Origin of the sequence: Mycobacterium gordonae, from assembly GCF_002101675.1 — a bacterium.
GTDB lineage: Bacteria > Actinomycetota > Actinomycetes > Mycobacteriales > Mycobacteriaceae > Mycobacterium > Mycobacterium gordonae.
On sequence record NZ_LQOY01000014.1, the window covers coordinates 1 to 57241 of the forward strand.

Annotated in this window: 55 protein-coding genes and 2 pseudogenes (1 of these 57 cut by a window edge); 22 read left to right on the plus strand and 35 right to left on the minus strand. The window is 66.4% G+C overall.

Annotation, left to right across the window (positions count from 1 at the left end; genetic code table 11):
- The 4 genes from AWC08_RS01360 to rimP form a co-directional block, all read right to left on the minus strand.
- On the minus strand, positions 1-391 hold a 391-nt coding region (locus AWC08_RS01360), incomplete at its 3' end, for a translation initiation factor IF-2 N-terminal domain-containing protein (RefSeq protein ID WP_174900747.1).
- Positions 392-465: 74 nt separating this feature from the next.
- On the minus strand, positions 466-834 hold the full coding sequence (locus AWC08_RS01365) for a YlxR family protein (RefSeq protein ID WP_082986029.1): 369 nt from the start codon (positions 832-834) through the stop codon (positions 466-468).
- 52 nt (positions 835-886) lie between these two features.
- Positions 887-1918, minus strand: coding sequence for a transcription termination factor NusA (nusA, locus tag AWC08_RS01370; RefSeq protein WP_069433589.1), 1032 nt, complete (start codon positions 1916-1918; stop codon positions 887-889).
- Positions 1915-2451 (minus strand): ribosome maturation factor RimP, encoded by a 537-nt coding sequence (rimP, locus tag AWC08_RS01375; protein ID WP_065131696.1) that lies wholly within the window; start codon positions 2449-2451, stop codon positions 1915-1917. The genes nusA and rimP overlap by 4 nt, the downstream gene beginning before the upstream one ends.
- Positions 2452-2646: 195 nt before the next feature.
- Between rimP and AWC08_RS01380 the strand changes: the two genes are divergently transcribed.
- Positions 2647-3186: a hypothetical protein gene (locus tag AWC08_RS01380; protein ID WP_069433596.1), complete on the plus strand. Its 540-nt coding sequence runs from the start codon at positions 2647-2649 to the stop codon at positions 3184-3186.
- Positions 3183-3632: a ferritin-like domain-containing protein gene (locus tag AWC08_RS01385; RefSeq protein ID WP_069433590.1), complete on the plus strand. Its 450-nt coding sequence runs from the start codon at positions 3183-3185 to the stop codon at positions 3630-3632. The genes AWC08_RS01380 and AWC08_RS01385 overlap by 4 nt, the downstream gene beginning before the upstream one ends.
- A 90-nt stretch (positions 3633-3722) precedes the next feature.
- Here the strand turns inward: AWC08_RS01385 and AWC08_RS01390 are convergent, their stop codons facing one another.
- From AWC08_RS01390 to mqo, 9 genes and pseudogenes are all read right to left on the minus strand, one after another.
- Positions 3723-5474 carry a proline--tRNA ligase gene (locus tag AWC08_RS01390; protein WP_069433591.1) on the minus strand — a complete coding sequence of 584 codons (1752 nt, stop codon included), beginning with the start codon at positions 5472-5474 and terminating at the stop codon, positions 3723-3725.
- A gap of 282 nt (positions 5475-5756) precedes the next feature.
- The gene (locus AWC08_RS01395; RefSeq protein ID WP_065131693.1) at positions 5757-7349 is read right to left on the minus strand and encodes an MFS transporter; all 1593 of its coding nucleotides are present in this window, start codon (positions 7347-7349) and stop codon (positions 5757-5759) included.
- A gap of 22 nt (positions 7350-7371) precedes the next feature.
- Positions 7372-8592 (minus strand): uroporphyrinogen-III C-methyltransferase, encoded by a 1221-nt coding sequence (gene cobA, locus AWC08_RS01400; RefSeq protein WP_065131692.1) that lies wholly within the window; start codon positions 8590-8592, stop codon positions 7372-7374.
- A 20-nt stretch (positions 8593-8612) separates the two neighbouring features.
- On the minus strand, positions 8613-9977 hold the full coding sequence (locus AWC08_RS01405; RefSeq protein ID WP_065131691.1) for a cobyrinic acid a,c-diamide synthase CobB: 1365 nt from the start codon (positions 9975-9977) through the stop codon (positions 8613-8615).
- Complete coding sequence (gene cobO / locus AWC08_RS01410) at positions 9971-10585, minus strand: cob(I)yrinic acid a,c-diamide adenosyltransferase (protein WP_065131690.1); 615 nt, start codon at positions 10583-10585, stop codon at positions 9971-9973. The genes AWC08_RS01405 and cobO overlap by 7 nt, the downstream gene beginning before the upstream one ends.
- Before the next feature lies 1 nt (position 10586).
- Positions 10587-12434 carry a magnesium chelatase subunit D family protein gene (locus AWC08_RS01415; protein ID WP_065131689.1) on the minus strand — a complete coding sequence of 616 codons (1848 nt, stop codon included), beginning with the start codon at positions 12432-12434 and terminating at the stop codon, positions 10587-10589.
- Entirely contained in the window at positions 12431-12901 is a 471-nt protein-coding gene (locus AWC08_RS01420; protein WP_065131688.1) for a GNAT family N-acetyltransferase, read from the minus strand. Before AWC08_RS01420 ends, AWC08_RS01415 begins: the two co-directional genes overlap by 4 nt.
- Positions 12873-12959 (minus strand): annotated as a pseudogene (locus AWC08_RS39500) (hypothetical protein); the annotation flags it as partial. The pseudogene AWC08_RS39500 and the gene AWC08_RS01420, both read right to left, overlap by 29 nt.
- A gap of 15 nt (positions 12960-12974) precedes the next feature.
- Positions 12975-14456 carry a malate dehydrogenase (quinone) gene (gene mqo, locus AWC08_RS01425; RefSeq protein ID WP_065131687.1) on the minus strand — a complete coding sequence of 494 codons (1482 nt, stop codon included), beginning with the start codon at positions 14454-14456 and terminating at the stop codon, positions 12975-12977.
- 253 nt (positions 14457-14709) lie between these two features.
- Here mqo and AWC08_RS01430 point away from each other — a divergent pair, with 253 nt between their 5' ends.
- Positions 14710-16224, plus strand: a complete 1515-nt coding sequence (locus tag AWC08_RS01430; protein WP_085087327.1) for a PE family protein — start codon at positions 14710-14712, stop codon at positions 16222-16224.
- Between the two features lie 38 nt (positions 16225-16262).
- Here the strand turns inward: AWC08_RS01430 and AWC08_RS01435 are convergent, their stop codons facing one another.
- Complete coding sequence (locus tag AWC08_RS01435) at positions 16263-17495, minus strand: cytochrome P450 (RefSeq protein ID WP_083271304.1); 1233 nt, start codon at positions 17493-17495, stop codon at positions 16263-16265.
- A 78-nt stretch (positions 17496-17573) separates the two neighbouring features.
- Positions 17574-17858, minus strand: a complete 285-nt coding sequence (locus AWC08_RS01440; RefSeq protein WP_069434667.1) for a DoxX-like family protein — start codon at positions 17856-17858, stop codon at positions 17574-17576.
- Positions 17859-18020: 162 nt separating this feature from the next.
- Between AWC08_RS01440 and AWC08_RS01445 the strand changes: the two genes are divergently transcribed.
- On the plus strand, positions 18021-18575 hold the full coding sequence (locus tag AWC08_RS01445; RefSeq protein WP_232008039.1) for a TetR/AcrR family transcriptional regulator: 555 nt from the start codon (positions 18021-18023) through the stop codon (positions 18573-18575).
- A gap of 76 nt (positions 18576-18651) precedes the next feature.
- Here the strand turns inward: AWC08_RS01445 and AWC08_RS01450 are convergent, their stop codons facing one another.
- Entirely contained in the window at positions 18652-19455 is an 804-nt protein-coding gene (locus tag AWC08_RS01450; protein ID WP_069434665.1) for a DUF1906 domain-containing protein, read from the minus strand.
- Positions 19456-20615: 1160 nt separating this feature from the next.
- Here AWC08_RS01450 and AWC08_RS37780 point away from each other — a divergent pair.
- Positions 20616-22042 (plus strand): annotated as a pseudogene (locus AWC08_RS37780) (putative bifunctional diguanylate cyclase/phosphodiesterase).
- On the opposite strand, the gene rnhA reads toward AWC08_RS37780, so the two are convergent.
- The 4 genes from rnhA to AWC08_RS01475 form a co-directional block, all read right to left on the minus strand.
- Positions 22039-22509 (minus strand): ribonuclease HI, encoded by a 471-nt coding sequence (rnhA, locus tag AWC08_RS01460; protein WP_065131945.1) that lies wholly within the window; start codon positions 22507-22509, stop codon positions 22039-22041. The pseudogene AWC08_RS37780 and the gene rnhA sit on opposite strands and share 4 nt — an antisense overlap.
- Before the next feature lie 101 nt (positions 22510-22610).
- Positions 22611-24011 carry an aromatic ring-hydroxylating oxygenase subunit alpha gene (locus AWC08_RS01465; protein WP_065131948.1) on the minus strand — a complete coding sequence of 467 codons (1401 nt, stop codon included), beginning with the start codon at positions 24009-24011 and terminating at the stop codon, positions 22611-22613.
- Positions 24012-24029: 18 nt separating this feature from the next.
- A complete protein-coding gene (locus tag AWC08_RS01470; RefSeq protein WP_065131944.1) occupies positions 24030-24935 on the minus strand; it encodes an SDR family NAD(P)-dependent oxidoreductase in 906 nt (301 codons plus the stop codon).
- Between the two features lie 89 nt (positions 24936-25024).
- A complete protein-coding gene (locus AWC08_RS01475) occupies positions 25025-25921 on the minus strand; it encodes an enoyl-CoA hydratase/isomerase family protein (protein WP_065131947.1) in 897 nt (298 codons plus the stop codon).
- A 70-nt stretch (positions 25922-25991) separates the two neighbouring features.
- Here AWC08_RS01475 and AWC08_RS01480 point away from each other — a divergent pair, with 70 nt between their 5' ends.
- The 6 genes from AWC08_RS01480 to AWC08_RS01510 all read left to right on the plus strand — a co-directional run bounded on the left by AWC08_RS01480 (position 25992) and on the right by AWC08_RS01510 (position 33458).
- Positions 25992-26426: an SRPBCC family protein gene (locus tag AWC08_RS01480; RefSeq protein WP_082986053.1), complete on the plus strand. Its 435-nt coding sequence runs from the start codon at positions 25992-25994 to the stop codon at positions 26424-26426.
- Positions 26427-26468: 42 nt separating this feature from the next.
- Entirely contained in the window at positions 26469-27779 is a 1311-nt protein-coding gene (locus tag AWC08_RS01485; protein ID WP_082986052.1) for an amidohydrolase family protein, read from the plus strand.
- Complete coding sequence (locus AWC08_RS01490; protein ID WP_065131942.1) at positions 27776-28969, plus strand: acyl-CoA dehydrogenase family protein; 1194 nt, start codon at positions 27776-27778, stop codon at positions 28967-28969. The genes AWC08_RS01485 and AWC08_RS01490 overlap by 4 nt, the downstream gene beginning before the upstream one ends.
- Positions 28959-30041 (plus strand): acyl-CoA dehydrogenase family protein, encoded by a 1083-nt coding sequence (locus tag AWC08_RS01495; protein WP_065131941.1) that lies wholly within the window; start codon positions 28959-28961, stop codon positions 30039-30041. Before AWC08_RS01490 ends, AWC08_RS01495 begins: the two co-directional genes overlap by 11 nt.
- On the plus strand, positions 30038-32134 hold the full coding sequence (locus AWC08_RS01500) for a CoA transferase (RefSeq protein WP_069433067.1): 2097 nt from the start codon (positions 30038-30040) through the stop codon (positions 32132-32134). Before AWC08_RS01495 ends, AWC08_RS01500 begins: the two co-directional genes overlap by 4 nt.
- Positions 32135-32339: 205 nt before the next feature.
- Entirely contained in the window at positions 32340-33458 is a 1119-nt protein-coding gene (locus AWC08_RS01510) for a thiolase family protein (protein WP_069433065.1), read from the plus strand.
- 6 nt (positions 33459-33464) lie between these two features.
- Here the strand turns inward: AWC08_RS01510 and AWC08_RS01515 are convergent, their stop codons facing one another.
- The gene (locus tag AWC08_RS01515) at positions 33465-34685 is read right to left on the minus strand and encodes a CaiB/BaiF CoA transferase family protein (protein ID WP_069433064.1); all 1221 of its coding nucleotides are present in this window, start codon (positions 34683-34685) and stop codon (positions 33465-33467) included.
- A 10-nt stretch (positions 34686-34695) separates the two neighbouring features.
- Positions 34696-35901 (minus strand): cytochrome P450, encoded by a 1206-nt coding sequence (locus tag AWC08_RS01520; RefSeq protein ID WP_069433063.1) that lies wholly within the window; start codon positions 35899-35901, stop codon positions 34696-34698.
- Positions 35902-36066: 165 nt separating this feature from the next.
- On the opposite strand from AWC08_RS01520, the gene AWC08_RS01525 reads away from it, so the two are divergent.
- From AWC08_RS01525 to AWC08_RS01550, 6 genes are read left to right on the plus strand one after another with little or no spacing between them, the layout of a single operon-like run.
- Entirely contained in the window at positions 36067-37290 is a 1224-nt protein-coding gene (locus tag AWC08_RS01525; RefSeq protein WP_069433074.1) for a CaiB/BaiF CoA transferase family protein, read from the plus strand.
- Positions 37287-38498, plus strand: coding sequence for a CoA transferase (locus tag AWC08_RS01530; protein WP_069433062.1), 1212 nt, complete (start codon positions 37287-37289; stop codon positions 38496-38498). The genes AWC08_RS01525 and AWC08_RS01530 overlap by 4 nt, the downstream gene beginning before the upstream one ends.
- The gene (locus AWC08_RS01535) at positions 38495-38944 is read left to right on the plus strand and encodes a VOC family protein (protein WP_069433061.1); all 450 of its coding nucleotides are present in this window, start codon (positions 38495-38497) and stop codon (positions 38942-38944) included. Before AWC08_RS01530 ends, AWC08_RS01535 begins: the two co-directional genes overlap by 4 nt.
- A 51-nt stretch (positions 38945-38995) precedes the next feature.
- A complete protein-coding gene (locus AWC08_RS01540) occupies positions 38996-40189 on the plus strand; it encodes a cytochrome P450 (RefSeq protein ID WP_083271048.1) in 1194 nt (397 codons plus the stop codon).
- Between the two features lie 52 nt (positions 40190-40241).
- Positions 40242-41291, plus strand: a complete 1050-nt coding sequence (locus AWC08_RS01545; RefSeq protein WP_069433072.1) for an acyl-CoA dehydrogenase family protein — start codon at positions 40242-40244, stop codon at positions 41289-41291.
- A gap of 2 nt (positions 41292-41293) precedes the next feature.
- Positions 41294-42433: an acyl-CoA dehydrogenase family protein gene (locus AWC08_RS01550; RefSeq protein WP_069433060.1), complete on the plus strand. Its 1140-nt coding sequence runs from the start codon at positions 41294-41296 to the stop codon at positions 42431-42433.
- 12 nt (positions 42434-42445) lie between these two features.
- Here AWC08_RS01550 and AWC08_RS01555 read toward each other — a convergent pair whose 3' ends face one another.
- Positions 42446-42664 carry a hypothetical protein gene (locus tag AWC08_RS01555; protein WP_069433059.1) on the minus strand — a complete coding sequence of 73 codons (219 nt, stop codon included), beginning with the start codon at positions 42662-42664 and terminating at the stop codon, positions 42446-42448.
- A 111-nt stretch (positions 42665-42775) separates the two neighbouring features.
- On the opposite strand from AWC08_RS01555, the gene AWC08_RS01560 reads away from it, so the two are divergent.
- A complete protein-coding gene (locus AWC08_RS01560; protein ID WP_069433058.1) occupies positions 42776-44074 on the plus strand; it encodes an amidohydrolase family protein in 1299 nt (432 codons plus the stop codon).
- Here the strand turns inward: AWC08_RS01560 and AWC08_RS01565 are convergent, their stop codons facing one another.
- Both AWC08_RS01565 and AWC08_RS01570 read right to left on the minus strand, forming a co-directional pair.
- Positions 44075-45022 carry an SMP-30/gluconolactonase/LRE family protein gene (locus AWC08_RS01565; RefSeq protein WP_069433057.1) on the minus strand — a complete coding sequence of 316 codons (948 nt, stop codon included), beginning with the start codon at positions 45020-45022 and terminating at the stop codon, positions 44075-44077.
- Complete coding sequence (locus tag AWC08_RS01570) at positions 45019-45567, minus strand: nuclear transport factor 2 family protein (protein ID WP_232007778.1); 549 nt, start codon at positions 45565-45567, stop codon at positions 45019-45021. The genes AWC08_RS01565 and AWC08_RS01570 overlap by 4 nt, the downstream gene beginning before the upstream one ends.
- Before the next feature lie 94 nt (positions 45568-45661).
- On the opposite strand from AWC08_RS01570, the gene AWC08_RS01575 reads away from it, so the two are divergent.
- A complete protein-coding gene (locus tag AWC08_RS01575) occupies positions 45662-46519 on the plus strand; it encodes a mycofactocin-coupled SDR family oxidoreductase (protein WP_069433056.1) in 858 nt (285 codons plus the stop codon).
- Between the two features lie 9 nt (positions 46520-46528).
- On the opposite strand, the gene AWC08_RS01580 is transcribed toward AWC08_RS01575, so the two are convergent.
- Positions 46529-47329 (minus strand): enoyl-CoA hydratase/isomerase family protein, encoded by an 801-nt coding sequence (locus tag AWC08_RS01580; protein ID WP_069433055.1) that lies wholly within the window; start codon positions 47327-47329, stop codon positions 46529-46531.
- Positions 47326-48522, minus strand: coding sequence for a cytochrome P450 (locus AWC08_RS01585; RefSeq protein ID WP_069433054.1), 1197 nt, complete (start codon positions 48520-48522; stop codon positions 47326-47328). Before AWC08_RS01585 ends, AWC08_RS01580 begins: the two co-directional genes overlap by 4 nt.
- 98 nt (positions 48523-48620) lie before the next feature.
- On the opposite strand from AWC08_RS01585, the gene AWC08_RS01590 reads away from it, so the two are divergent.
- Both AWC08_RS01590 and AWC08_RS01595 read left to right on the plus strand, forming a co-directional pair.
- Positions 48621-49433 (plus strand): enoyl-CoA hydratase-related protein, encoded by an 813-nt coding sequence (locus AWC08_RS01590; RefSeq protein ID WP_065133427.1) that lies wholly within the window; start codon positions 48621-48623, stop codon positions 49431-49433.
- 2 nt (positions 49434-49435) lie between these two features.
- Positions 49436-50638, plus strand: a complete 1203-nt coding sequence (locus tag AWC08_RS01595; RefSeq protein WP_069433070.1) for an acyl-CoA dehydrogenase family protein — start codon at positions 49436-49438, stop codon at positions 50636-50638.
- A 7-nt stretch (positions 50639-50645) separates the two neighbouring features.
- Here AWC08_RS01595 and AWC08_RS01600 read toward each other — a convergent pair whose 3' ends face one another.
- Positions 50646-51410 (minus strand): enoyl-CoA hydratase/isomerase family protein, encoded by a 765-nt coding sequence (locus tag AWC08_RS01600; protein ID WP_069433053.1) that lies wholly within the window; start codon positions 51408-51410, stop codon positions 50646-50648.
- Positions 51411-52208: an enoyl-CoA hydratase/isomerase family protein gene (locus AWC08_RS01605; RefSeq protein ID WP_069433052.1), complete on the minus strand. Its 798-nt coding sequence runs from the start codon at positions 52206-52208 to the stop codon at positions 51411-51413.
- 93 nt (positions 52209-52301) lie between these two features.
- Between AWC08_RS01605 and AWC08_RS01610 the strand changes: the two genes are divergently transcribed.
- Entirely contained in the window at positions 52302-52934 is a 633-nt protein-coding gene (locus AWC08_RS01610; protein ID WP_069433051.1) for a TetR/AcrR family transcriptional regulator, read from the plus strand.
- Between the two features lie 9 nt (positions 52935-52943).
- On the opposite strand, the gene AWC08_RS01615 is transcribed toward AWC08_RS01610, so the two are convergent.
- From AWC08_RS01615 to AWC08_RS01640, 6 genes are all read right to left on the minus strand, one after another.
- Positions 52944-53795, minus strand: coding sequence for an enoyl-CoA hydratase/isomerase family protein (locus tag AWC08_RS01615; RefSeq protein ID WP_065133423.1), 852 nt, complete (start codon positions 53793-53795; stop codon positions 52944-52946).
- Positions 53792-54025, minus strand: coding sequence for a biotin/lipoyl-containing protein (locus AWC08_RS01620; RefSeq protein WP_082986264.1), 234 nt, complete (start codon positions 54023-54025; stop codon positions 53792-53794). The genes AWC08_RS01615 and AWC08_RS01620 overlap by 4 nt, the downstream gene beginning before the upstream one ends.
- Entirely contained in the window at positions 54022-56040 is a 2019-nt protein-coding gene (locus AWC08_RS01625) for an alpha-ketoacid dehydrogenase subunit alpha/beta (protein ID WP_069433069.1), read from the minus strand. The genes AWC08_RS01620 and AWC08_RS01625 overlap by 4 nt, the downstream gene beginning before the upstream one ends.
- A gap of 101 nt (positions 56041-56141) precedes the next feature.
- Positions 56142-56537 carry a nuclear transport factor 2 family protein gene (locus tag AWC08_RS01630; RefSeq protein ID WP_069433050.1) on the minus strand — a complete coding sequence of 132 codons (396 nt, stop codon included), beginning with the start codon at positions 56535-56537 and terminating at the stop codon, positions 56142-56144.
- Positions 56534-56941 carry a Zn-ribbon domain-containing OB-fold protein gene (locus AWC08_RS01635; protein WP_083271047.1) on the minus strand — a complete coding sequence of 136 codons (408 nt, stop codon included), beginning with the start codon at positions 56939-56941 and terminating at the stop codon, positions 56534-56536. The genes AWC08_RS01630 and AWC08_RS01635 overlap by 4 nt, the downstream gene beginning before the upstream one ends.
- On the minus strand, positions 56938-57241 hold the 3' portion of the coding sequence (locus AWC08_RS01640) for an acetyl-CoA acetyltransferase (RefSeq protein ID WP_069433049.1). It continues 869 nt past the right edge of the window; the window shows 304 of its 1173 coding nt (coding positions 870-1173); its start codon lies off the right edge, out of view — the gene reads right to left on this strand; its stop codon occupies positions 56938-56940. Before AWC08_RS01640 ends, AWC08_RS01635 begins: the two co-directional genes overlap by 4 nt.

The following is a 57241-nucleotide window of genomic DNA, read 5'->3' on the forward strand; positions in this document are numbered from 1 at the left end:
GGGCAGCCGGAGGAGCCGCGGGGGCCGGGGCGGCTGGGGCGGCTGGGCGGCCCGGAGCCGCCGGCTTGGCCGGAGCAGCGGTGGACGCGCCGTTGCCGACCGCCCTGTCCAGTGCGCGATCCAGTGCCGCATCCGTCGCCGAGGGCGCCGCCTTCTCGGCGGGCTTGGCCGCCGGGGCGCCGGCCGGAGGGCCGGACTGCGTTTTGGCCGAACCGCCGGCGGCGGGCTTGCTGCCGCCGAAGGACTCGCGGAGCCGCCGGGCCACGGGGGCTTCCACGGTGGATGATGCCGATTTGACGAATTCGCCCTGTTCGGTCAGTCGGGCGAGAACTTCCTTGCTGGTGACACCGAGTTCCTTGGCCAACTCGTGTACGCGGGCCTTACCTGCCACTACATCTCCTGTCTATGAGGCGACAGCAGGGGGCCGCGCCTCGGGTTTAGCTATGACACATGGTCATCGGGGCTTCACGGTGTGCTCATGTTCGTTGCTACCTGTTCTGTTGCCGGGTGGGACGCGCCCGCCAGGGAACTGACGTGCTCGATCACCGCGGATGTGTCCGGTGAACCGGTGATACGCAGCGCTCTGGTGAAAGCTCGCCGCCGAATCGCCTGTTGTACGCACTGCGGACCGGGATGCAACCACGCACCTCGCCCCGGCAGGCTTCCGGCTGGATCAACGATCACGGCGTAGTTGCCGTTCCCGGTCGATCGAGCCACCACTCGAAGCAGTTCGGCGGCCAGCTCTCGCTTCCGGCATCCGACACACGTCCGCACCGGTCCGCTGGGGTTGTCCGGGCGTTGGCGCGCCGAGACCGAAGGCTCGCGCTGGATCACGGCTCAGTCTAGCGTCACCCGACCAGTGGTCAGAACCACCCGCGGGTCCGGGTCAGTGCTCGTGCGCCATCCCCTGGCTCGCGCCCTGTTCGGGCTGACCCGGCGCGTCGCCCCGGATGTCGATGCGCCAGCCGGTGAGGCGGGCGGCCAGGCGGGCGTTCTGCCCCTCCTTGCCGATGGCCAGCGACAACTGGAAGTCGGGAACCACCACGCGGGCCGCCCGGGCGTTCGGGTCGATCACCGAGACCGATACCACCTTGGCCGGCGACAACGCGTTGGCCACGAAGCGGGCCGGGTCCTCGTCGTAGTCGATGATGTCGATCTTCTCTCCGGACAACTCGCTCATCACGTTGCGGACCCGCTGCCCCATCGGGCCGATGCAGGCGCCCTTGGCGTTCAGGCCGGGCACCCGGGATGCGACGGCGATCTTGGAGCGGTGGCCGGCCTCCCGTGCCACTGCCACGATCTCCACCGAGCCGTCGGCGATTTCGGGCACTTCCAGGGAGAACAACTTGCGCACCAGGTTCGGGTGCGTGCGCGACAGTGTGATCAGCGGCTCGCGCGACCCCCGACTGACGCCGACGACGTAACAGCGCAGCCGGTTGCCGTGCTCGTAACTCTCGCCCGGCACCTGTTCGGCGGCCGGGATCACGCCTTCGGACGCCTTGGCTTCAGTGCCCATCCGGACGACGACCAGGCCGCGGGCGTTGGCCCGGCTGTCCCGCTGGATGACCCCGGCCACGATCTCGCCCTCGCGGGTGGAGAACTCGCCGAAGGTGCGCTCGTTCTCCGCGTCGCGGAAGCGCTGCAGCATCACCTGCCGTGCGGTGGTGGCGGCGATGCGGCCGAAGCCTTCCGGTGTGTCGTCCCACTCGCTGATGAGGTTGCCGTCTTCGTCGGTCTCGCGGGCGATGACCCGCACCACGCCGGTCTTGCGGTCGATCTCGATGCGGGCGTCGGACTGGTGTCCTTCGGTGTGCCGGTAGGCGGTGAGCAGCGCCGACTTGATCGTCTCGAGCAGCTCGTTGACCGAGATGCCCCGGTCCACTTCGATCGCGTGGAGCGCGGCCATGTCGATGTTCATGCTCCGGCCTCCGTCCCCTGTGCCTGATCCAACAGCTCCAGCTCCGCTTTCGGCGGCGGTGAGAACTCGACCTGCACCACCGCCTTGATGATGTCGGTCAGCGGGATCTCCCGTACCAGCAGTTCGCGTCCGGTACGCACCACCAGCGACAGCGTGCCGTCAGCGGCCCCGGCGACCCGGCCGGCCAGCTGCGATCCGTCGGCCAGCGCCAGGTCCACCTTGCGGCCCCGTGCCCGCCGGAAGTGCTTCTCGGTGGTCAGCGGGCGTTCCACCCCCGGAGAGCTAACCTCGAGGACATAGCCGTCCGGACCGCCGACGGCACCGTCGATGTCGTCCAGCAAATCCGACGCGGCGCGGGACAAGGCCGCGATCGTATCCAGGTCCAAGGCGGTGTCGCCGTCGGCGATTACCGTGATGCGCGGTGGGCGGGTGCGGCTGTTGATGACCACGTCTTCGATCTCGTAGCCGGCGCGCGCGAACTCTCCGGTGAGTAGCTCGATCACCTGCGTCTGCGAAGGTAGCCCGGTGGTCACGGCGAGCTCCTCATCTTGAATTGTCGGTCATCAGCTTGCGCGCGGCTTTCACAGCGAACTCAGAGAGCCAGCCACCAACGATACGCCAGGATCGGCTATTGACGCCCGGTCAACAACGCGGTGATCGCATCGCCGGGCGGCCGGCCGCATTGTGCTGGTGCTGTTGCGGGGCGCGGTGATGGCAGGATGTGGGGCGTGCCCAGAGCAGTACCCGTCATCAGCAGGCGGCGTGTGCTCGCCGGTGGTGCCGCTCTCGCCGCACTCGGGCTGGCGGCAACCGCCTGCGGCGAGTCGACGCCCAAGCCCCCCGCCGTCGAAGATTTGACCGGCCCGTTGGACCAGGCCCGGCGCGACAGCGCGCTGGCCGCCGCGGCCGCCGGAGCGATCGGCAGCCCCCCGCAGATCGCGGCCGCGCTGACCGTCGTCGCGACCCAGCGCGCCGCTCATGCGCGCGCGCTGTCCACCGAGATCGCGCGGGCCGCCGGCAAGCTCGTCTCGTCGACGAGCGAAACCAGCAGCTCCAGCCCAACCCCGAGCCCGACTGAGCCGGAGGCTCCGCCGCCGCCTCCGCCACCTGTCTCGGACGTGATCGACTCGCTGCGCAAGTCGGCGGACGACGCCAATCGGCTGGTGTCGACGTCGTCGGGCTATCGGGCCGGACTGCTGGCCTCGATCGCCGCCTCGTGCACCGCGTCCTGCGAGGTGGCGTTGGTGCCGGGAGGACCGTCGATATGAGTCCCGGCAATAAGGACGCCGACGTCGCGGCGCTCAGCGACGCGCTGGCGATCGAGCACGGCACCATCTACGGCTACGGCATCGTCTCGGCGCTGTCGCCGCCCAGCGTCAACGATTTGGTGGTGGAGGCGCTCAATCAGCACCGCCAGCGCCGCGATGACGTCATCGCCATGCTGAGTGCCCGCAAAGTCACGCCCGCGCCGGCGGCGGCCGGCTACCAGCTGCCGGCACCGGTGGGCAGCCCGGTGGAAGCGGCGCGGCTGGCGGCACGCATGGAAAACGACGGTGCGACGGCGTGGCGGGCGGTCGTCGAGCACGCCGAGACCGCCGAGGACCGTGCGTTCGCCTCGACCGCACTGACCCAGAGCGCGGTGATGGCCGCGCGGTGGAACAAAGTGCTGGGCGGTTGGCCCATCACCACGGCGTTTCCGGGCGGGAACGAATAGGCCTCGGTTGATGGCGGCGACCCGCAGCGCCCGGCTACGCCGGGCTTGCGATCGCCGCAGACCCCGTGGGCGGCGACCCGCAGCGCCCGGCTACGCCGGGCTTGCGATCGCCGCCACCAGCTCGGCGGTCAGCGAATCACCGACGGCCAACTCGCTGGTCTCGCCGCTGAACCGGTTGCGCAACTCCACCCGGCCATCGGCCCAGCCTCGGCCCACCACGACGATCCAGGGCACGCCGAGCAGTTCGGCGTCCTTGAACTTGACCCCGGGCGACGCCTGACGGTCATCGAGCAGGACGTCCACTCCCACCTTGTCCAGATCGGCGGCCAGCTTGGCGGCGCCCAGCCGGGCCTCAGGGTCCTTGTTGGCCATCACCAGGTGCACCCCGAACGGCGTGATCGACGAGGGCCAGCGCAGGCCGAGCTCGTCGTGGTGCTGCTCGGCGACCACGGCCACCAGTCGCGACACCCCGATGCCGTAGGAGCCCATGGTCAGCCGCACCGGCTTGCCGTCCTCGCCGAGCACGTCGGCGCTGAAGGCATCGGTGTACTTGCGGCCGAGCTGGAAGATGTGGCCGATCTCAATGCCACGGGCCATCACCAGCGGGCCGGCGCCGTCGGGAGACGGGTCGCCCTCGCGCACTTCGGCGGCCTCGATGGTGCCGTCGGGTGTGAAGTCGCGACCGGCCACCAGGCCGACGACGTGGCGACCGGGCTCGTCGGCGCCGGTGATCCAACTGGTGCCGTCTACCACACGCGGGTCCACGAGATAACGAACGCCGTTGTCTTGCAGAGCTTTCGGGCCGATGTAGCCCTTGACCAGAAACGGGTACCGGGCGAAGTCGGCGTCGCCGAGCAGGGCGTATTCGGCCGGGTCCAGCGCCGCGCCGAGCCGCTTGTCGTCGACCTCGCGGTCACCGGGCACACCAATGGCCAGCAGCTCCCAGTCCCCGCCGGGCCGGCGGACCTTCACCAGCACATTCTTGAGGGTGTCCGCGGCGGTGACCGGGCGATCCAGGTTGTCGTTGGCCCACGCGACCAGGGTGGCGATGGTCGGCGTGTCGCCGGTGTCGTGGATTTCGGCTGCGGGCTTGTCGTCGGTGGGTTGTGCGTCGGGCCGGGCGGTGACGACGGCCTCGACGTTGGCCGCGTATCCGGACTCCACGCACCGGACGAAGGTGTCCTCGCCGATCGGGCTCTCGGCCAGGAACTCCTCGGAGGCACTGCCGCCCATCGCGCCCGACACCGCCGACACGATCACGTAACGCACGTGGAGCCGGTCGAAGATGCGCTGGTAGGCCTCGCGGTGTGCGTGGTACGACGCCTTGAGCCCGGCGGCGTCGAGGTCGAATGAATACGAGTCCTTCATGAGGAACTCGCGGCCACGCAGGATGCCGGCGCGCGGGCGCGCCTCGTCGCGGTATTTGTTCTGGATTTGGTAGAGCGTCAGCGGGAAATCCTTGTACGAGCTGTACTCGCCCTTGACCGTCAGGGTGAACAGCTCTTCGTGGGTGGGGCCCAGCATGTAGTCGTTGCCCCGCCGGTCCTGGACCCGGAACACACCGTCGCCGTACTCGGTCCACCGGTTGGTGGTCTCGTAGGGCGCGCGCGGCAGCAGGGCGGGAAACAGGATCTCCTGGCCGCCGATGGCGTCCATCTCCTCGCGCACGACGCGCTCGATGTTGCGCAGCACTTTCAGCCCGAGCGGCAGCCAGGTGTACAGGCCGGGCGCAACGGGTCGGACGTATCCGGCGCGGATCAGCAGTTTGTGGCTGGGGACCTCTGCGTCGGCGGGGTCGTCACGCAAGGTGCGCAGGAACAGCTCGGACATCCGGGTGATCACAGGCGGCAAGCCTACTTGGAGGCTGCGGGTGGCTGGTGTCACGCCCGGCCCGGCATCGAGCCTGCGAAATTGCAGCGAAAATGCGAGTGGGGACCGCCAGATTGTCAGGTTCGGTGCGGCGCCCTGGATCGCTGAGTCACAGGTGCCCCACTGGCCTCTGGAAAAATTGACACTCTTCGTGCCCGCCTCGGAGCGACAGATTGTTTTGTCGCGCGAAGGCGGGCAGCAAGACCCCCGACTTTTTCCCGAGACCGCTGGGGCCAGTGTGACAAACGAAAGCGGCTACAGCTCGCCGGCGTCGATCGCTTCCTTGACCTCTTGGGCGTGCGCAACCTGCTCGGGCGTGTAACCGATGAACAGGGCCGCGATACCGACGATGACGGCCGCTCCCGCGATCCACAGCAGGCCGTAGGTGTAGCCGTGGTCAAGTGCCTGCAGCTGCGCGTCGTTCATGAACTTGACCGGGCCGGTGGTGCCGCCCAGGAACAACGTGCGGGAGGTGATCACGGCCTGGATCACGGCCAGCACCAGCGGCCCGCCCAGGCTCTGCAGCATCAGCGTCATCGCCGAGACCGGACCGATCTGGTCGAAACCGACGCCCGCGATAGCGGCCAGCGTCAGCGGGACGACCACCATCCCGATGCCGATCCCGCCGACCACGATCGGCAGCACCAGGTTCGGGAAGTAAGGCGCACCACGGTGCATGAACAGGGAGCCGTAGATCATCGCGCCCAGCAGCAGCCAGCCCCCGCCGATCGTTAGCACCCGCGGCGAGAACCGCGACACCAGCTGCGAGGAGATACCCAGGCCGATACCCATCGCGATGACGAACGGGATGAAGCCGACGCCCGCGCCCAGAGCGCTATAGCCCAGGATGTCCTGCACATACAGGCCGATCGACACGGTCAGGCTGAACATGACGCCGCCGGCCAGGAAGATCGCGGTGAAAGTGACCAACCGGTTGCGGTCGCGGAACAGCTGGAACGGGATGACCGGGTTCTCCGCGGTGCGCTCGACGATGGCGAACGCGATGGCCGCCACCACCGCCACTACACCCGAACCCAGGGTCGTCAACGAGAGCCAGCCCTTCTCCGGGCCCACCGAGAACGCGAACACGGCAGCCGTGCACGCCAGCGTGGCCAGCATGGCACCGGCGGCGTCGAGCTTCATCCGCTCGCGGTTGGTCTCGCGCAACGCGGTGCGGGCCAGGTAGATCATCACCAGCCCGATCGGCACGTTGACCATGAACGCCAGCCGCCACGAGTACTCGGTCAGCGCGCCGCCGACCACCAGGCCCATCACGGACCCGATCGCGGTCATGGCGGCGAACACGGCCGTCGCGGCGTTACGCGCCGGCCCCTTCGGGAAGGTGGTCGCGACCAGCGCCAGGCCGGTCGGCGAGGCGATCGCCGAACCCACCCCCTGCGAGAGCCGGGCGATGACCAGCGTCACCTCGTCCCAGGCCACCGCGCACAGCACCGAAGAGATGGTGAACAGCGCGACGCCGACGATGAAGGTGCGTTTGCGCCCGATGGTGTCGCCGAGGCGGCCGCCGAGCAGCATCAGCCCGCCGAAGGTCAGCACGTAGGCGGTGATCACCCAGCTGCGACCGGCGTCGGACAGACTGAGCTCGTTCTGAATCTTAGGAAGCGCAACGATCGCAACGGTGCTGTCCATGGTGGCCAGCAGCTGCATCCCGCCGATGGCGATGACCGCGGCGATGAACCGACGTGAGGGTAGCCACGTCGGGTAGTACCTGCTCATGCGCTGCAAAGGGGTCTCCACTGTTCGCGTGGGACGCTCCTGGGCTGAACGTTCCGAGCGTCCCTCAGTCCAAGTGTGGACTGCCCGCTCTGAGTCGTTGAGAGCCGTCATAGCGGGTTACCTTACAGTAATCTTAAGAATTGTTTAAACCCTGGACGCCGCCGAAGCCCGCCACGGGCCCGATAACGATGATCGCGGGAGGTCGAACGCCCTCCGCGCGGACTTTCTCCGGGGTGTCCGCGAGCGTCGCCCGCAACGTCTGCTGAGCCGCCGTCGTTCCGTGTTGCACCACCATCACCGGAGTATCCCCAGGTCGGCCGCCTTTTAACAGCGCGGCGACAAAAAGTTCGATACGTTCGACCGCCATCAGCAAAACGATGGTCCCGGACATTGCTGCCAAAGCATCCCAATTCACTAACGATTCGGGATGATCGGGCGCCAAATGGCCGCTGACCACCACAAACTCGTGATTTGTGGCCCGGTGAGTCACCGGAACGCCCGCCAGAGCGGGCACGGCTATGGCACTCGTCACACCTGGCACCACGGTCACCGAAATCCCCGCTTCCGCGCATGCCAGAACTTCCTCGTACCCCCGGGCGAACACGAACGGATCGCCCCCTTTGAGGCGCACCACGAACTTGCCGGCCCGGGCCCGGTCGATCATCACGTCGTTGATCGCGTCCTGGGCCATGGCGCGGCCGTACGGGATCTTGGCGGCATCTATCACTTCGACATGCGGGGACAACTCGGCGAGCAGTTCGGGCGGAGCGAGCCGGTCGGCGACCACCACGTCGGCCTGGGCGAGCAGCCGGCGGCCCCGGACGGTGATCAGTTCGGGATCGCCCGGGCCGCCCCCGACCAGCGCCACACCGCCGCGCGCGACGTCGTCGGAGGTCTCCGCCGCGATGAGGCCCTGTTGCAAGGCCTCGCGGATCGCGGATCGGATGGCCGCCGAGCGGCGGTGCTCCCCGCCGGCCAGCACGCCCACCGACAGCCCCGCGTAGCGGAACGAGGCGGGAGTGACTGCCGTTCCCTCGACCGCGACGTCGGCGCGGACGCAGAAGATATGACGCCGTTCGGCTTCGGCGACGATGGCTTCGTTCACCTGCGGGTCGTCGGTGGCCGCCAGCGCGTACCAGGCGCCATCGAGGTCGCCGTCGCGGTATTCGCGCAGTGACAGGGTGATCCCGTCCATCGCCTCGACCGCGGCGGTGGCGCTGCGGGAGATGACGTGCACGTCGGCGCCGCTGGCGATGAGCAGCGGTAACCGGCGCTGAGCGACGCCTCCCCCGCCGACGACGACGACTTTCCGGCCGGTCAGTCGCAGTCCCACCAGATAGGGGCTCTCGGTCACCGGGCAAGCTTAATGTCGCGTCAGGCCCGGGGCATGGCGGCCTGCGCGACGAAACGGGTCACCGCATCGGGCGCCGCCGCCGGATGGGTATGCAGATAAGAAGCGTGCACACCGGCGTAAACGGCGCCGTCCTGTTTGCGATCCACGGCCCCGCCCCGGTAGACCCAGGCCGGCTGGTAGCTGCCGGTGAAGGTGACCGCGGTCCGGTGGAATTCGTGCCCCACCGCCCGCTGTCCGGCCGCGTACAGCGACGAGTCGGCGACGGCCACCGCGTCCCGGTAACCCAGGGTGAGCTGTTGGGTGAACCGCGCCGAACCGGCCAGCACCCCACACATCGGATAGCCGTCCAGTTCGTCGGCCAGGTAGATCAGTCCGGCGCACTCGGCGTGCACGGGGGCGCCGACGGCGGCCAGTTCGGCGATCTGGCGCCGGACGACGTCGTTGGCGGACAGCTCCGCGGTGAACTGTTCGGGAAATCCGCCGGGCAGCAGTACGGCGTCGGTCGCCTCGGGCAGCACGTCACTGAGTGGGTCGAATTCGACGACCTCCGCACCGGCGGCCCGCAGCAGCTCGGCGTGTTCGGCGTAGCCGAAGGTGAAGGCCTTGCCCGCGGCCAGGGCGACGCGAACGTGCCGGCCCACGGACGGGACGGCGATTGCCGGGTCCCAGGGTGGGTCGTCGACGCGGCCAGCCGCGGCCGCGACCAGCCCGGCCAGATCCACATGACGCGCCACCAGCTCGGTCATCGCTTCGACCGCCTGCGCAGCGTGCCGACCGTACTCCACGGCGGTGACCAGACCCAGATACCTTGTCGGAAGCTCTAATTCAGCGGTCCGCGGAATGGCGCCCAGGACCGGGACACCCGCCTGCTCGCACGCCTGCCGCAATACCAGCTCGTGCCGGGCCGTGCCGACCCGGTTGAGGATGACACCGCAGATCCGGGTGTGCGGGTCGAAGGTGGAAAACCCGTGCAACAGAGCGGCGATGCTGTGGCTCTGCCCGCGCGCGTCGACCACCAGGATCACCGGCGCACCGAGCAGGCCCGCGACGTGTGCGGTGGATCCGGCCGCGGGGCCGTGGGCGTCCGGGCCGATGCGGCCGTCGAACAGGCCCATCACCCCTTCGATCACCGCGATGTCGGCGTCGCCGCAGCCGTGGCCGAACAGCGGGCCGATCAGCTTGTCCCCCACCATCACCGGGTCGAGGTTGCGGCCGGGTCGTCCGGCGGCCAGCGCGTGATAGCCGGGGTCGATGAAGTCCGGGCCGACCTTGAAGGGCGCCACCCGGTGGCCGGCCCGGCGCAGCGCGCCGATCAAACCCGTTGCGACCGTAGTCTTTCCGCTGCCCGACGCCGGCGCGGCTATGACGACCGCGGGGGCTACCACTCGATGCCTTTCTGCCCCTTGCGCCCGGCGTCCATCGGGTGTTTGACCTTGCCCATCTCCGTCACCAGGTCGGCGGCCTCGATGAGGCCCGGCGGAGCGTCGCGGCCGGTGATCACCACATGCTGGTGACCGGGGCGGGCCTGCAATGCGTTCACGACCTCGTCGGCGTCGACCCAGCCCCACTTCAGTGGGTAGGTGAACTCGTCGAGGACGTAGAAGTCGTGACGCTGCTGCGCCATTCGGCGCCGGATCTCGGCCCACCCGTCGGCGGCCGCGGCGGCATGGTCGACCTCACTACCGGCCTTGCGTGACCAGGACCAGCCCGAGCCCATCTTGTGCCATTCGACAGCGCCGCCGACGCCGGTGCGCTCGTGCAGTTCGCCGAGCTCCCGAAATGCTGCCTCTTCGCCCACTTTCCACTTCGCGCTCTTGACGAACTGGAACACCGCGACCCTCATCCCGGCATTCCAGGCCCGCAACGCCATCCCGAACGCGGCCGTCGACTTGCCTTTGCCGTCGCCGGTATGCACCGCCAGGACCGGGGTGTTGCGCCGCGCCCGGGTGGTCAGGCCGTCGGCGGGGACCGCGATCGGATTTCCCTGGGGCATATCAGGCCACGCTGCGCACGGCTTGGGTCAGGTGGTCGGCGCGCAGCTGCTCCAGCCGGATGGCGGGCGCGCCCAGCTGACGGGCCAGCTGCCCGGCCAGACCCAGCCGTACATAGGACGTCTCGCAGTCGACGACAACCGCGGCGGCCCCTTCGGCCACCAACCGTGCTGCCGCAATTCGGCTGCGCCCCAACGGATCCAGGCCTGCGGTGGCGCGGCCGTCGGTGAGCACCACCACCAGCGGGCGGCGGGCCCGGTCGCGCACCTTCTCCCGGATGACCAGTCCCCGCGCGGCCAGCAGGCCCTCGGCGAGCGGAGTCTTGCCGCCCGTGTCGAACCGGGACAATCGCCGGCCGGCGATGTGCGCCGACGACGTCGGTGGCAACAGAATCCTGGCGTCCTGCTGACGGAAGGTGATCACGGCGACCTTGTCTCGTCGCTGGTAGGCGTCGCGCAGCAGCGACATGGTGGCCCCGGTGACGGCGGCCATCCGGTCGCGGGCGGCCATCGAGCCGGAGGCGTCGACGACGAAAATCACCAGGTTGCCTTCGCGGCCCTCACGGACGGCCCGGCGCAGATGTCCGGACCGCAGACGCAGCGGCCCGGCCCGATCGGTGTCTTCGGCTGCCGTGAGCAGGGTGGCGAACAGGTGCAGGCCGTGCGCGCCCGGGTCGGCCGGGTCGGCGGCGGCGATCACGCTGCCGGCGGCGTTGCGGGCGCGCGATCGTCGTCCGGGTGCCCCTTCGCCCACCCCGGGCACGGTCAACGCCCGGGTGCGAAAGACTTTCGACGGCGGCGCGCTGGGTTTGGATGGCGCCGGGGCCGTCGCCTGATTCGAGTTGTGTTCGGGCGCAAGGTCTTGCGCGGAGTCACCACCGCCGGGCGGGTCGGGATCGGGGTCGGGTTCGGGTTGGCCCTGGGCCTGTTCACCCGCCCGGGCCAGCGCCTCGTCCAGTTGGTCGCGTTCGATACCGTGATCGTCGAACGGGTCGCGACGGCGACGATGCGGCAACGCGAGTTCGGCGGCCACCCGGATGTCCAGCTCCTCGACCGTAAGCGCGCCGCGCCAGGCCGCGTGGGCGGCGGCGGTGCGCGCCACCACCAGATCGGCTCGCATCCCGTCGACGTCGAACGCCGCGCACAACGCCGCGATGCGCCGTAACTCGTTGTCGGGCAACACCACATCGTCGACGATGGCGCGGGCCGCGGCGATCCGGCGGGCCAGCTCGGCGTCGGCGTCGGCATATTTGAGCGCGAATCCGTCCGGGTCGGCTTCGTAGGCCATCCGCTGGCGGATCACCTCCACCCGTACCTCGACGTCACGCGAGGCCTGCACGTCGACCGTCAGGCCGAATCGGTCCAGCAGCTGTGGACGCAGTTCGCCCTCTTCGGGATTCATGGTTCCGATCAACACGAACCGGGCCTCGTGCGTGTGGGAGATACCGTCTCGTTCGATGTGCACCCGGCCCATGGCGGCGGCGTCGAGCAGGATGTCGACCAGATGGTCGTGCAGCAGGTTCACTTCGTCGACGTAGAGGACACCGCCGTGGGCGCGGGCCAGCAGCCCCGGCGAGAACGCGTGCTCACCGTCGCGCAACACCCGTTGCAGGTCCAGCGAGCCGACGACCCGGTCCTCGGTGGCCCCCAGCGGCATCTCCACCAGGCCGGCGCCGCCGGAGTCCGTCGCGGCCGACAACAACGCGGCCAGCCCGCGCACCGCCGTCGACTTCGCGGTGCCCTTCTCGCCGCGGATGAGTGCGCCGCCGATCTCGGGACGCACGGCACACAGCAGCAGCGCCAACCGCAACTGGTCGTGCCCGACGATCGCGCTGAACGGATACGGCTTCACCGGGCGCCCGCCGCGGGAGAGCCGGGCCGCAACATCGGCACATGCGGGATGCCGTCGTCGAGGAAATCGTCGCCGTCGCGGACAAACCCGTGCCGGGCATACATCTCGGCCAGGTATTTCTGGGCGTCGATGCGGCAGGGGTAGTCGCCCACTTCGGCCAGGGCCGCGCGCAGCAACCGGGTGGCGTGGCCCCGCCCGCGCGCACTGCGCTTGGTGCACACCCGGCCGATCCGGAACGCCTTCTCACCACCGGCGTGCTCCTCCATCAACCGCAAGGTGCAGACCACCTCTCCGTCAGTTGATTCCAGCCAGAAGTGCCGGGTTTCGGCGAGCAGGTCACGCCCGTCCAGCTCGGGGTAGGGGCAGGCCTGTTCGACCACGAACACTTCGACCCGCAGCTTCAGGAGCTCGTAAAGGGTCCGCGCGTCAAGGTCTTTGAACCAGGAACGGCGCAAAGCTTCGGTCATTGGCGCCGCTCTCCCCCGCAAGCGGGAGGTGCCCCCACCTCATCGCTTCGCTCTGCATCGTCGCCGCCGCGGGTCATGCCGCTTCCAATCTCAGCGCCTTGTTGGTCCACGACCTCACCTCGTCGTAGAGGGCGGGTTCACGCGACAAGTCAGCTCCCAGGGACGGCACGATCTCTTTGAGAGTAGGTAACCATGACTGGTACCTGTTGGCGAAACAGCGCTCGAGCACCTCCAGCATCGCCGGGACCGCAGTCGAAGCACCCGGCGAACCGCCGAGCAGCCCGGCGATGCTGCCGTCGGCGGCACCGACGATGGTGGTGCCGAACTCCAGCAACCCGCCCCTGCCCTTGGCCCGACGGATCACCTGCACCCGCTGCCCGGCCACTGTGAGCTCCCAATCCGAATCCACTGCGCTGGGTGCGAATTCACGCAACGCCGCGACCCGGTCCGGCTCGGCGAGCCGTAACTGGCCGATGAGGTAGCGCAGCAGTGTCGTCTCCCGCAGCCCGACACCCAGCATGGACGGGAGATTGTGGGGACGCACCGATCGGGGTAGATCGCTGAAGTGCCCGTGTTTCAAGAACTTCGGTGACCAGCCGGCGTAAGGTCCGAATACCAGCCAGGGCCGGCCGTTGACGAGTCGCAGATCCAAGTGCAGCGCACCCAGCGGCGGCGCTCCCGGCGACGGAGTGCCGTACACCTTGGCGCGGTGTGCGGCGGTGAGCCTGCCGTTGGCGGTGCGCAGGAAGCGGCCGCCGATCGGGAACCCGGCGAGGCCGCGGATCTCGGCAATCCCGGCCTTCTGCAACAGCGGCAATGCGTCGCCCCCGGCTCCGACGAAAACGAATTTGGCTGCCAGCTTTCGCTTTTCGCCGGTGCGCCGGTTGCCGACGGTCAGCGTCCAGCCGCCGTCGCCACGACGCGCCAGGCCGCGCACCTCGTGCCCGAACAGCACCGTGGCACCGGCTTCGACGCAGTAGCCCATGAGCTGTCGCGACAGGGCGCCGAAGTCGACATCCGTGCCGTCGGCGGCCCAGTTGAGGGCCACCGGCTCGGTGAAGTCGCGGCGGGCGGCCATGAACGGTAGCCGGCGCGCGAACTCGTCGGGGTCGACGATGAGTTCGGTGGCCGCGAACAACGGGTTGCGCGCCAGCGCGTCACGACGGCGCCGCAGGTAGTCGACGCCGGCGGTGCCATGTACGAAACTCACGTGCGGAACCGGATTGAGGAAGCTCGACACGTCGGTCAGGATGCCGTTCTCGGCCGCGGAGGCCCAGAACTGGCGGGTGACCTGGAACTGCTCGTTGACCAGCACCGCTTTGGTGATGTCGATCGATCCGTCCGGGCGCTGCGGCGTGTAATTCATCTCGCACAGCCCCGCGTGACCGGTGCCGGCGTTGTTCCAGGGGCCGCTGCTCTCGGCGCCGACGCCGTCCAGGCGCTCGACGACGGTGATCGACCAGTCGGGCTCCAGCCGCCGCAGCAAGGCACCGAGGGTGGCGCTCATGATCCCGGCACCCACCAGCACGACGTCGGTTTTGGCTAGGGGTGCCACGCCAATCGCTGGTCCTTCCTGATATAAGTGCCGGGTCCTCCAGGTTATCCCGCCGGCCCGCGACACAGGGCCATCCACCCAACGGTCCGAGCTGTCTGTGGGTGCCGCTGAGCATGCAGTGGGAACGCCCCCCGCCGGTCGGTACGAGACCGGTAAAACTCGAACCATATTCTGAAATACGTTGTGCCGTAACGGTGTAAGATGCTCGACGAGCCTAATCCGAGCCGACGCGTTCTCATGTGAAAGAGGCGGAATGTCGTTTCTGTTCGCAAGTCCCGAAGCGCTGCTGGCGTCTGCCTCGGAGGCGGCCCGTATCGGCTCGGCTATCGCCGCGGCCAACGCTTCGGTCGCCTCCCCGACCACCTCATTGCTGGCCGCTGGTGCTGACGAGGTGTCGGCGGCTATTGCCGCGTTGTTTTCCGTACACGGCCAGACCTACCAGGCGCTGAGCGCGTCGGCCGCGACACTTCATGACCGATTTGTTCAGACCTTGGCGGAGAACGCGACAGCGTACGGTTCGGCCGAAGCAGCCAACGTCGAGCAGACACTGCTCGCGGCCATCAATGCGCCTACCCAGGCGCTGTTGGGCCGCCCCCTGATCGGCAACGGGTCCAACGGTGCCCCGGGGACCGGGCAGCGCGGCGGCGACGGCGGAATTCTGATCGGCAATGGCGGCGCAGGCGGTTCGGGCGCCGCGGGGCAGAACGGCGGCGCCGGAGGCAACGCCGGACTTATCGGTATCGGCGGAGCCGGCGGCAACGGCGGAGCCGGTGGCGCCGGAGTCGGTGGTGCCGGTGGCGCCGGTGGCGCCGGAGGCCTGTTCGGTTCTGGCGGAGCCGGCGGCGCCGCGAACGGGTCCGGGCAAGGGTTGCTGGGCGGATTCTTCGGGCAGGCCGGCAACGGTGGCGCGGGCGGCACCGGGGGAGGCGGCGGCACCGGCGGTACCGGCGGCGCCGCCGACGGCTCCCTTGCCAAGGGTTACGCCGGCCAAGGCGGCCACGGGGGCAACGGCGGCGCCGGTGGGACCGGCGGCAACACCAGTAGCAGCGCAGTCAACGGCAGCGGCGGCGGCGGAGGTCAAGGTGGCACCGGTGGTCAAGGCGATGCCGGCCAGACGTCCTCATTGAGCGGTAACGAGGTGTTCGGCGGCGGCGGGGGTGGTGGCGGCGCCGGCGGAAGTGGCGGCCACGCCGGTAGCGGCGGTGTCTTCGCCGGAGTCGACGGCACCGGCGGCATCGGCGGCACCGGCGGCGACGGCGGCACCGCCACAACCGTCAACGGCGTCAACACCGTTGCCTCAGGTCTCGGCGGCGACGGTGGCGGCGGCGGGGCTGGTGCCCCCGGCGGCGGATCTGGCGGCGCCGGCGGCGGCGGCGGCGCGGGCGGCACCGCAATATCGACAGGAGCTGCCGGAGGAGGCGGAGGCGGCGGCGGCGGGGCCGCTACCGCCGGAGGCGCCGCTGGAGCCGGAGGCGGAGGTGGCTCCGCGACCAACGTCCCGTCGAATTTGAATGCTGCCTTTGGTGCCGGGGGTAGCGGGGGCAGCGGCACCGGCGGCGGTGGCGGCGGTGGCGGGGTCGCCGTCCCTCCGAACAGCTTCTCCGGTGGCATCGGTAAAGCCGGCGCCAGCGGAGGGACGGGCGGCCTCGGCGCGAACAATGGTATTTATGCCAACGCCGGAGGTAACGCGGGCACCGCTGGTGTTGGCGGCTCCGGCGGGCACGGTGTGGTTGCTAACTCCAATGACGGGGGCGACGGTCAGGCTTGACGTCGGCGCACCGCGATCAGGACCGTCCCGCCAACTCGTCAGGCCGGTGTGAGGTGGATCGGTAGGTGGGTGGGTCCGCGCAACGAGCTGTGACTCGACCATCGTGTCGGGCCGGCTGGGGTGATTCGCGCCACGCGGGTGACGAGTTGGCGCAAAACGGCCTGGGCTTCCATGCGGGCCAGTGGCGCTCCCAGGCACATGTGGGCACCGTAGCCGAACGCGATGTGTTTTCTCGGGTCGCGGTCTGCGCGGTACTCATCGGGAAAGTCGAACGCGCTGGGATCGCGGTTCGCCGCGCCGAAAGACAGCAGCACGCGTGATCCGCTGGGGATGGTGACGTCGCCGATGCGGTAGTCGGCTCGCGTATAGCGATACAGGTTCTGGATCGGTGTGGTGATCCGTAGCTGCTCCTCCACGGCAAGGGGAATGAGGTCTGGTCGGGCGCGAATGAGGTCGTATTGGTCGGGGTGATGCGCGAGGGTGTCGAACATCCCGCCGAGCAGGTTGGTGGTGGTCTCGTTGCCGGCGATCAGCAGGTGGATGGCGATGAGCATGAGTTGTTGGTCGGTGAGGTTGCCGTCGGTGTTGTGTTCGATGAGCCGTCCCAGGACGGTGTTAAAGCCCTTGAGCCCCCCTGCGGCGAATTGCGTTCTGAAGTAACGGCGTAACGCCGCCATGGCCGCCATCGATTTGGCTGCGTCGAGGACACCGGAAAGCGTCGGCGTCAATTCCATGATCCCGACGCCGCGTTCGGACCACCGGCGAAAGTCATCGACATCGGAGTCGGGTATGCCGAGAATCTGAGCGATAAGGCGTATCGGCATCGGTATCGTCAAGCGTTGCACGACATCGCATCCCGGGTTGTCGATGACGTCGCTGACCAGTTCGACGGCGAGCTTCTCGATCATCGCACGCCAGGAGTTCATGGCGCCCTTGCTGAATCCCGGCTGGACCTGCTTGCGTAGTCGGGTGTGTTCGTCGCCGTCGGTGAGCACCGCCAGCGGCGCAGAGAATCTCAGTCGGGTGACCCCTTGGGTGCTGGTGACCGCATCGGTGTCGCGCAGCGCGGCCCGCACATCGTCGAGGCGGCTGACGATGAAGGTAGCGCGCCGCGGGTTGTAGTGCACACGGCCGCCGCGGTGCAGAGCGCGGTACGCCTCGAAGGGCCGAGCCGCGGTGGCTGGATCCTGCGGGTCGTAATCGGTATTGATCGCACCGGTCCAACCGCCGTAGCCGCGTCGGCGTGTCCGGATTGTCGCCGCGACATTCATGCGGACCGCGCTGCCCACGGGTTTGAGGGCTTCGTTCGCCTTGGAGACAGTTTTGCGGAGCGACAACGCCGTTCCCAATCAGCTTCGGAAGGTCTTCTGTTGGGTGAACACGATGGCAGTCGTGAGATAGACGACGTAGCAGGCGGATATCACCGTGGACTGCCGACGGGTCCTGGGACTCGCCATCAGAAGGCCTATCAGCGTCTCCAGTGCACCGTTGATGTAGGTGAACTCGCGTGCGTGGTTGGGGAAGCCGAGTCGGTTGATGGGGTCGAAGCACCGCGGCACGACGAAGTGCGCCACCCCAATCGCGCTGACCCACAGACCCAGGCGCCGCCCCGAGTTCTCGGTGTGGACGGCCATCGTGACGGTGCTCCGATCTGCCTACCTGTTGTCACCATTTACGAGAATATTTTTCTCGTTAATAGTGGCACATCGCGGCACAGTCGGATAGGGGCGCGGCGCCGGTGCTTTACGTTTGTTGATGTGAGCCAATCCCGTCGAGGGCGGCCGAGGAGCGCGGCGGTGCACGAGGCGATCCTGGATGCCACGCGCACGCTTCTCCTTGAATCGGGGTATCGCGGGTTATCGATGGACAAGGTCGCCGCAATCGCGGGGGTGGCCGTTCAAACGGTATACCGCCGTTGGCCTTCGAAGGCTCCGTTGGTAGCCGAGGCGGTCATGCAGGCGTACGACCAATCCGACTTCACGCTTCCTGATACGGGAGATACCGTTGCGGACCTGACGACATGGATGTGTGCGTACGCCGAAACCGGTTCTTCCCCGGAGAACGTCGCACTCATTCGCTCGCTTACCGCTGCCGCTGCCGAAGACCTCCGCGATCGTGACACCCTCTACCAACAACTCACCGGCCGCTTCCACGAAGCCGTATCGCAGCGCCTGCGCCTCGGGGTGTCGGCGGGCCAGATCCGCGACGACGCCGACCTCGACGCTGCCGCCGACGCGTTGATCGGTGCGACGCTGTACCGAGCGCTGAGCGTGACGGCATCGGCGCGGGAAACGACCGTACGTTACCGCGGCGTGATAGACGCTGTGCTGCATGGCATTTCGACGAGTTGAGAGGCGTGTCCAGGTGCGCTCCGTGGGTGAATCGGGACGTGTCCCGCCCCTTGTGCCACGGCTAGGTCTTAAGGGCTCAGGGATGCAGGTTCCACTGACCGCAATCCTCGGCAAGGACGTCATTGACGTCGACTTCTTGTCCGCCGACTTTGGGGCCGGGATTAGATGCCGTACTGACCACCCGTTGGTAGAGAACGGCGGCAGGGTCGATCCGACTGCCGGACCAAGCCTTGGTTTGCCAGGCCCACCGTCGTCCGGGGGTGCGCGAATTGCCGATGACCCCGTCGGCGGCCGCCCACTGGCACACATCGATACCGCCGTAGACACCGGTGCGCTGCACTCCCAGCACCGAATTGATTCCGCGAAACCACTTCAGCGCCACGTTGTTCCATGTGTCGTGGTTGATGTCCTCATCGATGGTGAAGAAGATTGGGGCACTCTGACCGCCACCCGCCGCGGTATGCAGCTTCCAGGCGGTGCGGGCATCGTCGACGCCGCCGGCGAACCCGCGCTTGAAGTCCGATGATGCCGTCCCGCCGGGCTTGCCGTATTGGTAATTGCTGACGATGATCAGCCCGGCAGCCCTCAGCTGCTCGGCGTAGGAGCGGGTGATCGGCTTGGCGCCGAAGGACGAGCCGGGACGCGACAGCGAGACATAGTTGATGACCCCGGAGTAGCCGGCGGCTTTGATGTGCTCCGCTGGAATCTGGTGCATGGCGAAGTCGATCAGTTTGGGCGCGGCAGCGGCCGTCGCGGGTGCAGGCGCCGATACCGCATGCAGGCCTGGCAGTGCAGACAGGGCGAGGGCGTAGCGCAATAAGTCACGACGAGCAACGCGACGCGCCTGCCGTGGGCAAAAATTGATCGACCAGTCCTGCATCGCGTGATGTTAAGTATGTGACTTCTGTTAACAGAAGTAGCGTGCGCGAGCTGATACCAAATCGGTCCGTGCGGTTCACCGGCCCGAGCCCCAGCCGGGCCGATGCCACCGGTGATTGCAAACTGGGTCAGTTCGGCTCAAGATCGCAGAAGCCGGCACGGCACGGCTCTTGTTGGAGCTTTGCTGTGGACCCAAACAGGGGGAAGTGCGATTCGACCCAAAGGTGACGAGCCAGCGGTGACGTCGTGAACGTTCGCCGATATTCGCGATCCGCATTGGCGGTCGCGTTGTCGGCGGTCGCGTGTCTCGGTCTGGCCCTCTGGCTCATCTTCGGGTGGGGTGGCGACGGCCTCGTGATGGTCGTCGACTCCGTTGCCCTTATCCCGTTCGCTATCTATGCGAGTGTGTGCTCGGCGCTGGCCGTGCGGTCGGCGCCTCGCCGCCGCCGTGCCGGCTGGACCGCGATGTCGATCGGCCTGGCGGCGTTTGCGGTGGCCGATCTGACACGGGCGTTCTACTCGCTCGTCCTGCACCGGATTTCGTCGCCTTCGCCGGCGGACGCGATGTACTGGGCATTTTCCGCGCTGGCCTGCGCCGCGATTCTGCTGTTGGCGGCGGGGCCGACCGTGCGCTCCCGCGTACGCATGTATTTGGACTGTCTCGTCGTCGCAGTGGCTCTGTTCGTGCTGTTGATGGCCACCGGCGGGCAGACGTTGTATCAGCACACGCTTCGCGAGGGCGGAGGCGGAGCCGCTCCGGCGCATGTTTATCCGGCGCTTGATCTCTTCATTGCCATGGTTGCGGTGCTGGCTCTCGCACACGCCGGTGCCGGACAGCGGGCCCCGCTGTGGTTGATCTCCGCGGCTTTCGTGCTGCGAGCGTTGTCCGATATCGCCCTCGGGTATCAGATCACGACCGGTCGTTTGGACGCCTGGTTCGCGGTCGACATCGGCTGGGCTTTATGGCTGGTCGTCCTTGGCGCCGCGGCTCTGGTGGCCAGGGCGGCGCCGGCGCCGGCGCAACTGACCGATCTGGTGCCCACCTGGGCAACGCTGTGGCTGCCCTACCTGCCGTTGCTGCTGGCGGGCACCGTCGGGCCGGCCATGGTCATGACCGGCCCGCTGCGAGCAGGGGTTCCGGTGCTGATGACCCTCGTTTTCATGCGGCAGTCGTACGCCGCGTGGGAGAACAGGCGACTGCTTTCCGCAGTTGCCGATCAGGCACTGCGTGATCCATTGACCGGCCTGGCGAACCGGATCCTGTTTTACGACCGGTTGACTCAGGCGATGGCGCTGCGCCGGCGCGATGATCGCACGGTGGCTGTGGTGTCGCTGGACCTCGATGACTTCAAGATGGTCAACGACAGCCTGGGCCATCCGGCTGCCGACAGCGTGTTGGTCGGTGTTGCCGAGCGGTTGTCGCGCTGCGCGCGACCGGGCGACACGGTCGCGCGTCTGGGCGGGGACGAGTTCGCTCTTCTGCTCGAAGGCCGGCCCGATCGTTCGCAGCTGGTCGCGCGCAACGTGGTCGAGGTTTTCGATGAGCCGTTCGCCATGGACGGCCAGGAGTTGCTGCTGCGTCCCAGCGTCGGGATGGCGGTCGCTTCGTCGGACGAGCCGGACCTGGCTCCGGAAGTGTTGATGACTCGTGCCGATGTGGCGATGTACGCCGCCAAACGCTCACGCAGTTCGGTGGTGTCCACGTTCAGTCCGGATATGTTGCTGATCGATCCCGATGTGGTGGAGGTAACGGGCGTAGAGGCTGGCCAACCGGGGAGCGATGGCGCCTCACAAGTGCGCTTGTTGGGGGAGTTGCGCCAAGCGATCGACCATGGCGAACTCGATGTCGTGTATCAGCCCAAAGTAGAGTTGAGCACCGGCCGCGTGGTGGGGGTGGAGGCGCTGTTGCGTTGGCCCCATCCGCAGCTGGGTGTGCTGCGACCGGACACCTTCATACCGCTGGTGCGCCGGCAGGGTTTGATGCGCCCGGTAACCGATCTGGTGCTCGAGAAGGCACTCGAAGATGCTGCTCGGTGGACGGCAGTGGGAACGAAGACGCCGGTGGCGGTCAACCTGTTCGCGCCGCTGCTGCGCGACAGGCAACTGCCCGACAGGCTCTGCAGTGCTGTCGGCGACCATGGCTTCCCGCGGACATGTTGACGGTCGAGATCACCGAGGATGTCGTTCTCAACGAGTTGGGTCAGGTGACGGCGGTCTTGCGGGGGCTGCGCGAACGCGGGATCCGGGTGGCGATCGACGATTTCGGCAGCGGGTATTCGGCGCTGAGTTACCTGCGTGACCTGCAAATCGACGAGGTGAAGCTCGACGGTTACTTCATTGCGTCGCTGACGGATCATCAGCGGGCCGCGGCAGTGGTTCGCGCGGTGATCGACCTCAGCCACGAATTGGGTATCACCGTGGTTGCCGAAGGCGTCGAGGATGGCGAGACGGTGGCCTGGCTACGTGAGCACGGTTGCGATATTGGGCAGGGCTACTACTTGGGGATGCCCGTCGCCGCGGCGATGGTCTCAGAACTCGTCGGCGCTAGCCGCGCGACGCTGACACCGCCACCGCGCCACCGTGACTAAGGTGCCGCAGACAGCGCGGTCGCTTCCCGCAGACCCCGGGTCGCCAGTTGGTCAGCGAGTTCGTTATCGGCTACGCCGGCATGGCCTTTCACCCAGAACCACTCGACTCGGTGCCGCGCGCAGGCCGCTTGCAGCCGCCGCCAGAGGTCGGCGTTCTTCACCGGCTGCTTGGCGGCAGTCAGCCAGCCGTTGCGCTCCCAGCCGAGCACCCACTTCGTGATGCCGTTCCGAACATAGGTGCTGTCGGTGTAGAGGTGCACCGTCACCGCTCGGGTGAGCGCCTCCAGCGCCATGATCGGCGCCGTCAGTTCCATCCGGTTGTTGCTGGTTGAATCCGACTCACCGCCGTACATCTCGCGGACATGCTGATTCTGGCGCAGCACCGCCCCCCACCCGCCGGGTCCGGGGTTGGGTCTGCACCCGCCGTCGGTGTGGATGACGACGACGTCGCGGACAATCTCGGCCATGCGCCGAGGATAGGCACTGCGTCGTGCGAACGGGCGCGCGACCCGCGAGACGATCCCGTCCGGCGCGCCTTCGGACGGGAGCAAGAAACATACGTACCTGACTAGCTCGCGGGCGCTGAATGCCCGTTGCCTGAACCGAACAGGAACCTGTCGGCGATGGCGTGTTCATTGCGGATCGACATTTCCTGCGCGGTGTTCAGCCAGAGCCCGTCGAAGCCCGCGGAATGCATCCCGGCGTGGATCGCGCCGATGTTCTGCAAGTCCTGCGTCGGCAACTCACCCCAGCCGTAGTGGTCCTGCCAGCGCTCGAAAACCTGCCACGACGTCTCGGGAACCTCCCCCGGGGCGAAGTGCTCCAGCGAGAACATCTCGAACACGCACCGGTTCGGATCCTGGGCGTCAGGCAGCATTCGGTAGCCGAGCAGGCACGACTTCTCGACCAGGATGACCATGGAGGGAAACACATGCCAGTCGCCGTTGCCGCCGAAGTATTGCTCCATCGACATCCGCGGGAAGTCAACACCTTCGGCAAGCGCGAGTTCCTCGCACATCTGGTGGTAGCGCAGAAACGGCGGGACGTCATCAGGCTCCATGGTGGCCAACTGCTGAGCGGCGCGGAAGTCACGCTCGGTGACCAGTGAGCCGACCTCGAGGTACTGGTATTTCATCGAATTGGCGAAGACCTCGGGCCGCGCGGCGAGTTCCTGACGCCCCTTATCGCGGTTGGCGTGCTCGGGACGCTGTGTATACACGAACCGGGAGTGGTTCTTATAGGTGATGGTCGGGGTATACGGAGCGTAGATGTATTCCTGGGGTGGCGCCGGCGCGGTCGACGGCCGCGGCCCCTGCGCCGAGCGCATGGTCTGAGGGTGAGTACCCGCTGTGTGGTAGCCCTCGATGAATGCGTCGATGACCGTCTTCCAGTTTGCCGGCAGATACGTGCGCTTTCGCCAGCGGAACCGCATGTCCTGCAACCGAAATGGGGCCAAGGCCGTAGGCAGCGGGTCCAGCCATTCGAGCAGGTCCGGCGGGTCGGCTGCCATGTTGATGAAGATCCAGCCGCCCCACGTGCCGGTCGCGACCGGCCGCAGGCCCCATTGCTCCCGCGGCCTAGAGGCGAATTCGTCACGGCACGGCACGAAGGAGGAGCGGCCGTCCAGTGCGTACCGCCAACCGTGGAACTCGCAACGGAACTCTTGGTCCGGCAATAGTCCGGCCCCGCGCACCAGCTTCATCCCGCGGTGGGCGCAGGTGTTGTGAAAAGCCTTGATGCTGCGGTCTTTCTGTCGCACCACGACGATGGAATGCGGACCGACCGTGTACTCGTAATAGTCACCGGCAGAGGGGATTTCCTCTTCCCGGCACGCTGGCTGCCATACCTGCGTGAACAATCGGCTCAACTCGAGCTGCAAAAACTCAGGGTCGATGTAGCGGCTCTTCGGCACGAACGTATCGCCGCAGGCAAAGCGTGTGGGTACCCGCTCGGTGGCTAATTCGGTCATGTCACCCTTCACCTCTGCTCAGCCGGCGGGTGGTTTGTCGAAGATGTTGGGATATAGGACAGCTTCCTTGAATGACGTCTCGATCTCCGCGAACGCGGTCGGGATGTCCCAAACGCCGGAAGACGAGACGATTTCGCGCTCGACGACCGGGTTGGACATCAGGCTGATGCGACCGTTGCCGGCGAAGATCACGCGGCGGTTCAACCAATCTGACTGCGTGCTGGCCAGATACACCACGGGCGGTACGCAGTTCTTCGGGGACAGTCGGGTGTTGCTGTCGGAGTAGTCCATGCTTCCGCCGCCCTTGATGCCCTGGGTCATCCGGGTCCCTGCGATCGGTGCGATCGCATTGCATCGCACACCGTAGTTGCGTAATGCGTTGGCGCACGAGAAGGTAAGGCCGACGATGCCCATCTTGGCCGCCGCATAATTGGGCTGGCTCGGTGCGCCCTGCAGCCCGGACATGGAACTGAAATTGATCAGCCGGTACTGTCCGCCGCGGTTCTCCCGCCACCAGGCCGCGGCGTGCCGAGTGATGTTGAACGTGCCCTTGAGGTGCACCGAGATCACCGCGTCCCAGTCGGCCTCGCTCATCTTGAACACCATGCCGTCGCGCAGAATCCCCGCGGCGTTCACCACGACGTCCAAACCGCCGAGTGTCTCAGCGGCCCGATCGATCAGCTCGCCGCACGCGGCGAAGTCGGTGATGTCGGTGGCGTCGGCGAAGGCTTTGCCGCCACCGGCCGTGATGGTAGCGGCGACGGTTTCGGCGGGGCCCGCATCGTGGCCGGTGCCGTCGACGCTCACGCCGGCGTCCGACACCAGGACTGTCGCGCCTTCGGCCGCAAGACCTTCGGCGACCGCCGCACCGATTCCGCGTCCGGCACCGGTCACCAGCGCGGTACGTCCGTCGAGCACACCCATCGTCGTCCAGCTCCCTCGCGGCGGATTGGTTTCCCATCAGCATACAGAACAGAAAAACAGAATCTGTATAGTTGCATACCGATGGCTTGCTAGTCGAAGCCCCACTCCTGGTAGCGGCGCTCCAGTTCGGCCATCGACTCCCGCGCGCCGCGTTCGCCACGCTCTTTCATGAAGTTGAACTCGTCGTCGCGCCAGGACAGGTTGCTGAACACCGTGTGCCCCATCGGCACCCAGTCGCCGAACTGAGCCATTCCGACTGCGTGCCAGAACGCGATGAGTGCATGTTTGCCCACCATCAGCCCGTCGGCCGAGTGATGGGCGATGGCGCGCGCATAGCGCATGGCCTCCCCGCGCAGCGAGGCGGCGGGGACCACGGATGCGGCGACTCCCCAGTCGCGCAGCTCGGTCGCAGGTACTTTGCGTCCGGTGATCATCGCCTCGTAGCCGCGGTTCGGGCCTAATTTCAGCAATGCCAACGGCATTGCGGTCGAGAACCCCGCGAAGCCGATCCTGGCCTGGGGCCGGGCGAGATACATGTCGTCGGCGACCACGAGGATGTCCGCAGCCAGTGCCAAGTTCATGCCCGCGCCCAAGGTGGCGCCTTGGCAGGCGGCGATCACCGTCTTCGGAAATTCCAGCCAGTTCGTCAAGTGGCGGTGTAGACGACGAGCGTTGGCCAGCCTGGCCGTCTGTGGGAGGCGTTTACCCTTCTGCAGTCCGGCCTTCTCCACCGGAAGTCGGCGTACGTCGTCTCCGCTGCAGAAGTCCTTGCCCTCGGCCAGCAGGATGACGACTTTGACGTCGTCGTCCTCCTCGGCGAGGTTCAAACGGTCCTTGAACAACGTGTGCATGTCGGGGGAGAGAATCGCGTTGCGCCGGTCCGGGCGATTGATCACGATCTGTGCGATGTGTGGTTCAACGACCTCGTAGCGCACCCAATCCGGGTCGACCTCGAATTCGCCGCCGGCGGGGGCGTCGGTGCTCATCGCGACTCCTTCGCGCAGACGGTACATAGATACAGTAGTCGATCAACTGTCTCACTGGTACGGTCAGGCAATGCCAACAATGAGCGTCAGTCAACAGCTCGAGGCGCCGGCGGACCGCGTCTGGGCAGTTCTGGCCGACTTCGGCAAGGTCGGCTGGATCCCGGGCGTGGGTGAGGTTGAAGTCGACGGTGAGGGACCAGGCATGTGCCGGCGCATCGGGGGCAGTGGTGGCGCGCCGGTCGTCGAGACGCTGCTCTGGGTGAAACCCGAGGTGCGATCGTTATCGTACGAAATCACCGACAATCCTCTGCCGGTGCGGAGATTCGTCGCGGTCGCCTCGGTGTCGGAGCCCACCAGCGAGGCCTCGGGTGGATCGACTGTGGCCTGGGACATTGAGTATGAGCCGGACGGGGATGACGCCGCCGCGCGAGACGCGATCGAGGCCGTTTACGGCATGATGGCCGGCTGGATCGACGAGTATGCCCAAGCCCGTCCCGTCATATAGAACACTTAGACAATATCTGTTAATTAGTCTAATGTGTGCGGGGTGATTGATCCTCTCGATCTCGTCCTGATCAGCGTCGACGATCACACCGTCGAGCCTCCCGACATGTTCGCGGGCCGGGTCCCCGGTAAGTTCGCCGAGCAGGCTCCGCGCATCGTCGAGGACACCGACGGGGTGTGTTTCTGGGTGTACGACGGCCTGCAGTTACCCAACATCGGGCTCAACGCAGTCGCCGGTCGGCCGAACGACGAGTGGGGTTTCGAGCCGTCCAGCTTCGCTGACATGCGCGCCGGATGTTATGACGTGGACGCCCGCGTCGACGACATGAATGCGTCGGGTGTGCTTGCCTCGCTGTGCTTTCCGTCGTTCCCGACGATTTCGGGCGCGCTGTTCACCTACCGGGGTGACCGTGAGGTGTCAGAGGTGATGGTGCGCGCATACAACGACTGGCACGTCGAGGCCTGGTGGGGCCGCCACCCCGACCGATTTATCCCCATGGGCATTCTCCCGCTCTGGAACCCGAAACTGGCCGCCGCCGAGGTGCACCGGCTGGCCGGGCTGGGCTGCCGCGCCGTCACCGCACCACAGCACATCGGCAACTACGGTCAGCCGCCCTGGCAGGACCCGCATTGGGATCCGCTGTGGGAGGCGATCTGTGCGGAGAACACGGTGGTCAACATCCACATCGGTACCGGTGGCGGGCTACCGGTGCCGTCCGACCAGACGACCTATCTGGCTTACAACTCGATGCTGCCGCTGGACACGCAGCGCTTCACCGCCGACCTGTTGTTCTCGCCGATCCTGCGCAAGTTCCCCACCATCAAATTTTCGTTGTCCGAGGGCGGTATCGGGTGGATCCCGTTCCTGCTCGAGCGATTCGAGGACATCTACTCGCGGCAGCGGGCATGGACCGGTGACGACCTGGGTGATGGCCTGAGCCCCACCGACGTCTACCGCCGCAACTTCATGTCGTGCTTTATTCGCGACCGGGTCGGCATCGAGATGCGCGAGCGCATCGGTGTGGAAACCATCTGCTGGGAAATGGATTATCCGCACTCCGACAGCAGTTGGCCCGACGCGCCCGAACAGTTGGCCGCCCAGCTCGACGGTTGCACACCCGAGGAGATTGAAGCAATCACCTGGAAGAACGCCGCACGGGTGTTCGGATACACCGGCGTCGACCGGCGCGGCAGGTCGAACTGCACTGTCTCGGCGCTGCGAGACAAGATCGCCGACCTCGACCTGTCGGCGCCCACGGTGGACGCGGGACGCGCGCCGAAGGCCGGCGCCACTGCGATCACCTACGGGGAGATGAAGATTCGGATGGCCGCGATTCTGCAAGGTGGGGCGTGACGGAGGTGGACCCCGGCGTCGTGCTCAGCGATGCGGATCTCTGCTTTCGCGACGAGGTTCGCTCGTTTCTGGCGAGCGCGCTGACACCTGATGTCCGCGGTGCCGCGTCCGACGAGGTCGATCGGCTGAACCGAATGCGGCTGTGGCAGAGCCGGCTTCATGACGCGGGTCTGGCCGCCATCTCCTGGCCGGTACGCTACGGCGGCCGCGCGGCAACCCCGGTGCAGCAGTTGGTGTTCAGCGCCGAAATGGCCGCTGCCCACGCGCCTGAACCGATCAATCGCAGTGCCATCAACCAGCTGGGTCCCACGATCATCCAGTGGGGCACCGACGATCAGCGCAGCGGCTACCTACCGGGAATCCTGTCCGGACAACAGGTGTGGTGTCAGGGGTTCAGTGAGCCGGAGGCGGGCAGTGACCTGGCGGCGTTGAAGACCCGCGCCGAACGCGACGGCGACGAACTGGTGATCACCGGGCAGAAGATCTGGACCTCCAAGGCCCAGTACGCCGACTGGATATATATCTTGGCGCGCACCGATCCTGCTGCCGATAAGCACGCCGGCATCAGCTACATCCTGGTGCCACTGGATACTCCGGGCATCGAAGTGCGCCCAATCCGGCAGATCACCGGTGCTTCCGAGTTCAACGAGGTCTTCTTCGACGCGGTACGTGTGCCGCTGCGCAACGTGCTCGGTCCCCTGCATGGTGGCTGGAAGGTCGCCAAATCTACCTTGGGCTACGAGCGGGTCGGGCAGAGCCGGACGCACCGCATCGAGCGCCGGCTCGCGATCCTGGTGAAGATGGCTCATGAAGACAACGCGTTGTGCGACAACGCCTTGCCGGACAGTTACGTTGCCGACCGGATCGTCGGCTTCGCCGCGCGGGTCGAGGCCTTACGGCAGATCTCCGCACAGGCCACCGCTGCGGGAGTACGCGGCCTCAGTCCGGGGCCCGAGGCGTCGGTGGCAAAATTGCTCACCTCTGAAGTGGACCAGGAGATGGCGGACTTCGGATTGGAGCTGGCCGGGGCCGGCGGGACGCTGGAGCGCGGGTCGCCAGGCGCCGCCAAGAACGGCAATGTGGCGCAGAGCTATCTGTTGATGCGGGCCGCCACCTTCGGCGCCGGCACTTCGGAGATCCAGCGCAACGTCATCGCCGAAAAGTTGCTGGGACTACCCCGTGACCCCTGACTCGCTGCCCTCGTTGGACGAGATTGCTGATCGCACAGCCGAATTGACGCAGCTGCGCAACTCCGTCGACGACATCTTGAAGGATGTGTGGTCCGTGGAACGAGCCAGGGCGCTGCTGGACGGTCCCGGTCCGGCGTTCGACGCTCAGTTGTGGCGCACCGTCAACGAGCTCGGCTGGCCTGACGTTCTGGTCAGTGAGTCCGCCCGCGGCGGCGGGGGCGGTCTTCGGGAACTGTGCGTGATGGCCGAGGCGGCCGGTGCCGCCGCCGCACCCATCCCCCTGGCGGTGACGGCCGCGGCCGGGTGGTGCGCCGACGGGTGCGCCGACGGTGTCAACCTGCTGTTGCCGGGACGCGCGGAACTGACCGCTGAGGGCGGGGTGTCGGGGCTCTGGCCGGTCGTGGCCTACGGGGCCGTGGCCACCGGGCTCCTCGTTCGTGCGGACAAGGGTGATGAGACGGTGCTGGGGTTCGTCGACCCGACAGATGCCGCCGTTCAGCTTTCAGCGGTGTGTCCGCTCGACCACAACCCCGCGGCGCGAATCGAAATGCGTGACAGCAGGATACATGTGATAGAGCGCGCAGAGCGGGCCAGGTGCCGCCATCAGGGAGCGGCACTGCGTGCCCAAGTTGCGCAGGTCGCCGAGCTGGTCGGGATCACGTCGGCGGCCAACGACGCGGCAACCGCCTACGCCAAGCTCCGGGTTGCTTTCGGACGTCCGATCGGGACATTCCAGGCCGTCAAGCACCGGCTCGTCGACCAGCGGTGTGCGATCGAAGTGGGACGAGCGCTGGTCAACCGTGCGGCGGACGCGATCGATCAGCATCATGCCGACGCGGCGGCCCTGGCTGGCTTGGCTGCCTTCTGGGGAGTGCACGCCTTGCGGTCGGTGCCCGAAGGTGCCATGCAGGTATTCGGCGGCATCGGCTACACCTGGGAGCACCAGGCGCACGTTCACCTACGCCGCGCGGCCAGCTGCGCGGCAACACTGGGGTCACGTGCACAACACCGCGAGGTCGTCGCCGCGTGGCTCAGTTCCCGGCACTCCCAGGAGGGGAGCCGAACAGAGTGACTACCGACGCGTCGACGGCTTTTCTCGGCGGGATTCGTGTCCTGCAACTGGGCGACGGGATCGCCGGCTCGGCGGCGGTGGCGCTGCTGGCCACATTGGGGGCCGGTGTCACCAAGTCGACCGGCGGCCCGCCGGTGCCGCGGCACGGACCGGTGATCAAGACCGAGGCGGGACCCGTCGCCGCGATCGACGTCATTCTCGACCGGGACAAGCGGCTGGGCACCGACGCAGACAACCCGATCGACGAATACGACATCGTCATCGTCGACCACGAGGCTGCGGTCACCCCGCCGCAAGCTCGAACGGCCGTCGTGGTCGTCGTCAGCCCCTTCGGATTGGACGGCCCCCGCGCGGGGCAGACCGGCGGAGAGCTCGTCGCGCAGGCCGCCGGTGGCTTGCTGTCCACCATCGAGGGTTCAGACGGTACACCGGTGCCCGCGCCGGGATACGTAGCCCTCAAGGCGGCGGGCGCCGTCACCGCATTGGCTGCCCTGCACGGCCTCGATCGCCGCCGGGTCTCGAAACATGCTGTGTGCGTGGATGTTTCGGTACAAGAAGCCGTGATATCCACGGCCGTACTGCCCGAGTGCGCGCATCTGCTCTACGCGTGCCCCGGGCGGGCGGGCAGCGGGCGGTACCTCGCCCCGTCGGGCCTGTTCGGGTGCCGCGACGGGTTGGTCCGCATCACCGCCGTCGAAAACCACCAGTGGCGGGGACTGGTTGTGGCGCTGGACAATCCGGAATGGGCTATTGGTCTGGACGAACGGCCCGCGCGCATCCAGCATGCGGATCTGATCAACCGGCACGTGGCCGAATGGGCTGCGACCCTGGACAAGGCGGACTGCGCCGCGCTGCTTCAGGCCAACGGCGTGCCTTCGACACCAGTCAACGCGCCAGAAGAGATCCTCACCTCACCCCAGTTCCTGTTTCGCGGTGCCGTCTCGCGCGCGCATCCGGGCGGCGTCGAAACTGCCGTTCTCGGCCCACCATGGCTTTCCCACCGCGGCGGCCAATCGGATCAGCCCCGCACCGGCAGGCTCAGCGACGTGCGGATCGCCGAACTCACCCACGTGCTGGCCGGGCCGATCATCGGGGCACTCCTCGGTGCAATGGGCGCCCGAGTGCTTCGGCTCGAAGACCCCGACCGGCTGGACATTTACCGGCGCACCGGCCCCTTCGCGGCGGGAAAACCGGGTGTGGAGCGCGGCGCTTACTTCGCGGTGGCCAACCATTCCAAGGCCAGTCTGCTGATCGAGCCGACTCACGCCGCCGCGGATGTGGCCCGTGCTGTCGCCGGCTGCGACGTCCTCATCGAGAATGTCGGCGCGTCACGGCTGCGGCGGCTTGGTGTCGACCCAGACGCCGTGGCCGCGTCCGGCCGGCTCGCGGTACGGGTGTCGGGATTCGGCTCGACCGGCCCGCTGGCCGGATACCGGGTGTACGCCAATAATGTTCAGGCGTACGGCGGGCTGGCCGGGCTGACCGTCGATGCGACCGGCGCACCCGCGAGGCTCAGCACCGTGATCGCCGACCCCTTGTCGTCGGTGGTGGCTGCCGTGGTCGTGGCCGCCTGGGCGCTCGGACCCGCCCGCCACACCGGCGCCGTCATCGACCTGTCCATGGCTGAGGTGGTCGCCTCGACGGTGGCCGAATACGTCGCCGCCACATCGATCGAAGTGCCTCCGGTGACCGAAGGCGCGGTGCGTCGCGGGGTGTGCCGGGCCGCTGACGGGCGTTGGGTCGCAGTCGAATTCGATGCCGGCGTGCTGCAGGAGAACCAACTGAGGCAGCTGGCAGCCGCGGTACCCGCCGGCGAGGCGGCTGACACAGTGAACGCGCTGGGTGCGCGGGCCGCCGCGGTACAACGTCCCGAGGACCTGATCGCCGACCCGCATCTGGCGGCGCGTGGATTCTTTCCCGAAGTCACCCACCCCGATCCGGACATCAGCACCGCGCGTCTGGTCGGGTTGCCGTGGCGGTTCACCGGCCGAGGACCCGTGCCGCTGGCGCCTCCACCGGCGCTGGGCAGTGCCAACGTCTCTCACGGAAAGGATGACCAGTGCCCGCTGACTCACGCGCCGATTCCGCAGTGACAGTGTGGGCGTCGACCTTCGTGCCCGCCAAGTCGCCGATTGCCGGTTATGGACAGGACGGCTACAGCGTCGCGTGGGTTGATACCCCCGAGGGGCGGTTGCAGGTATTGGTCTCCGGACCGCGACCCGTGCCGGGAACCGTTGGTCGGTTGCGTCCGCACACTCTCGGTGACACGACAGTCGATCTCTTCGAGGCGGACCCGGCATGACCGGAGTCTCCGTCGCCGGAATCGGCGTGACCCCTTTCGGCCGGCATGGTGACACCGCGCTGGCTGACCTCGGAGTGGCTGCCGCGCGGCAGGCGCTCGACGACGCAAGTCTGGGCTATGACGCGGTCGGTGAGGTGTTCGCTTCCTCGTCGATGGCGCCGCCGCAAACCGCGTTGCGGGTGGCGCATCGCCTGGGACGCACGGGCATTCCGGTCACTGCCATCGAAAGCGCGTCAGCGGGAGGCATGGTCGCTCTGCGACACGCCGTGTGGGCGGTAGCCTCCGGGCGCTGTCGCGCGGCACTGGCCATCGGGTACGAGAAGACCACCGCCCTCGAACCCGGAGGTGTGGTACCCGCGGCCGTCGGCTTCTGGGACAGCTTCCCTCCCCAACTGCACTACGCCATCGAAGCGAACCGCTGGCTGCACGACTCCCACAGCCAACCGGAGGCCATCGCCGCGGTCGCGGCCAAGGCGTACAACCAGGCTCGGCTGAATCCCCGCGCAGCCCGGCGCAGCGACGAGGAAGTGACCGTCCAGCAGGTGATGGCAGCCAGAATGGTTGCCGAGCCCCTGACCAAGATGATGTGCCACGCCTCGGTGGACGGCGGTGCGGCCATTGTCGTGACCGCCGATTCCCCGCCACGGTCGGTTGCGGTCAACGCTATCGAGCAGACCAGTTGGCCGCAGGATCCGTCCTGGCCGGTGCTGGGTCCGTGCGTCGGACCGCCGTCCCAGATCACGATGACCGCACAACGCGCTTTCGATGCGGCACAGGCGATTCCGGCTGATGTCGGTATCGTCTCACTGCACGACATGTGCGCCAGCGAGGAGATCACCGCGCTGATCGCGTTGGGCCTCACCGACCTCGAGCAGGCGGGGGAGCTGGCGACCTCCGGCGAGCTGAGTAGCAACGGCCGGTTGCCGACCAACACCGACGGCGGTTGCCTGGCCCGCGGGCACGCGTTCGGCGCCACGGGACTGGCCCAGGTGGCCGAAGTGGTCACTCAGCTTCGGGGAGAAGCGGATTCGCGCCAAGTTGCCGAGCCGCGGGTGGGACTGGCGCAGGCCATGGGCGGCGGCGGGTCGTGCGTCGTCGCCGTGCTGGGACGGTGAGACCGCTCAGCCGATCGCACCGCTCTCTTTGAGGGCGGCTATCCGGTCCCAGTCGCCGCCGAGTTCCAGGATCAGCGTTTCGGTGTGTTCGGCGAATTCCGGTGCCGGACGCAGACTAAGGTGCGCTTCGTCGAAGAGCACCGGACTGGCCACCAGTTCGTAGTGTTCGCCGTCCTGTGCCACCGACACTATTCCACCGTTGGCCCGCACCTGCGGATCGGCCGCCACTTCAGCGGTGTTCAGCACCGGAGCCCACTGGCCGTCGAAGTCGGCGAGCACGGTGCGCCAATGGTCGAGTGGCTGAGACGCGATCACTTGGCGCAGTGCGTCGGTGGCCGCGGCGGCATTCTCGACGAGCGACTCGTGGCTGGCAAACCGCTCGTCGGTGGCAAGGTCGGGGATCCCGATCCGGGTGCAGAACTCGGCGAAGTACCGAAAAGCCTGCAGCATGGACAGTCCCAGGAACCGGTGGTCGCTGGTGCGATAGAAACCGGTGAGCGGATTGTGCGGTGCCACATTCGCGCCGGACGGGTTGGCGACCCACGGTTGGCCGCTGACGAGCGCGGCATTGACCGCCACGCCCATCGCCCACACGCCGACGCCGAGGAGCGAAATGTCCACCGTGCGGGCCTGGCCCGTGCGTTCCCGCTCGAACAGTGCGGCCGCGATACCGCCGGCGATGGTCATACCGCCGATCGAATCTCCATACGCTGGACCCGGCTGCGCCACCACGCCGTCCATGTCGGACGGCGTGGTGCTGGCGGCACCGGCGGCGCGGCTCCAGAACCCCGTCATGTCGTAGCCGCCCTTGCCGCCGTCCGGGCCTTGCGGACCGTAGGCGCTGCCGCGGGCGTAGATGATCTGCGGGTTCACCGCACGGAGGTCGTCGACGTCGATCTTCAGCTTCTTGCGGGCGTTGGGCAGGAAGTTGGTGAGAAACACGTCGCTGGTGCGTGCGATATCCATCAGCAATTCGCGTCCGCCAGGCTTCGAAATATCGAGTGCGATAGACCTTTTCCCGCGGTTCGCATGCTCCATCACCGGGTTGCGGGCGCCCTCGATGGCGATGTTGCCGAGTCGACGCAGGCCACGCTGGGAGTCGCCAGTGCGCGGATGCTCCACCTTCACCACGTCCGCACCCCAGTCGGCCAGGACTGCGCCGGCGGCTGGAACGAACGTCCATTGGGCGACTTCGAGCACGCGCACTCCCGACATGGGTCCCGGCATCAACCTGTCCTCAGCGGTATTCCAACGTGACCGGAAGCCGGTCGTGGGTGTGCACCAGCGCCGAAGCCCGCGGTACCCGCTCTCCGGTTACTCGAATTCCGCTGGCGCGCTTAGCAAGTTCCTCCAAGAGTAAGCGGGCTTCGCGCCTGGCGAGCGCGGCTCCCATGCAGAAGTGTTCGCCGACACCGAATCCGAGGTGACCGGAAGCGTCGTTGCGGGTGATGTCGAAGTGTTCGGCTGTTGGCCCCCAGTGATCTTGGTCGCGATTGGCTGAGGCGTAGGCCAGCAGTACCCCGTCGCCTTCTTTGACGGTGACTCCGCGTAGCTCGACGTCGTGAGCCGCCTGGCGAGCCATGCTCATGACGGGTGTCCAATATCGCAACACTTCCTCAACGGTGTTGTCGGCCAGGGCCGGATCGGCGAACAGCCGGCCGGCCTGATCGGGGTGCGCGTCGAGGCAGTCGGCGATTCCGGCGATCAGGCTCTGAGTCGTTTCGCTGCCAGCCGCCAGGAGCGTGAGCGCGTAGATCATCACCTGCGCGTCGTTGAAGGGCTCACCGTCGATTCTGACCGTGGACAGCATGGTGAGCAGGTCGTCACCGGGGTGGTCTTTGCGTTCGGCGACCAGACTGACCAGATACGGGCCGATCTGGTCGAAGATCAGCGCCATGTCGTCATCGTTGGCCAGGCCGCTGCCGACATTGGCGATGGTGGTGGCCCAGCCGGCAACTTTCGACCAGTCCGGTTCGGGTACGCCCAGCAGATAGGCGAAGACGTACACCGGAATCGGCTCGGCGATCCGCTCAATCCAGTCAAATTCGCCTTCCGGCAGGTCGTCCAGCGCGTCGTTGACGACCTGGCGTACCCGAGCCTCCATCTTCGCCACCGCCGACGGCGTGAACCGTACGCCGATGGCCTTGCGGTGCGCCCGGTGCTCCGGGGGATCCATGAACATAATGCCGCGGGTCTGGTATCCCTGCGGGTCCCGTCCTTCGCGGTGGGCGATCAGATCCATCATGATGCCGATGCGCTCGGACTTGAACTTCTCAGGGCGCGCCGAAATGCCCTTGATGTCGTCGTATTTCGTGATGACCCAGAATTTGCCTTCCTCGTACCAGTGCACCGGGTCGCTCTCGCGCAGCTGTGCGAAAGTGGCGTTGGGGTCGCCGAGATAAAAGGCCGGCTGGTCGAACCGGGCTGTTGCGGTGATCGCCATAGACCTAAACAATAGAACATCTTGTGTTGATCTGCGAACATGGTCATCCCCGCGGCCAGGTTGCTCGGGCAACGTGTCTGCCACGACTATATGCCGGTTGCGCGGGTTGCTCGCCGACCGGCAGCTGTGTTGTCAAAGGAACAAATCGTGTCATAGTGTTACGTGGTGACCGGTGCTTTGTCCCACCTCCGCGTGTGCGACCTGGGTGGCCAACTCGCCGGGGCGGGTGCGACCAAGATTCTTGCGGCATTCGGTGCCCAGGTCATCCGAGTGGAAGATCCCGTCACTCGTGGCATGTGGGATGCGCTGCGGGGGGTGGGCCCGTTCGTCGACGACCGCCGCGGGGTGAATCTGGGCGCTGGATTCAACAACCACAATGTCGGCAAATTGGGCGTGACCATCAATCTGCGGCTGGAAGCCGGCAAGCAACTGCTTCGAGAGCTGGTCGGTGTCTCGGACATCGTCTGCGAGAACTTCGCAGCCGGAGTCATGGCGAAAATGGGCTTCGGCTACGAGCAGCTGTGCCTCATCAAGCCTGATGTCATCTATGTCTCCAATTGCGGGTTCGGCCACACCGGCCCGTACCGAGACTTCAAGACCTGGGGCCCGATCGTGCAGGCACTCAGTGGTTTGACGTTCACGGCAGGGCTGCCGGACCACGAACCAGCGGGGTGGGGGTTCTCCTACATGGACCACGTCGCCGCCTACTACATGACGACCGCGATTCTGGCGGCGGTACACCACCGGGAGCGCACGGGGGAGGGGCAGCACATCGATTTGGCGACGGTGCCGGGCGGCATCGCCATGCTGCCTACCGAGGTGCTCGACTGGACGGTCAACAACCGAGTGGCGCGTCCGCGCGGCAATCGCTCCGACTACGACGAGATGGCGCCGCACGGGATCTACCCGTGTGTGGATGAGGACAGCTGGATCGCCATCGCCTGTCGGGACGACCGCGAGGTCGCGCTGCTGTCGAAGGTCTTGGAGGAGCCCGAGTTGGCTGCCGAGCGGTTCGCAACCCTGGAACGGCGGTTGCCGGCCGCCGACGAACTCGACGAGCTCATCACTGCGTGCACTCGCACGCGCGAAGCCGCCTCGCTGGCCGGGGAGCTCGTCACCGCCGGCGTCCCGGCAAGCGTGGTCAAGTCGCCGCGCGAGCGCATCGACTACGATCCCGACGTCGCCACGTGGGGTCTGTTCCCGACGGTCGCGCATCCCGAGATCGGCGCGGTCCGGGTGGAAGGTCTCCCGCTGCGAATGTCGGCGACGCCGTGGAGCATTGACCGGGCCGCCCCATGTCTGGGTGAACACAACCGCGAGGTGCTGGGCGGCATGCTCGGGCGCAGTGATGTGGAATTGGACGAACTGACGAAGCAGGGTGTGATCTGAACGCACTAGCCGGACTCCGCATCGTCGAGATCAGCGACCAGTTCACCGCCGTGGGCGGGAGGTTGCTGGCCGAACTCGGTGCTGACGTCGTTGTCATCGAGCCTCCCGGCGGATCGCCGCATCGACGACGGCCACCGTTCGCGCACGACGACGCCGGTCAGGAAACCAGCTTGCGCTGGTGGAGCGGCAACGTGGGAAAGCGTTCGGTCACAGTTGATCTCGAGCACACCGGGGGGATCGCGACGCTGCGGCGCTTGCTCGCGAGTGCCGACATCGTGATCTCGGGTGCTGGCCTGATCGAGCGGGGAGCGCTGACGTATGACGACGTGGCGGCCGACCAACAGTCTCTGATCTGGCTGGTGGTAAGTCCGTTCGGGCTGGGCAGCGTGCGCTGCGACCACCCCGTGACGGACCTCACCATGCTGGCGGGTGGCGGTCCGGTGTGGAACTGCGGATATGACGACCATTCGCTGCCACCCGTGCGCGGCGCGGGGGAGCAGTCAGCCAACATCGCCGGACTTTACTGCGCGATCGGGGCGCTGGTAGCGCTCGCCCACCGCGACCGGACCGGTGCGGGCCAACTTGTCGACGTGAGCGTCAACGCGGTCTGCAATGTCAGCTCAGAACAGGCCACGTACCACTGGCTGGTCAACAACGAGACGTGTGTTCGCCAGACCAGCCGGCACGCCTATTTCACCCCGAGTCAGAAAACGCAGGTGCGGTGCGCCGACGGCTCGTACGCGACCACGGGAGTGCTGCCCCGCAAGCCGCACGAATACGGCGAATTGCTGCGCTGGCTGGACGACCTTGGGTTGCGTGATGTGCTGCCCGAAGCGGTCTTCCTGGAATTGGCCACCGCCCGCAGCACACCGGTGGACATCGCCCTGGTCGGCGCTGACGACGAAACCACTGCGATACTGACCGCCGCGCGTGAGGCCATCACCTTGATCGCTTCGAGAATGCCCGCGAAGCAGTACTTTCTGGAGAGCCAGCGGCGCGGCTTCCCGGCCGGCGCGGTGCTGTCGCCGGACGAGGCGTTCGAGGACGAACACATCGCCGCGCGCGGATTCAGGGTCGCGGTGCACCATCCGGAACTCGATGAAAGCTTCGACTACCCGGGCACCCCCTATGTCTTCGGCGCTACTCCCACCTCCGCGCTACGGCGGCCGCCGTTGCTCGGCGAGCACAACACCCTCCTGGACGAATGACCGGCGGCCACCGACTGACCCACGTCGGACTATGCGTTCGCGATCTGCCGATCTCCGTCGAATTTTATTGCACGGGATTGGGATTCAGCGAGGTGGGCCGAATGCGGATCGAGGGGGCCGACACGGAGCAACTGCTCGGCGTGCCCGACCTGGTGCTTGATCTGGTGTACCTGCAGCGTGATGGCTTTCGCCTGGAGCTGCTCAGCTACCCGTCGCCCGGGGTATCCGGAGACGGCCGGCCGCGACAGATGAATGCCGTTGGTTTCACCCATTTGTCCTTCCGGGTGGACGACGTCGAGGACATGATCGCGCGCCTCGAGTGTGCTGGCGGGCGGATATGGCCCGAGCGCACAGTCACTTTCAGCGGCGGCAACCGCGGCCTGATGGTCACTGATCCCGACGGCAACTGGCTCGAACTGATCGAACGCCTGACAGGTCATAAATAAGCAACTAGGCACTGACCGTACAATTGTTCAGTCTAGTGGTAGAGTCAGGCCGTGGCAGCCACCACCGAGTTGATGTATTCGCCATTCTCCAAGGCGGTCTTCGACGATCCCTACCCGGTCTACCGTCGGTTGCGCGACGAAGCTCCGGTGTATCGCGACCCACAGGACCGCTGGTGGGTGTTGTCGAGATTCGACGACGTCGCACCGGCGTTGCGGGACTGGGAAACGTTCTCCTCCAAACTCGGCCCGGCACCGGAGAATCCGGACAATGACGGGCGCAAGTACTCCGTGATCTCGATGGATCCACCACGCCATGACCGGATTCGTGGCGTGCTCAAAGGGTTTTTCACGCCGAGGGCCGTCGCGGCGATGGATTCGGCGCTGCAGGCTGTGGTGAACACCCACTTGGGCCGACTACGCGCCGGGACGACGGTCGACGCGATGGAGGCTTTCGCCTTCTCGGTGCCGACCGACGTGATAGGTGACCTGCTCGGGGTGCCGCAAGCCGACCGGGAGCAGCTGCGCGTCTGGTGGGAGGCTTTCCTCACCCGCGACGAAGGCACAGTTTCGATGCCGCCCAAGGCGATTGAAGCCAACCGCATGATCAGCCAGTACATCGGTGATCTCATCGAACGGCGTCGCACCGACCCGGGTGACGATCTGATCAGCATTGTGCTGCGGGCTACCTTCGATGATCCCGAAGCCGGTGGTGAGCGCTGCCTGACCGCGCACGAGGTGCTGATGTTCTGCAACTTGTTGTCGGCTGCGGGATCAGAGACGACCCAGAAGTTGATCTCCAACGGGCTGGTCGCCTTGGCCGAACATCCCGACCAGTGGGGGCGCGTTGTCAGCGACCGCAGCGTCATCCCGGCAGCCGTCAATGAGGCGCTCCGTTACGACACGCCGAGTCACTGGGTAGCCCGTACGTTGACGCGGCCCATCGAGCGCCACGGAGTCGCCATGCAAGCCGGGGACTGGGTGTTGCTGTTGCTGGGCAGCGCCAATCGGGACGAACGCCGCTACGAGGATCCGGACCGATTCATCATCGGCAGGCCGCGCGGCACGGACGTGTATTTCGGGTGGGGCATCCACATCTGCCTTGGGCAATGGCTGGCCCGGCGGGAGGCGCAGCTGGTGTTCGACTATGTCGCCGAGAAATTCCCGAACTATTCGATCGGAGCCTGCGAGCGGGTGCTTACCGCGACCGTGCGGGGTTACACGAGTGTCGAGATGACGCTGCGTTGACCATTGCGCATGAACAGAACCCGATGCCGGCCCTCGCGTGGAAGGGGAGGCCATGGACATCGCCTTGAGTAACGAACAGCAACTCCTGCAGGACACCGCGGCGCGGCTCGCGCAGAGCATCGCCGTGACCAGCCCCGAGCCGATTCCGGCCGGCGCGGCGCTCGACGCGCAGTGGCGGCACGTCGTGGAACTCGGTGTGCCAACCCTTCGTTCGCCCGAGTTGTGCGGTCTGGACGCCAGTGGTGTGGAGACAGCCGTCGTCATCGAGCAGCTGGCGCGGACCCTGTGCGCTGTCCCGGTCGTGGGTCAGGGCATCTTGGCCGCTGAGCTACTCCAGGCCGCCGGATGTGTCGAGGAACTCGAGCGATTGGCGAAAGGTGGGCTGCGGGCCGCACCCGTGTTGGGCGACACCCTGATCGGTTTTGCGGCGCCCCATCAGCCGGGGGTGGCTTTCGATGCGGCCGGCGCCACCCATGCACTGATGGTGGCGGACGTTGACGGGCAACGCCGGTTGTTGTGCGCGCCGTTGGGTAGTGGTGACGATGGTGCGACGGCCCTCGACCTGACGCGTGAGTTCCGTAACGTAGCAGCGGATCTCCGCAATTCGGCGACCGTCACCGGGAAACCGATCGATGACCAGCGGTGGCAGCGAGTCGAGTTGCTCGCTATCACCGCGGTCGCGGCCGACCTCGTCGGGGTCATGCAGGGTGCGCTCGACGACGCGGTGCGCTACGCCTGCGAGCGCACCCAATTCTCGGTGAAAATCGGCTCGTTCCAAGCCATTCAGCACTTGCTGGCTGACGCCCTGGTCCGGGTCGAGGGCGCCCGCAGCTGTCTGTGGCACGCCGCTTGGGCGATAGACCGGCTCCCCTTCGACGAGGCGAGGTTGGCAGCAGTGGCCGCGAAGGCATACGCGTCCGCCGCCGGTCGCGATGTGGTGGAAACCAGTGTGCAGGTCTTCGGTGGGATCGCGATCACCTGGGAACATGTGTCGCATCTGCGGCTGCGCAGGATGCTCATGGATCGTCGATTGTTCGGCGATGAGTCGGTGCACTACGAAGCCATCGCGGCGATGCGGTTGGCGGACCGCAAGTTGGCGTGACCATGGACTTCGATGACAGCGGGCCGGAGGCGGCGTTCCGCGCCGAGTTGCGCCAGTGGCTCAGTCAGCACGCGGCCGATGCCGTCGTCCCCGAAGACCCGGCCGCCCGCGCCGACGCTCAAAACGCCTGGCATCAGACACTTTACGAAGCGGGCTACATCGGACTGTCCTTCCCCGTCGATTGCGGCGGGCAGGGCAAAGACCCGATCTACGAAGCCATTCTCAATGACGAACTCGGTCGTGCCGGCGCGCCACCCATCGAGGGGGTGGGCCACCTGAGCAATGCGCTGCGCCTGTTCGGCACCGCAGAACAGCGCGACCGATTGCTGCCGGGCTTGCTGTCCGGGCAGGTGCGCTGGTGCCAGGGCTTCTCCGAACCCGAGGCCGGATCGGACCTGGCCGGGCTCAAGACCCGGGCCGAACTGCTAGAGGTCGACGGCCGTCGGCTGTTCCGCATCAACGGCCGCAAGATATGGACCAGCTTCGGCGCGGTCGCCGACTGGTGCTTCCTGTTGTGCCGCACGGAGGTCGACGCGCCCAAGCACGCGGGAATCTCGGTACTGCTGGTGCCCATGTCGACGCCGGGCATCGAGGTGCACCCGATTGTCAACGCGGCCCGCAACCGGGAGTTCACCGAGATCACCTTCGACGACGTAGACGTGCCCGAGGAACAGTTGCTCGGTGAACGGGGGCAGGGGTGGTCCATCGCGAACCAGTTGCTCGCCTATGAGCGCGGGCCCAGTGACATCAACTGGATCAGCCGGCTGGCCGCGCAACTTCGGCAGCTGGAAGACGATGTCCGCACCGGCTGGCTGGAAGACTCGCCCATGGTACGGGCGCGGCTCGGCCAGGCCTACGTCGAACTGCGTGCCCTGCAAGTCAAAGTGCAGCGATCCCTGTCAGAGCGGCAGCGCGGTAAACTCCCCGGCGCCGAGGGCTCGGTCGACAAGTTGCTCATGGCCCGCGCGGACCAATTCTTCGGGCACACCGTGATGGACCTGCGCGGTAGCGGCCCGCTGCTGCGCGAAGGCCTGGACTGGGACATCTACGTGTGGTCCCGCGCCGCCGGCATCTACGGCGGAACGGCGCAGATCCAGCGCAACATCGTTGCCCAGCGTGTGTTGGGGTTGCCCCGCAGCTAGGTGGCGGTGCGCTCAGCCCGGGCTGCCTCCGGCAAGATGCCTGACCGCCTCTCGAAGCCCATTGAGCCGCCGCTCCAACAGTTCTCGCTCCGCACTGTCCGGGCCGTCTGACCGCTCCAAGCTGGCGGTGACGTCGGCGATCTCGGCAGTGAGCCGCTCGGTCGCTTCACTTCTGGTCAGCAGGTCCTGATCAGCCCAGTCGTCGTGCGGAATTCGCTCACGGGGATCCATCGGTCCACTCCTCGGCCACGGCATCGGCTACAATAGTCAACTAGTCAGGAAATGTTTAGTTGTACAGTACCCGCACAGTACCGCATCAACGCGGAGAGTTGAGGAACGGCGATGCCGCTGCAGCCATCGATGAAGCTTCTGTCCGTGGACGACCACTTGATCGAGCCGCCCCATGTCTGGATTGACCGGCTGCCGAAGAAGTACATCGGGCAAGGGCCGCGCATCGTGGATTTCCCCCGCGACGGCGCCCCGCCGATGCAGCAGTGGGTGTACGAGGGCCGCACCTATCCCAACATCGGACTCAACGCGGTCGCGGGCAAGTCTCCCGAAGAGTTCGGGGTGGACCCGATTCGCTACGCAGACATGATCCCCGGCTGCTATGACCCGAAGGCACGGCTGGCCGATATGGACATCGACGGCGTGCACGCGATGCTGTGCTTTCCCTCTTTTCCGCGCTTCTGCGGAACGGTTTTCCTGGAGGGAGAGGACAAGGAGCTGGCATTGCTGGGAGTCAAGGCGTGGAACGACTTTTCGCTTGACGAGTGGTGCGCGACCGACCCGGCCCGCTTCATCCCGATGGCGATCACCCCGCTGTGGGATCCGGCGCTGATCGTCGCGGAGATCGAACGAGTGGCGGCCAAGGGCGCACGTGCCATCGGGCTGCCCGACAACCCGACCAACTTGCAGCTGCCCAGCTACCACACTGGCTATTGGGAGCCGGTGTGGTCGGTGCTGGAGGAGACCAACCTGACCGCGGTGATGCATTTCGGCAGTGGCGGCTTTCCGCCACAAACCGCACCGGAGGCGCCGTTCGCGGTGATGATCACGCTCATGGGCACCACGTCGATGGCGGCCGCGACCGAGCTCATCTTTTCGCCGGTGTTCCACAAACACCCGAACCTGAAGGTGGCGTTTTCCGAAGGCGGCGTTGGCTGGATGCCCTACCTGGTGGAACGCGCCGACTACGTCTGGCGCAAGCACAAGTACTACCAGAACATCCATCCCACCGTGGCGCCGTCGGAACTGTTCCGGCGCAACATCTCCGGATGCTTCATCGAGGACGAGGTCGGAATGTCGATGCGTCACACCATCGGCATCGACAACATCACCTGGGAGTGTGACTATCCACACTCGGATTCGTTCTGGCCCAAGAGCCGGGCACGCGCCCAGGAGATGTTGGCCGACGTGCCAGACGAGGAAGCGGCCAAAATCGTCGAACTGAACACCCGGCGCTGGTACGCCTTCCCGGAAGCGGGTTTCAGGTCGTGCACTGCAGATTCCGGATGGCGCCCCAACGACGGCGAGCCTTCCGAGTACGACTATGACAAGGTGATGGCCGGCCACGGCGGGATCGGCTTAGACACCTTCCTGGGCAAACTGGAGGAGCAGAAGGCTCAGAAGGCCGAGTAGTCACCCGCGGTCAGCGAAGATTCCCGCGACAGCGGGCCAGTCGTCGACCACGACGAGCCGCCCGGTTGAGGCCAGTGTCATGAACAGCCGGTAGCCGTCGGCGCTGACCGCCACGTTGGTCGTCATCGGGTCGTCGACTGGGATTGCGCCCAACAACTTCCCGGTCGGAGAGAAGATGGTGACGCCGCCGGCGCCGAGGGTGGCCACCAGCACCCGGCCCCGGGGGTCCGTCGAAACCCCATCGGCGCCACCGATATTGAGCGCGCCCCCACTCGGTACGGTGGTCAGGCCGCGGGCCCGGCGAATTCTGCCCGGTCCGGCGAGTTCGAACTCCCAGATTCGCCGCGTCCGTGTCTCGGCGACATAGAGCAGGGTGCCATCCGGTGACAATGCGATGCCGTTGGGCATTTCCAAGGGGTACGCGATCTCCTGTAATCCGTCCTCGACGGTGCCGTAGAGCAGTCCGGTGATGGTGCGCTGCCGACCGCTCGTGGTTCCACCGTCGGTCAGGTAGAAGCCGCCGTACTTGTCGACGCAGACGTCACTGGGTCGTATCAGCGGCTGGATCGCGCCTGAACGGGTGCGGAACTCGGTGGTCAATACCGCGACGGTCCCGTCGGTGTCGACAATCTGCACACTGGGGGTCACGGGGTTTTCAGCGGGGCCTAACGGCCGGAAAATCGTTACGCTCCCGGGGAAGTCGTAGGGCCAGGGTCCGAGGCCGAACCGGGACCCGCCGTTCTGGCACACCACCAGTCGCCCGTCGGGTAGTCGGCCCACCCCGTTGGGTCCGCCGCCGGGACGGGCTACCGTTTCGGTCTTGCCGTCGGCGCACACACGGGTGACCCGGCCGGCGGCCATTTCCGAGACCACCACCGAGCCGTCTTCGGAGACGACCGGACTTTCCGGAAAGGCCAGTCCGTCGGCCAGGCAGCGGGCCACCGTCATCCGTGAGACCGCTTGTCATGCCACCAGGCAGCGAACGCCGGGTCGGCCAGCGGAATGTCTCCGACCCCGACCTGCCGTCGCGGCCACTCGGCGGCGCGCTGCGTCATCGGCGACACCGGCCGGTTGACCCCGTAATGCAGTCGGTGACGCCGATGCAGGAAGCACCAGTGCCCTTGGTGCCGCTGGTAGCGGTCTTCGTATTTGATGACCTGCTCGACGAATCCGTCGTTGTGAGTCTGCGCGAAGCACTGTGCCCAGACCTGGCCGTGGGCGTTGTCCTCATCGTCGAGTTCGATCAGATGGTTGGACACCAGAATCACTGCGAAGACAGTGGAAGCAAGGCTCTCCGACATCAGCCGCTCCAGGCCTTCGGGCCCGATCCCGTAGGAACCGAAACGTGCGTGTGGCACGTACAGGTCGGCCATTGCGTGCACATCGCGGGCTTCGATGGCCGCCGCGTACCGGACGGGCAGCTGTCGAATCGCTTCGCGCGCCAGCAGATCGCTGACGCTAGCCCACTGAGATGCAGTAATGGACTGCGTCACGGCTCAACCTCCGATCCAGGCTTCTACAACAATACACATCATGTATTACTGTTAATTGTGGTTGTGCGACGGGGCCAACCGTGAGGAGGGGCAGATGCAACGTCTGAGCGGCAAGGTCGCCGTCGTCACCGGTGCGGCACGCGGACAGGGCCGTAGCCACGCTGTACACCTCGCCGACGAGGGTGCCGACATCATCGCGCTGGACATCTGCGCCGAGATCGAGACGAACGGCTACCCGCTGTCTTCACGAGATGACCTCGACGAAACGGTCAAGCTTGTCGAAAAGTCCGGACGGCGAGCACTTTCCGCGGTGGTCGATGTGCGGGACCGGGCTGCGCTCAAGAAGGCGATCGACGACGCCGTGGCCGAGCTCGGCGGCTTGCATGTGGTCGTTGCCAACGCCGGTATCTGCCCGCTGGGCAATCAGGTTCCGTCGCGCGGGTTCATCGATGCTTTCGATGTCGACTTCGTCGGCGTGGTCAACACCGTCGGCGTCAGTTTCGATCATCTTCGGTCCGGCGCGTCGATCATCGTCACGGGATCGATTGCCGGTCTTGTGCCGCAGAAGGACCTGGCTGCCGGCGGGGGGCCGCAAGGTCCAGGTGGAGCCGGCTACGGGTTGGCCAAGAAGATGTTGGTGGAGTACACCAAGGGCCTCGCGTTGACATTGGCCCCCGAACAGATCCGAATCAACACGATCCACCCGAGCAACGTCAACACCGGGATGTTGCACAACCTTCCGATGTACCGGACATTCCGTCCGGACCTGGCGGACCCGACTCGGGAGGATGCCGAAATCGTGTTCCCGCTGCTGCAGGCGATGCCCGTGCCGTGGATCGAGCCAGAGGACGTCTCCCACCTGGTGGTGTACCTGGCGTCCGACGAATCCCGCTATGTCACCGGCCAACAGATGTTCGTCGACGCCGGCGCAGGTTTGAAACTCGGCTTCTGAGGCCGTAACTCAGCGTCCCCGGAACTCAGGATCCCGCCGCTGGGTGAACGCCGCTATGCCTTCGGCGACGTCATCGGTTCCCGCCACCTGCTCAACCAGCAACGCCTCGACGCGAAAAGCCGTGTCGCGGTTGACGTCGAGTGCTTCGTTGAGCATCGCCTTGGCCGCCGCCAGCGCGCGGGTCGGACCCTGGGCCAGACGTCGTGCCCATGCGGTGGCCTCCCGAACAAGTTCGCTGCCCGGAACCACCGCATTCACCAAACCGATGCGGTGTGCCTCGGCGGCCGTCAATTCCTCGCCGAAGAACAGCAACTGCTTGGCGATGTTGAACGGCACCTTCCTGGTCAGCAGGTAGGCCGCGCCGCCGTCGGGCGCAAGCCCGCGGCGTACGAAAAGCTCGACGAGCCGGGCATGTTCAGCGGCCACGATGAGGTCGCAGGCCAGCACCATGCTGGCGCCGACGCCGGCCGCGACACCGTTGAGTGCACACAGCACCGGCTTCTCGCAGTCGAGCAGAGCCGAAACCACCGCCTGGGATCCGGTGCGAAGGATCCGCGCCGCGTCGCCGGCGACTCGATCCTTACTGGGTTGCATGCCGGGGTCACGCAGATTCGGTCCGGTGCAGAAATGCCGGTCACCGGCGCCGGTGAACACCACCGCCCGGATATCGGGATCGCTTGATGCGCGTTGCAAATGCTCGATAAGGGCTTGTTGCATCGCTCGTGTGACCGAATTCCCGGCATCGGGCCGATCCAAGATCAACCAGCGCACCCCGTCTTCAGTGCGTGCCACCACATCGGGGGTGCTCATAGCCGGATGGGCACGCTGGCCGGTCCACGGACGGTGTTGGTATGTACGTATCGGACCTCGTCCTCGTCTACCTCCCAAGTCGGGAACCGCGCCAGCGTCTCCTCCAGAGCGACGCGGGCTTCCAGCCTGGCCAGTGCCGCGCCGAGGCAGAAGTGTGATCCATGACCGAAACTGATGTGGCGGATGCCCTTTCGTTCGACGTCGAAGGTGTCAGGATCCTCGTACTGGCGTTCGTCCCGACCGGCCGAGCCGGTCAGCAGCGCGACGCGCGATCCCGCCGGGATCAGGGTGTCGTGGTAGGTGACGTCAAGGGTCGTATAACGGCCCTGCACGGGTGAAGGTGCGTCATAGCGCAGCAGCTCTTCGACGGCGCCTCCGATCAGCGTCGGGTCGGCGACGAGCTTGGCCCGCTGTGCGGGATTGCGTGCCAGCGTCAGCGCGGCCCACCCCAGTAGTCGTGCCACGGTCTCGTTGCCGGCGACGTTGATCGTCGCGACGAACATCAGCATCTCCGTGTCGTCGAGGCGCCGGGTCTCCTTGCCGGCCTGGACCAGATCCGTGGTCATGAGGTTGCTGACAATGTCGTCCCTGGCCGTGGTCCGGCGCTGCCTGATCTGCTCGGCGTAGTAATTGAGCAGTTTGACGTTGGCCTCCCGACCGCTTTCGCTGAGCTGGGATGTGCCCTCCTCGCGATGCAACTGGGCATCGGACCACTCCCTTAGGTTGTCGTGGTCCTCTTCCGGAAAGCCCAGCAGGGAACTGATCACCATCACGGGTAACTTCATCGAGAAGTCGCGGACGAAGTCGAACCCGTCCGCGCCGACGAATCTGTCCAGATATCCGCGGCAGAGCGTTCGCACCCGGTCCTCGAGCGTGGCGACCTGGGTGCGAAAGAAGGTGCGGTTGACCATCTTACGCAGCGCGGTGTGGTCGGGCGGGTCCATCATGATGATGGGACGCGGCGATGGCCACGGGTCCTGGCCGATTCCGTCGAGCGTGACTCCGTGCTCCGAAGAGAATGTCTCGGTGTCCAGCGAGGCCTCCAGCACGTCCGTGAATCGGCTCAACGCGTAGAAGTCGTATTCGTCGTTGCGATAGACGGGTGCTTCATCCCGGAGACGCTTCCAGACCTCGTACGGTTCCTTGTGCAGTGCGCGGTCGAACGGGTCCCAGCGCAAACCCATGGTCGTCATTCGCCACCGCCCTTTCAATGTAGGACAATATTACATTTTCTGTATAGTTGCACTACGCCGGCGGAGGGCGCGGCTCGCGTGGAGGAGGATGGCTGACAGTGGAAACCCGGGAGTTCGAACATGTCGTCTACGAGAAGGACGGTCCGGTCGCGCGGATCATCCTGAACAACCCCGAAGCGGCGAACGCCCAGAGTGCTCAGATGGTCCACGGTGTCAACGAGGCGCTTGACGACGCCCAGTATGACTATGAGATCAAAGTGGTCATCCTCAAGGCCAACGGGAAAGGATTCTGCTCCGGTCACATTCCCACCGGCGACTACCCGGAGTTCCGAGCCGAATTGAACGCCTCGGGCAAAGTATGGCGGTCAGCGGCCCAGTTGTTCCTGTGGCCGGTGCTCAAGCTCTGGGAATTCCCCAAACCTCTTATCGCGCAGGTGCACGGCTATGCGATCGGAGGCGGTACCACGTGGGCGCTGATCCCGGAGATCACGGTGTGCTCCGAAGACACCTGGTTTCAGATGCCGCTGGTACCGGGATTCGGGCTGCCCGGGTCGGAAACCATGTTCGAGCCGTGGGTATTCATGAATTACAAGCGCGCAGCCGAATATCTCTATACCGCACAACGACTGACGGCCGCGGAGGCGCTGGAGTTCGGCTTGGTCAACCGGGTGGTGCCGGCTGACGAGCTGGAGGCCACGGTCGAGGAACTGGCCGCTAAAATCTCCAAGGCGCCACTGATCACCTTGCAGGCGACCAAATCCGGCATCGTCAGGGCCTGGGAGACCATGGGGTTCCGCACTCACCAGCAAGCCAGCAATGATCTGCAGGCGGTGGTGACCGGCAGTCGGGAGTTCCAGCAGTACGTGGCGGAGTTGATGAAGAAGAGTTCCAAACCCAGCGAACGCACGTGACCATGCCGCTTACCTCAATCGTGCGCTTCGGCGACGACCCGGAAATCCAGGAACTGCGCAGGTCGGTTCGGGAGTGGTTGGCAGACAACCTCACCGACGAATTCCGGCGCAGCGCGGCAAACCCTGACTACCTGCCGCGGGATGCCCACGAACGTGCCGTTGCCTTCTGCAAGGAGTTGCACGAGCAGGGCTGGTTCGTGCCGCACTGGCCCGCGCTCTACGGCGGCGGCGGACGCGGCGTTGTCGAGCAAGTCGTCATCCGCGAGGAACTCGCGTACGCCGGCGCACCCCTGGTCAACACCAACGGGGTGAACATGCTGGCGCCGGTGTTGTTCACGTACGGAACGACCGAACAGAAGGAAGAGCACCTTCCGGCGATCGCGCGCTCGGAACGCATGTGGGCCCAAGGCTATTCAGAACCCGAAGCCGGCTCCGACCTGGCCGCACTGCGCATGACCGCCCGTCGCGACGGCGATTACTACATCCTCGACGGCCAGAAGACCTGGACCAGCAACGGCGTTCTCGCCGACTGGATCTTCGTGCTGGCCCGCACCTCCCCGGTGGCGGGGAAACGGCAAGACGGCATATCGTTTTTCCTCGTCGATCTCGCCTCCGAGGGAATCACCCGAAGGCCGATCCGTTCGATGACCGGATATCCCACTTTCGCCGAGGAATTCTTCGACGGTGTCCGGGTCCCCGCAGCCAACCTGGTCGGGGCGGAAGGGGACGGATGGCGGGTCGGCAAGGCGCTGCTCAACGCCGAGCGGTCCAATATCACCAGGGCCGCACAGGCCCAGCGATACCTCGATGAGCTGATTGAGTGGTGTCGCGCTCAACGTGGCGCAGCACACGACCCCTTAGCCGATCAGGCCAACCGAATCGCACTGGCCCACGCCGTGGAGCGCGTCGAGGTGGGTCGTGCGCTGTCCTATCGAGTGGCCTACCAGCAGGCCGCCGGCACACTGGACGCCGCGCTGCCATCGCTGTCCAAGCTGTACCACTCCGAGCTGACCGCCGAACTGCGTGCGCTGGGTGCCCAGATATTAGGTCCCGCAGGCGAACTCATGCCCGCGGACCCGGGCGCTGTCCTGCACGGGCACTTCTCGGAGGGTCTGCTCTTGTCCTTGCTGCATTCGATCGGCGGCGGTACCAGCGAGATACAGCGAGACCTGATCGCCACGGTCGCTCTCGGTATGCCGCGCTGAGAGTTGGTCAGGAAAACGCCGCTCTGCCCTGGGCCGCCCCCGAGCGCTGCTGCGCCACGGTCGCCAATGCCAATTCGAGTGGATGGAAGGCGGCGAGTTGCGCACTCTCGGCCGAATTGATCAGCCGCTTGGTCATCTCGACAGCACCCGGGTCCGCGTGCGCCAATTCGCCGGCGGTAGCCAATGCTCGGGCGACGGCCGCACCGGGTTCCACCACTTCGGTGACCAAACCCATCCGCTCGGCGTCGACGGCTGACAGCCGAGATCCCCGCAACAGCAGCGATGACGCACGGTGCCGACCCAGCTGCTGAGTCAACCGCCATGCCAACCCGCCATCGGGGACCACCGCGCGAGCCACGAAAGGTGCGGCGAAGAAGGCATCGTCGGCGCAGACGACCAGATCGCAGGACAGCGCTAGGCTCCATCCCAAGCCGACCGCGCCACCCTCGATCGCGGCGATGGTGGGCACCGGCAAAGCCCTGAGTTGCTCGAGCACCCGCTGGGCGTGCTCGACCCGTCCCGCCGGCGCCAGGGGGCCGCTGCCGTATGCTGGGCCGGACTTCAAATCGCCACCTGCACAGAAAAACCCGTCCGCGCCCGCCACGACCAGACCGCGGGAACCAGCGGCGACCACATCGTCGAGCACGGCGGCCAATGCGGTCCACGACTCGTAGCGCAACGCGTTGCGCTGGTGCGGACGGTTCAGGAGTGCCACAGCGATACCGTTGCGGTCGTCGCGACGGATCAGCGGCTCAACCGCGTCGTCTGCCATCTAACGGCCGAGAAACTTGTCGATCGCTGCCCGATGCTCCGGTGTGGTGAAGCATTCCGTCTCAGCGGAGATCCCATACTCGAGGATGCCGATCAGCGCCCGATGAGCGTGCAAGTTCAGCGTTCGCTTGGTGTCCTGCACGGCTCTCGGGGGGAGTGCGGCGAGGCGATGGGCCAGCGCCAGACCCTCCTGCTTGATCTGGGCATGCGGCACCACTCGGTTGGCCAGCCCAAGTTCTACCGCCTTCTCGGCCTTGATCCGCTCCCCGAGCAGCAGGTACTCCTTCGCCTTCAACAGGCTCATCAGGAGCGGCCACAGTACCGAACCTCCATCGCCCGCCACCAGTCCGCTGGCCACGTGAGTATCGGCGAAGAACGACCGGTCGGACATCAACACGATGTCGCACAAAACGGCGATGCTGCAACCGAATCCGACCGCCGGTCCGTTTACGGCCGCCACCACCGGTAGCGGGAAGTCGACCATGTCGCGCACGATGCGGCGGGCGTCGCGCATCCCGGCCCGGCGCGTCACGGGATTGTTGACGTGTGTCTCCAGCCATTCGACGAGGTTTCCGCCCGCGGAGAAGTAATCGCCGGCACCGGTGATCAACACCGCGCGCGCCTCGGCATCCTCGGCCAGGGCATCCCACAGTCGGGTGAAGGCGGTGTGCATGCGGTTGTTGACGGCGTTTGCGTCGTCGGGATTGTTCAACGTGACGATACGGACGGGACCGTCGGCGGCAACAAGGATCTCGTCGCACCCGGTCAGATCCGGTGTGCCCTCTGGCAGGTCGGTCATCAAAGTAAATAATAGAACACAAGTTGTCAATGTGTCACATTGATCGTGGTTGGCCGCCACCGCACAGAGCGCCGCTGCGTAGTGTCATGGGTTATGACACCTGCGCGGGCAAAGGCAGCGGGTCGGGAGGCGCAGCGGCTGGAAACCCGCGAGCGGATCTTCCAGGCCGCCCTCGCCGAGTTCGAGCGACATGGCACGAGCGGCTCGGATATCAACGCGATCGCTGCCGCCGTGGGCGTTGCGCGAGGCACCTTCTACTTTCACTTTCCCACCAAAGAACATGTCCTCTTTGAGCTGATGACGCGCGAGGAGGTGATCATCACCGATGAGCTGCGGGATGCTGTGAAAGGAGTGTCGGATATCCGTTCGCTGCTCAAGCTCGTGGCGCGTCGAGTGGCCCACGAGGAAGAGCGATTGGGCAGCGTGCTGTTTCGCGACGTGCTGAGCATCTACTTCACTGCGACCCAGCGCGAGTTCAGCGATATGTCAGAGCATCCCATCGCCGTTCTGGTGGTCGAGCAACTGGAGGCGGCGCGACGACGCGGGGACATCGCGCATGACGTGAATCCCGCCAATGCCGCCAAGTTCTTCCTGCTCGCTGTCTATGGGCTACTCATCACAAACCGGGACTCGCCTGAGGTCCGTGACGCCATCCTCGACGAGTACCTGTCCTGCTTCTGCCGCGGCCTGGAACCGAGATCGGCAGACCCGAGTCACGGTCAATAGTCCGCGCCGTCAACCCTTTTCGTCGCTCGGCAACCATGCCGAACGTCGGGTCTCGACGAACGCGTCACGGTCGTGGCTGTGCTGCCACTGCGGGCTCCGCTTCTGCAGGAACGCGGTGAAAGCCTCGATCTGCTCCGCCGTACCGATCGACGACCAGTACCCGGAGACGTCCACCGGTGGTAGCGCACGCGCCATCTCCCGCTTCATCGCGGCCCGCGCCGCCGGGCCGGTCTTGCGGACCCGATCCAACAGCGCCTCGACCTCGGCCTGAAGGCGGTCGGCCGGCACCACTTTGCCGACCAGGCCCAATCGCTCAGCCTCCGCCGCATCGATCCAATCGTTGCCGTAGATGAGGTGATTGGCGCGCAGCGTGCCGACGCGTTGAGGCAGCCGGGCGGCAACGAATGCCTCATAGACGCCGCGAGTCAGATCCGGCACCCGGAACCGCGCGCTGTCAGAGGCGATGACCAGGTCGGCGAACAGGGTCATCACCAGTCCACCACCGAGCGCGATCCCGTTGACCGCACAGACGACGAGTTTGGGCACTCTGCCCAGGGTTTCGAACGGGGTCCCGTCGTAGGACTCGGTGAAAGCATCCCAGCGCCGATCGGGATTGCCGACCGCGTTCATGTCACCGCCGGCGCAGAATGCGTCGCCGGTGCCGGTGATCACCAGGAAGTCCAAACCGGGTTCGTCGGCCACGATCATCGCGGCACGCTTGATGCCGTGGTAGCCGTCGGCGGTCACGGCGTTCTTCTTCTCAGGCCGATCGATGGTGACTGTCAGGGTGTCGCCGTCGATCTTCCCGGTCAGCTCAGCAGTACCCAGGTCGATCTGTGCCGATCGCGGTAACGGATTCACTGGTCGTCGATCACTGCGAGCAGATCGCCGACGTCGTAAGTGTTGCCCGCCTTGACCTTCCAGGCGACGACGCCGGCGGCGGGCGCTTCGATGTCCATCTCGACCTTGTCGGTGGCGATCTGATAGAGCGGATCACCCTCGTCGACACGGTCGCCGTCGGCCACGTGCAGCCGGATCAGCTCCGCTTCGGTGATCGCATCACCCGGTTTGGGCATCCGTATCTCGATCACAAGACCCTCCTGACCGCGTCGACGACGCGGGCGGCGTCCGGGCGGCAGGCGGCCTCCAGGGTTGCCGCCCGCGGGACGGGAGTATAGGTGCCCGCGACTCGTTGGATGGGGCTGGTGAGGACCCCGAACAGCTCGGTGCCGACCGCCGCCGCAATTTCGGCGCCGGGGCCACAGAACCCCACCGACTCGTGTGCCACGACCAGGCGGCGAGTCTTGCGCACCGAGTCGAGGACAGTGGCGAGATCAAGCGGAACCAGTGTCCTGAGGTCGACCACCTCAACCGAAACATCCTCGGTCGCAAGTTGATCGGCCGCGTCCACGGCGGCGTGCACGGTACTGCCGTAACTGCAGATCGTGACGTCGCCACCGCGTCGCTTGATGTCGGCCTGCCCCAGCGGGATCAGGTAATCGGCCGTGGGCACGGGCCCTTTGCCGCCCCCGTAGAAGAGTTTCATCGACTCGATGAACAGGCATGGATCGTCCTCCGCCAGGCACGCATTCAGCAGGCCTACCGCATCGGCAGCGGTGCTCGGCCAGACCACCTTGATGCCGGGGGTGTGCATTGCCCACGCCTCGAACGCTTGGGAGTGTTGCGGGCCGGCGGCGGTGCCCACCATGGCGCGGATGATCATCGGCGCACCTTTGCGGCCGCCCGACATGTAGCGGATCTTGGCGGCGTGGTTGGCGATCTGATCCATGGCCACACCGAGGAAGTCGACGAACATCAACTCAGCCACCGGACGGAGTCCGGCCAACGATGCGCCCAGTGCGGCGCCGATGATCGACGATTCGGCGATCGGGGTGTCGCGAACCCGCTCGGCGCCGTACTTCGTCGATAGACCCGCGGTGATCTTGAACATGCCACCGGCTGGATCGGCGATGTCCTCGCCGAGCAGAACGATGGAGTCATCGGCGGCCATGGCACGATCGAGAGTCCGGTGAATCGCCTGCACCAGCCCGAGTGTTTCCGTTTCACCGCCGGGAATGGCCGCGTGCTCAGCGGTGGGTGCCGCAAGCTCGGTTTCGTTGCGGGCGAACACATCTTGAGTGAGTTCCTCGACCGGGGGCGGCTCCGCCTCGCGGGCAGCCGTGAAGGCGGCATCGATCTCGGCGATCAGCTCGGCGTCGACGCGCGCGAGTTCGGCTTCGGTGGCCAGGCCGGTGTCGACGAGGCGGTCACGGTAGATGGTGAACGGCGGGTTGGCCCGCTTGGCGGCCAGTTCGTCGGGGTCGGCGTAGGGCATCTGGTCGCCGAAGTAATGGCCCTGCAACCGATAGCCGACGGCTTCGACGAATGACGGTCCGCCCCCGGAGCGGGCGCGCTCAGCGGCCTGCGCGACTGCGCCGTAGACGGCCTCGGGATCGGTGCCGTCGACACTGACGCCCGGCATCCCGTAGCCGGCGGCGCGATCCGACAGGTGTTCGGTGCGGGTGTAGCCGGCTACCGGTGTGCATTCGGCCCATGCGTTGTTCTGACAGAAGAACACCACCGGCAGCTGCCACAGCGCGGCCAGGTTCATCGCCTCGTGAACGTAACCGATGCTGGTCGCGCCGTCGCCGAAGCTCACCAGCACCACCTGATCCCGGCCCCGGATGGACGCTGCGAGGGCGATGCCGTTGGCGATCAGCGGTCCCGCGCCGACGATGCCCGTGGTCCAGGCGATGCCGTGGTCGGGATCGTAGATCCCCATAGCACCGGCCTTGCCTTTCGACAGGCCGGTGCTCTTTCCGAGTATCTCGCCGAAATAGCCGGGGAGATCGATGCCTTTTGCCACCACGTCTCCCAAACCGCGGTAGGTGGTCACCAGCTGATCGTGGTCGGCGAGCGCGAGGGCAGCTCCCGCCGACATCGCCTCCTGACCGTCGACAGGCCAGTAACTCATCGCTATCTCACCGGAGGACAGTGCTTTACGGACACGTTGATCAGCGTGGTGCACCTTGCTCATGAGCCGGTACAACGCGACGGCACGCTCGCTGCTCAGCGTCTCGCACCCGACGTCTGCCTGCGTGGCCATCAGTGCTCCTTTTAGCTGGGCGTTCCGCATGAGTATACAATAAGACGAAATGTGTTTAGTCGTGTAGTGGCTGCCTCACGAAGCTCGGTTCGCGGTTACGCTCAGGCGAGTTCGCCATTGAGCTGCGCTGCCACCAGCATCCGATCGAAGTAGCAGCGCTCCAGGACGAGGTCCTGCCCGTCGAAGCCGAACAGATTCATGCTGAGCATGTCGATCGATGTTCCCGGTGCGGTAGTTCGGGTTTCCACGACCACGCCGTTATCGCCATGAAAGATGGCTTCGGCGCGGTACTGCAGCTTCACCGGCTGTGCCCACTGGCGGAGCAGCATCGCTCGTACTTGCTCTTCTCCGTCGAAAACCATTCCGGTGGGGATGATCTCGTAACGCGGGTGGGTGAAGGTGGCCATTGCCGCGTCAATGTCGCGGTCGTTTTCGGCAGCGACATGGCGCAAGACCACGTCCTCACGGATGCTCCGCAACGCGGCGTTTCCGCTCACCGCGGCTCGGATCGCGGTTGGAAGACTGCGAGGTTGCGGCCGTCGTCCAGCCCGAGCCAGCTGACCTCGACCCGGTCGCCGACTTCCGGTACGCGACCGAAAACGTTGGACATCATTCGCGCCCCTTCGTCCAGATCCACCAGCACCACCGAATACGGAACTTTGTCGGCCAATGCGGCAAATGCGGGTCGGTGATGCACGCTGACCGCGTAGATGACCCCGTTGCCGCTCAGCTTCTCCCACTGCAGCGATGACGCGCCGCAGTTCGGGCACACATAGCGCGGATACCACACCAGGCGACCACACGAGCCGCAGCGCTGCATGGTCAGCTCGCGACGTCGGGTCGCCTCCCAGAACGCTGCCGATACAGAGCTGGGTTGGGGTACCGGTGCCGTCTCGGTCATAGAGTGGCCTCCGTTCCGAGGATGACGGTGGACGTCGCCGACAACACGCCACCGGTGCCGTGAGCGAGCGCGGTCTGCGCACCGGGCACTTGCCGTTCGCCGCAGTCACCACGCAACTGACGCGCGGCCTCGACGAGCAGAAACGCTCCGAACGCTCCGGGATGGGTGTAGGCCAGACCGCCGCCTGAGGTCTGACCCGGCAGGGCGCCGCCCGGCCCGAGCGCACCGCTTCCGGCAAAGGGTCCGCCGTCTCCCTTGGCGCAGAAGCCGAGATCTTCCAACGCGAGCAGGACCGTGATG

Bases quoted from the DNA above. Each gene is read 5' to 3' on its own strand.
- rnhA (WP_065131945.1), bottom strand. From the start codon at position 22,509: ATGGCCGAGATTGTCCGCGACGTCGTCGTCATCCACACCGACGGCGGG.
- AWC08_RS01440 (WP_069434667.1), bottom strand. From the start codon at position 17,858: ATGGCCGTCCACACCGAGAACTCGGGGCGGCGCCTGGGTCTGTGGGTC.
- nusA (WP_069433589.1), bottom strand. From the start codon at position 1,918: ATGAACATCGACATGGCCGCGCTCCACGCGATCGAAGTGGACCGGGGC.
- AWC08_RS01595 (WP_069433070.1), top strand. From the start codon at position 49,436: ATGCCGCTTACCTCAATCGTGCGCTTCGGCGACGACCCGGAAATCCAG.
- AWC08_RS01385 (WP_069433590.1), top strand. From the start codon at position 3,183: ATGAGTCCCGGCAATAAGGACGCCGACGTCGCGGCGCTCAGCGACGCG.
- AWC08_RS01480 (WP_082986053.1), top strand. From the start codon at position 25,992: ATGCCAACAATGAGCGTCAGTCAACAGCTCGAGGCGCCGGCGGACCGC.
- AWC08_RS01395 (WP_065131693.1), bottom strand. From the start codon at position 7,349: ATGACGGCTCTCAACGACTCAGAGCGGGCAGTCCACACTTGGACTGAG.
- AWC08_RS01580 (WP_069433055.1), bottom strand. From the start codon at position 47,329: ATGAGCACCCCCGATGTGGTGGCACGCACTGAAGACGGGGTGCGCTGG.
- AWC08_RS01545 (WP_069433072.1), top strand. From the start codon at position 40,242: ATGGACATCGCCTTGAGTAACGAACAGCAACTCCTGCAGGACACCGCG.
- AWC08_RS01420 (WP_065131688.1), bottom strand. From the start codon at position 12,901: ATGACCGAAGCTTTGCGCCGTTCCTGGTTCAAAGACCTTGACGCGCGG.
- AWC08_RS01450 (WP_069434665.1), bottom strand. From the start codon at position 19,455: ATGCAGGACTGGTCGATCAATTTTTGCCCACGGCAGGCGCGTCGCGTT.
- AWC08_RS01600 (WP_069433053.1), bottom strand. From the start codon at position 51,410: ATGGCAGACGACGCGGTTGAGCCGCTGATCCGTCGCGACGACCGCAAC.
- AWC08_RS01635 (WP_083271047.1), bottom strand. From the start codon at position 56,941: ATGACCGAGACGGCACCGGTACCCCAACCCAGCTCTGTATCGGCAGCG.
- AWC08_RS01625 (WP_069433069.1), bottom strand. From the start codon at position 56,040: ATGGCCACGCAGGCAGACGTCGGGTGCGAGACGCTGAGCAGCGAGCGT.
- AWC08_RS01555 (WP_069433059.1), bottom strand. From the start codon at position 42,664: ATGGATCCCCGTGAGCGAATTCCGCACGACGACTGGGCTGATCAGGAC.
- AWC08_RS01465 (WP_065131948.1), bottom strand. From the start codon at position 24,011: ATGACCGAATTAGCCACCGAGCGGGTACCCACACGCTTTGCCTGCGGC.
- cobO (WP_065131690.1), bottom strand. From the start codon at position 10,585: ATGCCCCAGGGAAATCCGATCGCGGTCCCCGCCGACGGCCTGACCACC.
- AWC08_RS01510 (WP_069433065.1), top strand. From the start codon at position 32,340: ATGACCGGAGTCTCCGTCGCCGGAATCGGCGTGACCCCTTTCGGCCGG.
- AWC08_RS01430 (WP_085087327.1), top strand. From the start codon at position 14,710: ATGTCGTTTCTGTTCGCAAGTCCCGAAGCGCTGCTGGCGTCTGCCTCG.
- AWC08_RS01610 (WP_069433051.1), top strand. From the start codon at position 52,302: ATGACACCTGCGCGGGCAAAGGCAGCGGGTCGGGAGGCGCAGCGGCTG.
- AWC08_RS01520 (WP_069433063.1), bottom strand. From the start codon at position 35,901: ATGGCGATCACCGCAACAGCCCGGTTCGACCAGCCGGCCTTTTATCTC.
- AWC08_RS01550 (WP_069433060.1), top strand. From the start codon at position 41,294: ATGGACTTCGATGACAGCGGGCCGGAGGCGGCGTTCCGCGCCGAGTTG.
- AWC08_RS01535 (WP_069433061.1), top strand. From the start codon at position 38,495: ATGACCGGCGGCCACCGACTGACCCACGTCGGACTATGCGTTCGCGAT.
- AWC08_RS01605 (WP_069433052.1), bottom strand. From the start codon at position 52,208: ATGACCGACCTGCCAGAGGGCACACCGGATCTGACCGGGTGCGACGAG.
- AWC08_RS01435 (WP_083271304.1), bottom strand. From the start codon at position 17,495: ATGAATGTCGCGGCGACAATCCGGACACGCCGACGCGGCTACGGCGGT.
- AWC08_RS01515 (WP_069433064.1), bottom strand. From the start codon at position 34,685: ATGCCGGGACCCATGTCGGGAGTGCGCGTGCTCGAAGTCGCCCAATGG.
- AWC08_RS01585 (WP_069433054.1), bottom strand. From the start codon at position 48,522: ATGACGACCATGGGTTTGCGCTGGGACCCGTTCGACCGCGCACTGCAC.
- AWC08_RS01470 (WP_065131944.1), bottom strand. From the start codon at position 24,935: ATGGGTGTGCTCGACGGACGTACCGCGCTGGTGACCGGTGCCGGACGC.
- AWC08_RS01565 (WP_069433057.1), bottom strand. From the start codon at position 45,022: ATGACGGTGGCCCGCTGCCTGGCCGACGGACTGGCCTTTCCGGAAAGT.
- AWC08_RS01575 (WP_069433056.1), top strand. From the start codon at position 45,662: ATGCAACGTCTGAGCGGCAAGGTCGCCGTCGTCACCGGTGCGGCACGC.
- AWC08_RS01475 (WP_065131947.1), bottom strand. From the start codon at position 25,921: ATGAGCACCGACGCCCCCGCCGGCGGCGAATTCGAGGTCGACCCGGAT.
- AWC08_RS01560 (WP_069433058.1), top strand. From the start codon at position 42,776: ATGCCGCTGCAGCCATCGATGAAGCTTCTGTCCGTGGACGACCACTTG.